This window comes from Anabaena sphaerica FACHB-251, from assembly GCF_014696825.1.
Classification (GTDB): Bacteria; Cyanobacteriota; Cyanobacteriia; order Cyanobacteriales; family Nostocaceae; genus RDYJ01.
In genome coordinates this window covers 1-57671 of sequence record NZ_JACJQU010000004.1, presented here as the reverse complement: position 1 = coordinate 57671, position 57671 = coordinate 1, and the positions used below count along the sequence as shown (strand labels likewise).

Sequence of the window (57671 nt, the reverse complement as noted above, 5' to 3'; positions counted from 1 at the left end):
TCCACGTCAAAGCGGTGCAAATCTATGTTTTGTTCTGGTAATAAAGATGGAATTGCTACACACTTTCCAGCGGGGTCGAAGCGCCAACCGTGGTAACAACATTCTACTTCTTGACCATCAAATCGACCACAACTTAAGGGTACTGCACGATGAGGACAAATATCACGCACTGCGGAAACTTTACCGTCTTGGTTTCTCATCAGCAGTACGGGTTCTCCTAAAAAAATTCGGGATACCATCTTACCTGGTTTGAGAAGGTGACTAGGTAGTGCATAGTACCAAAGATTACGTAATAAGATGTTATTGTTATCTATCATATATAGCTAAGACTTAACCGAGGAAAATATACAAAAATAATCATAGACAACAAGTGTCATTTTAAACATTTTTATTTTTGTCGATTGCTAAATTATTTTATCAGTAAGGTAATCTCAGTGTAAATATACTACCTTTGTTTAAGCTGCTGTTAACTTCTAGTGTTCCTTGATGTGCGATCGCTATTGCATTGGCTATAGGTAATCCTAAACCAGAACCGCCTGTATGACGAGAGCGATCGCTATTTACTCGCCAAAAACGTGTAAAAATTTGGGTTTGGTGTTCCGGTGCTATTCCCAAACCTGTATCTTCTACTTGAATTATTGCATGATGCTTATTACTATCTAAAATTATCTTTACTTCCCCTCCAGCTAAAGTATATTGAATTGCATTGACAACTAAATTAGATAAAAGCCGATAAAGTTGTTCTTCGTCACCCAAGACCTTGATTTTTTCTTGTCTAATTTCAGTTTTTAATTGTACTTCTGCGGCTATTGCTAAAGCGGCAAATTCTTCAGCAATATCGCTGACTAAATCATCTAAATAACATTCTTGATATTTTAAAGGTAATGCTTGTTGATCCATCCGTGAAAGTAACAGTAAATCTTTCACTAATTGGGATAATCGCTGATTCTGTCTCTCTACACGAGTTAAAATATCCCTAGCTTGAACATCCGATAATTGATTGCTTCTCAAGGCAGATTCTACAGTTGCTTGAATTGCAGCTAAAGGTGTTCTTAATTCGTGCGCTGCATCAGCGGTAAATTGCTGCATTTGTTCATAAGAAGTATACACCGGCTGCATGGCTCTTGCTGCTAACCACAAACTAGCACCACCAACTAATAACATAGAAAATGGTAATCCCAAAAATAAAATTAATCTGGTAGCAGCTAAATAATCATCATAATCTTTCAGACTACGTTCTACGATTAAATTTCCCCAATCACGATTATCTTTGGTATGCAAAGACAAAGTAATTTTCTGATAACGTTGATTTGTTAATATTGGGAAACCAGCTATAGCAACAGATTTTCCAGAAACATCCTGTAAATTAATATAATAATCACCCTGATGCAGTGCGCCTAAAACATGGCGCTGTTTTGATGATGTGGTGATTTTTTGTAAACAATCAGTTTCTGCAAGACATAATTCTGGTAAAAGTCGTTTAGTCGCTGTTTCTATTTTTCCTGGTTGTTTTAAAGTTGGTTCCATGCTGTCATGAAGTGTACCCGCAACCGATTTTAATTCTTCATTTAATGCTACCCAATGAGCATGAGCTATAGCCTCATATAAACCAAATCCACATAAGCTCAGAATCACCCCCATTATACCAGTGTACCAAAGAGCTAAACGCCATCTTGTTAATTTAAAAAGTTGATTTTGATTCATAAAATAAGTCTTTGTAGGTGGGATTAAGCAAAGCACAACTCAACACTTAATATTTTTTATAGTAGTATCGGTTGAATATTCATCCAGCCATAGGCAATTTCATTAAAAACTCTCCCACCTATTTCAATTTTCTGAGAGTATGCAAAGGCAGCAATTGGTTAATAATACTGTCGTCTAAATATTATGAAAACTTCTGTAATTATCTTATTGATTAGAGTGCAATCCGCCAAATTCTAACAGTTTTATCAAAACTACCACTAACAAGGGTTTTACCATCGGCACTAATAGCAATTGAACGAACCGAACCAGAATGTCCCTTGAGAGTGCGGATTTCTTTTCCTGTTGTTATATCCCATTGTTTGATACTTAAAGAAGCACCAAAAACGCTTTTCCCATCGGGACTGATGGCAACGGAATTAACCGGATTGAAATGCCATTTGAGAGTATGGATTTCTTCTCCTGTTGTTACGTTCCATAGTTTGATATTTCTGTCCCAAGTAGCAGCACTACCACTACTACCAGCAAGTATCTTACCATCGGCACTAATAGCTACGGAACGCACACGGTCAAAATACCCCTTGAGGGTACGGACTTCTTTTCCTGTGGTTAGATTCCAGAGTTTGATAGTTTCGTCAAAACTACCACTAGCAAGGGTCTTGCCATCTGGACTAATAGTCACGGAACTCACACTACTCGAATGTCCCTTGAGGGTGCGAATTTCTTCTCCTGTTTCTACATTCCACAGTTTGATGGTTTTGTCATCACTAGCACTAGCAAGAGTCTTGCCATCTGGACTAAAACCCACAGACGAAACCGAATCAGAATGTCCCTTGATGGTACGAATTTCCGATCCTGTTTCTAAATTCCAGAGTTTAATAGTTTTGTCACCATTAGCACTAGCAAGAGTCTTGCTATCTGGACTAAAAGCCAAAGAATTTACGGTATCAAAATGTCCCTTGAGGGTGTAAATTTTCTTTCCCGTAGCTACATTCCAGAGTGTGATAGTTTCATCATCTTTCCTACCAATAATAAACCCTACACCACGAGCAACAGTCTTACCATCAGCACTAATAGCAACCGAATTAACGTAACCGAAATCTCCTCTGAGAGTTTTTTCCGATAGATAGGCATTAATTACAGATATTGGATTAGCCAAGACTCCATAGCGAGTATAACTATAGATTTCAATACCAATTAATGCCAATAATAAGACACCAGTACCTATCAATAAGGGTTTTTTGAATTTACCTGTTTCCTTTGGATCAGTTTGGTACATTGGGTAGTCTTCTTGTATAAGATATTTACATCTGTATTATGTACTGAATTTTTCCCTTTGTAACCTCTGGGTCTAAATTAATTTCAACCACCTAAATTTAAACGATATCCAAGACCATAAACAGTTTCAATTAAAGGAATACAACCTTTTTCTTCTAACTTGCGTCTCAACAACCGCATTTGCGCCGCTACTACATTACTTATAGGTTCTTCTCCTAATTCCCAAAGTTGATTAATGATTTGGTCACGGGTAATAATTTGATTGGGATGTTTAAAAAAATATTCTAATAATTGAAATTCTTTATTAGTCAGAGGAATTTCTAGAGTTTGATAATAAAGTGTCCGAGTACCGTAATCTAAAGTAAAGTTTTTTAATTGAATTTTTTTGGTCTGTATTTGCGGTGAGCGTCTTTGTAACGCGCGTAGTCTTGCTAATAGTTCAGCCATTCCAAATGGTTTGACTAAATAATCATCTGCACCAGCATCTAAACCCATGACTTTATCTTCCATGCGGTCTTTTGCTGTGAGCATTAGAACTGGTAAGGGGCTATTCGTTGACCTTAATTTTTTACATAATTCTAAGCCTGATAAACCAGGAAGTAACCAGTCCAATATAGCTAGGGCGTATTGTGTTGATTCGGTTTCTAAGTAGTTCCAAGCTTCGTTACCATCTAATAACCAATCTACTACATAGGCTTCTTGATTTAGGGTTTGTTTGATAGCTGCACCTAAATCTGGTTCATCTTCGACTAGGATGATTTTCATGGGTGAGAATCAAATTTTTTAACGTTTGTGATCGTTTGTGATTAGGTTGGGGAGCCATCACCTTGGAAGGGTTTCCCAGCTTGTGGCGAGTGGCATTTGACGCACGCAAACCCAACATTATTCAAAATTGTTATAGCTTTTGTTGGGTTGCACTGTCGCTTAACCCAACTTACAATTTTTGATGAAACTACCACAAAAAATACTGGAAGAAGTAGAATATTTTCTATTCTACGTTTACCCAAAAATCTGCGGTTCTGATTTTTCCGTTGCGGTTAAATTGCATCCACATTTTATATGTTCCTGACTGGGGGAATTTTGTATGAAATTGGATTTTTTCATCGGTCGTATTTTTGATGGCGTGAGCGTGAATATAATCAGCTGTTGTTAAGGGAGATGAGCTTTTAATTATTACTAAATGACCTCTCTCTCCTAAGTATGGTTGTAGGTCTTTAATGGGTTGATTTTTGCTGTCCTTTAAATCAAAGTTCAAGCTAACGTCTTCACCTGATTTAATTTTTTCTTTAGATGCTTTGAAATTGACTTTTGTATCTGATACAGTTTTAGTTTTTTCATATTTAGATAAATTTTTGGGTAGGGGAACTGAACCAGGAATGGTAATTTTTGTTAATGATAAAGTTTCTTTTTGTCCGGCTGGTTTATAATCACTGAAAAGTGTATATTCTCCTGGTTGGGGAAAGTTCGCGCTCACTTCAAATTTACCATTTTCTTTATAGTCTGGGTGAAGATGATCGAAATGTTCCAAGTCATCACTAACAACTATTAAGTGCATTAACTTTTCTTGGAAAACATCAAATTTATTGATTGGTTTTCCAGCAGTGTCCTGAATATCAATGACTAAATTAATCGGTTGATTAGCTGCTAAGTTTTTAGGTGCAGTTAATGTGGCTTTTGTGCTGATTTTTGAGTTATTTCCATGATTCATATTTTCCATTGAATGGTTATCATGATTCATTTGTTCCATTGAGTGTCCTTTATGATCACTCATGGGTTTTGTTTCCTGTTTTTCTGGTTTAGAACTAGTTTCACTATTAGAAACTTGCGCTTCACCTGATTTAACTGTTGATGAACAACCCGGAGCAACTAATAATGTTGTAACCGCGAAAATTCCTACCAAAATACGTTTCATACTGTTCTTATCCCAGATTAAAATTTACCGTTTAAATGAAAACCTACCGTTGACTTTTTCACCTTTAATATCAGAAAGTACAACTACTTGATATTCACCTGCGGCTGATTCAGGTAAAAGTGCAGCGTAGTGTTTACCTTCTTTATCATAGGTAAGGTTAAGGGTTTTTTGTTCTCCTTTAGGAGTTTTAACTTGTGCTGTCACTTTTGCGTTAGGAACTATTTCATGTTTGTCACCGGAAAGCAGATAAAAATCTATGTGTGTACCTTTCGTTTCAGGTTCGGGTACTAATTCTAAATGATATTTACCAACTTCGACAACTTGACCACCTTTACTGGGTTTACTATGGTCTGTTTTGGCGACAGGTTCGGTTTTTGTTGCTGGTTTTGGGGTGTTAGTAGCTGCTGGTTCACTGTTGTTACAAGCACCTAAAAATATCAGTCCCATACTGGTAAAAACGATTAAACTCAACCTAACTAACTTCATAAAACTCCTCTTTGTTTTTCTTTGTGTACTCTGTATTTCTGTGGTTCGATACTACAAACCTACCGAACTGAGCATATAAAGCCGGAATAACTAACAACGTTAACGCCGTAGAAGTAAACAAACCACCTAACACCACCACAGAAAGGGGTTGTAAAATTTCCTTACCAGCACCACCTTCAAAAACTAATGGTGCTAAACCTAAAGCAGAGGTAAAAGCTGTCATTAAAATAGCATTCAATCTTTCCAGAGAACCTTGAATTAAAACTTCTTTTAAGAGTATACCTTCAGCTAATTTGCTGTTGTAATTATCTACCAGTAGCAAACCATTCCTAGTAGCTACACCAAATAATGTCACAAAACCGACCAATGAAGCAATTGAAATAATTCCTCCTGTCACAGCAACAGCAATTACACCTCCTACTAATGCTAATGGTAGATTAATCATAATCATGATTGTTGAAGGGATGGATTTCACAGAAATATACATAATTACTGTAATAGCTACAAAAGCTATGGCGCTAAAAATTAAAATGTTCTGTGTTGCTTTTTCTTCAGCTTCAAATTGTCCAGCATATGCTATATAATAATCACTGTTAGGAATTTGTACTTTTTGCTGAACTTTGGCTTTAATTTCATTAACTACAGAACGTAAATCTCTACCTTTAGCATTTGCAGCAACAACAATTAAACGGGAAACATTCTCACGGTTGATTGTATTAGGTCCCGTTCCATTTTTAATAATCGCAACTTGGGATAAAGGAATTTTCTCACCGCTGGAAGTATCAATTAAAATGTTACTAATTGCTTCTAAATTTTGTCGCATTTCTGGTTTTATCCAAACGAGTAAATCAAAAGTTTGCTGTTTTTCTAAAACTTGAGAAACGACTTTTCCATTTAGCGCAGTTTCAATATATTCAGAAATTTCACCGATAGTTAAACCATATCTACTTGCGGCTACTCGATCAAATTTAATTTGAATTTGTGCAATTGGTACTTGAGGCTCTAGTTGTAAATCAACAATCCCTTCTACTGTTTTCATGACATCATTAACTTGTTTGGCAATGATGCGGAGTTGTGCTAAATCCGTTCCGAAAATTTTCACGGCTATAGCACTTCTGACTCCAGACAAAACTTCATCCATACGATGAGAAATAAAACCGCCAATATTTGGTGCAACTCCCAGTAATTTATTCAGTTCTTCTCGTAGCTTTTCTAAAGATTTTTCCCTGTGTTTCATTCCTTCTTGACTTAATTCAATATCCAAATGTGCCAAATTCACACCAGCAGCATCAGCATCACCTGGCGCACGTCCAGAACGCAATTGGACATAGGGAAATCTGGGATCATTCTTGAGTGCATCTTGAATAGCAAAACCTGCTCTATTTGTAGCTTCTAAAGATACACCTGGATATAAAGTTAAGGTATTCACCAAAGTTTGTTCTTGGAATTCTGGTAAAAATACTCTTCCTAAACTAGGAACAATAATAATAGCAGCAATTAAACTGGCAACAGCTAGTGAGATAATAATAGAAGAACGACGTAGAGAAAATTTTAGTAATGGGTGATAAAGCTGTTTAAAAAATCTTGCTACCCAAGGTTCTTTTTCTGGTAATCTCCCGTGAGGAAGCAAAATGGCGCATAAAGCGGGAGTCACAGTTAAAGCGGTAACGCTAGAAGCTAATACAGCAACTAAATAACCAATTCCCATGGGAATAAATATACTTCCTTCCACTCCTGTTAAAGCAAAAATGGGAGAAAAGACAACTATAGTAATGATAGTTGCACCAAAGACAGAATCTCTAACTTCTTGACAACCATCAAAAACCACTTCTAAAACTGGACGGGAATGGGTCGAATATTTGTTTTCTCGTAAGCAACGATAAACATTTTCTGCATCAACTATCGCATCATCAACTGCTGAACCAATTGCGACAGCTAAACCGCCTAAAGTCATAGTATTTAAACCTTGTCCCAACCAATTGAGCGCCATGACTCCTAATAATAAAGATAGTGGTAAGGCGGTGAGACAAACAGCGAGATTTCGCCAATTCATTAAAAAAGGAATTAGAATAATAGCAACGATAATACTTCCTTCGATTAATGCTGCGCGGACATTTTCAATAGAGGAATCTATATAATTTTCTTGGCGAAATGTGGCTGTAACTGTAATATCTTCAGATAAACTAGTTTTAATTTCTGCCATTGCTGCTTCAATTGCACGGGTGACAGTTGGTGTATCAGCTAAAGGCTGTTTATTAATCATGACAATAATTGCCTTTTCACCATTAAAACTGCCATCCCCTCGTTTAATAGCTGCACCAATTTGGACATCTGCTACGTCTGATATTCTCACTGGTGTACCATTACGAGCAGTAATCACTGATTGTTGTAAATCTTCTATTGATTCAATTCTGCCAATTCCCCGAATTAATTTTTCTCGATCTGAATCAATTAAATAACCACCAGGAGCATTTATATTTGCGGCTGTAACAGCTTCATTAACTTGTTTTAAAGAAACTCCAAAAGCTGCTAATTTATTGGGGTCAATCAATACTTGATATTGCCTAACATCTCCACCATAAGCAACAACTTGACTAACTCCCGGAACAGCTAATAAACGATTTGTGACTTGCCAATCTACAATCCGCCTGACTTCCATTAACGGCGTATTTTTGGCAGTAAAAGCATATTGTAAAACCGTTCCTACTGGAGAAGTAATAGGTGAAATTTGCGGTGTTTCTACGCCTTCTGGTAACTTACTCTGAGCTTGTTGTAATCTTTCAGTAACTAATTGCCTAGCTTGATAAATATCAGTTTCCCAATTAAAAATTATCTTCACAACAGAAATTCCTGCTGCACTGGAAGAACGTACCGTAGTTACACCAGGAGTCCCATTAATTGCACTTTCAATTGGTAAAGTCACCAAAGATTCTACTTCTTCCGGTGCTAAACCTGGTGCTTCCACTTGAATTTCCACTTGAGGAGGTGCAAAATTTGGAAACACATCCAAAGGCATTTGGATAATAGTTTGAAAAATCCAAACGGTGACGACTATGGCACCCATAATAACCAACCAACGCCGAGCGATCGCCCACTTAATTACAGCACTTAACATTTCTTACCCCACACTCTCAACTTCTCTCTCTGCGTCCTCTGCGTCTCTGCGGTTCGATACAGAACTTCTTCTACCCACCCAAAAACTACCAACCGTCAACACTCCCCCAGCAGGTAAAACCCACCACCACGGTAAGGGTGGGGAAACCCCACCCCTACTGGTTTCCAAACTTTCAGATTTAGATTCCTTCTCTTTATTACCACCCCGCAAAGATTGCGCGTATAATTGCATAGCACCTTGAGTTACTAACAAATCACCCGCAAATAACCCCGAATTCACCTCAACCAAATTCCCCGAACTTTCCCCCAAAACTACTTCTACAGGTTGATAATTTTCCCCATTCTGCACATAAACCACCTGCTTACTATTCACATCTACAACTGCTTGAGAAGGAATTGCTATAACTGCATTTGCGGTTTTATCTGTTAAAACTTCTAATTCTGCAAACATCCCCGGTTTCAAAACACCGCTAGAATTAACTAATTCTGCTTTCACCGGAATCACCCGCTTTTCATCTTCCACCACCGCACCAATTAAATTAATGCGTCCTGAAAAAGTTTGATTTGGTAAGCTAGCAACTGTAACTCTAATCTGTTGACCTTTTTTTATTTTTTTCAAATCTTTTTCATAAATATTTGCTGTAGCATATACCAGATTATCATTAACAATAGTCATTAATGGTTTGCTATCAGCATCAACTGTCACCGTTTCTCCTAATGTCACTGGTGTTTCTGCAACTATGCCAGAAATTGGCGCAATTACTGTTACTAATCCTTGAGAATTAGCCAAAGTTCCCAATTGTTGTAACCGCGCATTATAAGCAGCACTGCTGAGTTGAATTCGAGATTTAGCAACTTCCACCGATGCTTGAGCGCGTTTTAATTGCGCTTCGGCTTCGATAACTTCTCGACGACTGGAAGCTTTGGTAAGTTGGGATTTACCTTCGGCTAAATGTGCTTCTGACTCTAACATTTGACGACGGGGAAGCGCACCATCTTGGACTAAAGTGCGATCGCGATCGTATTGTTCCTGTGCTACCCTCAGTTCAGTCTGTGCTTGATTAATTTCCGCTTTGGCAATTTGTCGCTGACGTTCTAAATTTTGTTGTGCTAACTGGAAATCAGCTTGTGCTTGTTGTAAATTTGCTTGTGCTTCCGCACGTTTTTCTTGGGAATTCACCCGCAACTCTGCTAAATCAGAACTTGATAAAACCGCGACAGTTTCACCTTTTTTTACCACAGCACCAGGTTTAACTAATAACTCCACAACTTTACCCTCAATTGGTGGTGTAACTGGTACTTTTTGATTTGGTAAAGTTTCAATTTTTCCAGTTGTTTTGATACCAATTGATAGAAATTGCGGCTTTACAGGTTTAACTATAATTCCTATGCGTTTAGCTGTTTGAGCATCAACACTAATTCCTTCTGGGGTAGTAATTTCTGTATCAGTTTTAAACTCGTGATTATGTCCAGCGTGTGCTAAAACTTTGGCTGGACTAACTGCGAAAATAATATTTACAAGTATCCCAGATATACAAGCAATACGCCAAAATTGCGGATACGGTATTTTCTGTGTTAAGAAGTCATTCATGAAGCAATTCACTCACAGCAGCATCACCACCCGACTATGTTTGCATACAAAAATGAAATCAGCATGAAATTTAAATTAAAACCGTATCTGTCAAGGGAATGAAATAATTAATACACCATTAGTCAGAAGCGATCGCTCTTTTTGTTTTATAAGGTAAAGATAAGGCTCAATTGCCTTATCAGTAAATTTAGGAACTTAGAAGGTTGTAAAGATGGCTATTCAACAACTCAACTTACAGCAAGTTAACTCACAAATACAGGACTATATTCAAAATTGTTTAGATTGTCACAGTGTTTGCTTGAATACACTAACTACATACTGCGTCAATCAAGGTGGTATGCACACCGACCCCGCTCATAATCTCCATCATCCCCAATCCTTTGCATAATCAACATTATAGATAGATTAACTAGCGAATAATTTTTAACTAAATTCTACTCATTTCTAACTTTCAGCCTATATAAAATTAAGTAATCAATAAGTCTTTTTTAAAACTTTGTGATAATATTATTTTAGAAGCTAATAATAGGCATTTTAAATCTATCCTTTGATAGTAGACTTCTCAAAACTTTCAACAGAGTCAGTCCCTATCAGATATGTAAATATTTGAACACTTCCTATAGGAAGATGACTATAAATAGGAGTAGATTTAAATTAATCTTGGTGTGTCGAATAACTGCTTTCTATGGAGGTTTAGCGGAGCTAAACCTTTTTTTTTATCATTTATAGAATCAGCCATTAATATTAGATTTCCAAAAATCATACTTCCTATAGACTGATTAATTTATCAAATAAACTAGCTAAATTATGAAAATATAATCTACTTCTATTCAAGGCTTGGTGCAACACCAAGCCTTTATTTTTAGTTAGTATTATCTTAATGAAAATCTTACATCATTCTCAATCATGGTAGGGTTGACGATGGCCACACTAGGGTAAAATAGGGTCAATCGATAACAGATGATCTCAAATTTGTACACATCCTCTAGGTAGATGATATGAAATCTAAGTAGGCTTACATTAACTAGATATGGTAAACACTTGGTATATATCTGGGCTTGGTTCATCACCAAGCCTTTTTTGTCTTAGAAAAAATAGCAATTGAGATTCCCTACTTCTTTAAGCAGTCTAAAATCTTAATTTTCAAGTTTTGATTTTACAGGATGTTAATTATTACTCATAGATAAGATGAAAACCTAGTTTAATTATCCTTTAGGTAGTGAAAATATCGATTTACTGAAAGTATTATTCAGTTTATTAATGCCTGAAAAAAGTGTATTCACCCTAGATATTATTCTAGGGTGTTTTTTTTATGCAGATTGATGTTTAGTTGTGAGTGGTGTTAAATAGCAGGTTTTATAAATTTTGTACACACCTAATAGAGAGATGAACTAGAATAAAACAGAGTTTAAATTAACTATATATGGTAAACACCTGGTATATACAAAGGCTTGGCTTGAGTCCAAGCCTTTTTCATACTTTAGATAGATACTTATGGGCTTTTATACTGTTAAATAAGAGCAGATTTAAGATTTGCACCAAGTAATGCTTTATCAGTTTTTGGGGTATTTGGACACATCCTCTAGGAAGATGATCTGTAAGCAGACTAGAACTAAATTAATTTAGTACGTTGTTAAGCACAGCAATTATAGAGGTTTGGTTCACAGCCAAACCTTTTTTTTAATGTGTAACCATCGCCCTCGATTCGATTAGTAGTGTTTCCGGAACAACAAGCACCCCTCTTCCTTAGCAAAGTCGGAGTGCTAATTTTATTTTCAGGGTTTATACTGCTACAATGCAAATGTCACCAAAGCAGTGTTTTGTCTGCTGATCTACATTCAGAAAATGCACGATGAGTAACCAAATCCAAGACTACAATCCTAGCGGTATAGCTGCAATTAATGGTAATCTATTGGGTTTACCTGACGATTATGATTCGGCTAATTTAATTGTCTTTGCTGTACCTTGGGAAGTCACGGTTTCTTACGGTGCAGGAACAGCAAATGCACCACAACGAATTTTAGATGCTTCTTATCAAATAGATTTATTTGATTTTGATAATCCTGATGGTTGGAAACAGGGAATTTATTTAGTAGAAATTCCTCAAGAGATTTTAGATAAAAATAACTATTATCGTCAACAAGCAGCTAAAATAATTGCCAGACAATCGGAAGGTAAAGCAATCACAGAATCACCAGATTTAACACCTATACTCACAGAAATTAATCAAGCTGGTGAACAGGTAAATCAATGGTTGTTTACTCAATGTCAGCAAGCAATGAGTCAGGGTAAAAAAGTTGCTGTTATTGGTGGTGATCACAGTTCACCTTTGGGTTATTTCCAAGCTTTAGCAAATCAATATCCCGACTTTGGTATTTTGCATATTGACGCACACGCAGATTTACGGGACGCTTACGAAGGATTTGAATTTTCCCATGCGTCGATTATGTTCAATGCGCTGAAAATACCGCAAATTTCTAAGTTAGTTCAGGTGGGTTTGCGAGATATTTGTATTGATGAAGTGGAAATAATTAATGGTTCTAATAATCGGGTTGTTGCTTATTATGATTCAGCGATCAAACAACAACAATATGCTGGTAAAACTTGGATTGATTTATGTCAGGAAATAGTAAGTAATTTACCTGAAAATGTGCATATTAGTTTTGATGTTGATGGTTTAGATCCTAAACTCTGTCCAAATACAGGAACTCCGGTTCCGGGAGGGTTGGAATTAGAGCAGGTTTATTGTTTATTTAGGGAAGTTGTGAAGAGTGGGAGAAAGATTATTGGGTTTGATGTAAATGAAGTTGGTGATGCAGAATGGGATGGTAATGTAGGTGCGAGAATAGTTTATAAGTTGGCGAATTTGTTGGATTTATCTCAGAAAAAAAATTGAGTGAATCAATAGAGGATGTAAATTAAATCACTTGCATTAAGAACTAAGATGAAAATTGCACTCATAATTTCTGCTGGTCTGTTTTTGGCAGCCTCAGTTTATCAATCTATTTTTATGTATAAGTTTAATAATAAATATGAGGAAATAATCTATTACTTCCAGAAACATTATCCAGAAATATATAAAAAAATTAGAGTGAAGCCAGATTTTGGTCAATTATATTCAAAAGGTAATAATAAATATAAACCAAGTCTTGAATATGCTAAAAATCACCAACCATTAGAGGATGAAAAAGCTGAAAAATTATTATCTGAATATATGCAAATGTCTAAAAAAGGGACATTAATTAATATAGTCTTGATTATATTGTTGATTCCTTTTGTTATATCAATTTCTTTCTATGTGCGTCCTAAATAAATTTTCTGTCATTTACTAAAGTAACGAATATCAACACTATGACTGAAGAAACAAACAATAAAAATCATGATAAAGATAAAGATAAAAATTCTACAACTGGTCTTTTATGGTTAAAGACTTTATTTGGTTTGAGCGTCTTTGGTATGGGACTATATATCATAGCTACCCCGTCTTTCTTTGCTAGGGTGGATGATATTTGGAGAGGTAAATCGCAAGAGCAAGTTAGAGTTACTCTAAAAAGTCAAATTATCCACTATCGGAAAAATCGTGTTTTTGCAAAAACACTTGCTGACTTACCAGCTTATGTTTCGGGATCACTAAATAATAATTATAAACAAAAATACGAATTCTTAATGGATGTGAATAATCAAGAAGCATTTGTATATTCTCTGGGTAAGGAAAAAAGTTTAAATGAAAAAATTGCAGGGAATAGATTTATTAGATATAGCCATATTGGAGGAATATTTATATTGGATAATAAACCGCATGGGGTAATATGTGTAATTAGGTCTCCGATAAATAAACCAATTACAATTCAGCCTTTTGTGCAGAATAATCAAGTTGTTTGTCCTTCTGGTACGCGTGCAGTGTTTGAGTTTAAAACGGATACAAATAATAAGTTGATTGAGAATTGGTTGTGAAATAATTTGTCTGAATCAGGATTTTCAGAATTTAAGGATTTACAGGAGAGGGTTTTTGGATTAATTGGAACTGTAAGACTCAGAGATACAGCACTTCCCGGTGTAATGAGGTACACTTTATTTTCAGATAGAAGGTAAAAGTCAAAAACCAAGAAGATTAGACTGTACCTCATAACAAAGGAATACGCTGTAATACAGGTTTCCATAGTAAAAAAAAGCTATAATTCTTGTTAGACTTGGGTTATTATTTCTATATGTAGGTAAAATGAAATTTTCACACCAAATAAGTCCAGCTAATCGCCGATATATCCAGAAATGCACTATGCAGGAAACTCAACGTCAGATTTTGCACCTAATTCTTTCTGCTAAAGAAGGAATCAGCGACCAACAGATTGTAGAAAAATTAGGTAAAAAACTCCAGGAAGTTCGTTTCCATTTGGATGAACTCAGTGAAGGTGGTTTTATTAATCTCCTTTCTGGCTCAACTTTCGATGATGATTTTTACTTGGCTGTGTCACTTACTCCAAGAGGACACATGGTTTTTGAAAAACTGATTTCCCTAGATGACAAAATAAATTCTAAATCAAGTAAACCACAATCTTATAGAAGTATGCCTAATAATCAGTACAATATTAAAGCGGAATTAGTTCAGATTACCGAGCAAAATTTTGGTGAAGTCATCGGTAAAAAATATGCCAATGATCCTCAGTTTAAAGAAGCATTGGCTGAAATTATTCAAATACTCAATAACCTAAAATCACAGAATCAAAATGCTACTGAAGCACAAGCTGAAGATATCATCGAAGCAGAATTTAAAGAAATTCAAACTAATCAGCCAAAGAAATGGCAGTTGTTAAGAAGACAGCTATTGAACCGTGAACGCTGGTTCAATGGTGGTAAATCAGCTTTAAGTGAAGTAGCAAAACATTATGTAGATAGCAATGTTTTTTATAAAGCAGGATTAGCTTTCCTCGACGGTTTTAGTGCTGATGAGGAGGATATATAAAAGATATATAAAATTATAATTTAGCGGCTGGGTGCGTTTGCCGCAGCATATTTTTTTAAGCGTAATAAATGCGTTCATTTTACAACAAATAAACTTCCATCAACGTGAAAAAAGTGTCCTAACATCTCAGCTTGTTCCTGTGTCAAACCCACCTCACCACTAATTACTTTAGCGATTAACTCACTCGAACCCAAAACAGGAACTAAATCACCTATTTCTAAATCCCGCGCTTCCAATAAATGCAAAATTCTCGAACGAGGGGTAGAAACATTTAGCTGATAATGTTGATTTTCAAAATCTTCAATTAGTCTTACTAATAATTCCAATAACGCATTTTCTTCTGGTGTCAGATGAGAACGAGAAAGCAAATCCTCCACAACTGCCAAAAGCCGATCATTTTCTTCCTCAGTTTTTATAACTCGCGGTTGAGACTGAGAAAGTAATTTGCTGTAAACTTCTGAATCAAAAGTAAGGGTCATTTTTCCAGTAGTCTTTGTCATATTCTGCATGAGTTAAGACATATTTAATATAGATGACCTGGCTCTCATAATTAATACTAGCAATCAATACTATTGCCAATTTTCTCAAATATGCCTGAAACCCTATTGATATCGTCACGATTTTATTAGGTTTCAGGGTTTTGGCAATAGTATTGGCAATTAAACGGTATTTATTGCCTTTAATATTGAAAACTGTCAAATTACCAACAGCTTCAGCTTTGGGATAAACAGACTGTACCTCTACTAAATTACCCCAATCAGCTTTACTAACAGTAAAATACCAGTCATCAAGAGCTTCACAACAGTCTGCGTGTTCCTGACAATATTCTCTGAGCTTTTTCCGGCTGATAACGTGCATTAAACTGTGATTTTAACTTGTACAGCCAATAATTTTATAGATTCGTTTTAATAATATCATGTTCTCAAAATTAGATGGTATGCGATCGCTATAGTCAACAAGCGGTAAAATTAACAATCCAACCCCAAATTGCACCCCTTGATATGTATTGCGACTACCTGGTACAAATCCTCACCGCCCGCGTCTATGATGTAGCCCAGGAAACACCACTGGAAAATGCTCCCAACCTCTCGAACCGCATCAACAACAAACTGCTGCTGAAAAGGGAAGATATGCAGTCCGTCTTCTCCTTCAAACTGCGGGGTGCATATAACAAAATGGTCAACCTGCCCCCAGACTTACTTAAACAAGGTGTGATTGCGGCTTCTGCGGGAAATCATGCCCAAGGTGTGGCCTTGGCTGCCCGTCGCTTGGGAACAAAAGCCATCATTGTTATGCCCGTGATTACGCCCCAGGTAAAAATCAATGCAGTCAAAGCACGGGGAGGAGAAGTTGTCCTACATGGCAATAACTATGATGATGCTTACGCCCACGCCCGTCAATTGGAAGCGGAAAAAGGGTTAACCTTTATACATCCTTTTGATGATCCTGATGTCATCGCAGGCCAGGGAACCATCGGCATGGAAATACTGCGACAATATCAGCAACCTATCCATGCAATATTTGTGGCTATTGGTGGCGGGGGTCTAATTTCCGGTATTGCAGCTTATGTAAAGCGGTTGCGTCCCGAAATCAAAATTATCGGTGTCGAACCTGTAGACGCTGATGCTATGAGTCAGTCTCTTAAAGCCGGTCATCGGGTGCGCTTGTCCCAGGTGGGTTTATTTGCGGATGGGGTAGCGGTGCGGGAAGTGGGGGAAGAAACCTTCCGCTTGTGTCAGCAATATGTGGATGAAATCATTTTAGTAGATACCGATGCTACCTGTGCAGCGATAAAAGATGTGTTTGAGGATACTCGTTCTATTTTAGAACCTGCTGGGGCATTAGCGATCGCAGCTGCTAAAGCCTACGCAGAACGAGAACAAATCCAAGGACAAACCCTCATCGCTGTTGCTTGCGGTGCTAACATGAACTTTGACCGCTTGCGTTTTGTGGCAGAAAGGGCAGAATATGGGGAACGTCGAGAAGCCATTTTTGCGGTGACAATTCCCGAAGAACCAGGAAGTCTGCGTCAGTTTTGTGAATGTATTGGTAACAGGAATTTGACTGAATTTAATTATCGCATTGCTGATAATAAAGAAGCACATATTTTTGTCGGAGTACAAATTGAAAACCGCGCCGACGCAGCTAAAATAGTTGATAAATTTGAAGCCAGTGGTTTAAAAACAATTGATTTAACCGATGATGAATTAACAAAATTGCACCTGCGGCACATGGTCGGTGGACATTCTTTTCTTGCACACAATGAATTATTATACCGATTTGAATTTCTCGAACGTCCCGGTGCATTAATGAAATTTGTCGGTTCTATGTCTCCCGACTGGAATATCAGCTTATTTCATTATCGCAATAACGGCGCAGACTATGGGCGAATTGTGGTAGGAATGCAAGTACCACCCCATGAAATGGAACAATGGCAAGTATTTCTTGATTCCTTGGGTTATCGTTATTGGGATGAAAGCCAAAATCCTGCTTATAAGTTGTTTTTGGGTTAGGATTAATCTCACGCAGAGGCGCAGAGAACGCAGAGAAATGAGGGTTGAAGTGAGATTTTAATAGTCGGTTTTAACCGACTTTAGCTTTTAGACAGGGAATTTATTCCCTGGTTGATTTTTTATGTTTATCTTTTACACCCCATATCAATTTTAATCCTAGCCATCCTAACCCACTACCAATAAAATAATAGGGGAAATCTGCCCAAATGAACACACTACCAAGTACCATTTTTCCCCACCAAAATGAACGTAACCAATCTAAAAATGGTGGATGCCACAATTGCAGAAATTCCAATAAACAAGTAATTATCAATACCCATAAAGGAATTTGCCAAACTGTGCTACGAGTGGGAATAAATAAAAAGGCAAATAAACATCAAAATATCACATAAAAAATACCTCCTACTTCTTGGTTTAACCAGGAAATAGAATAACGGTAACGACTGTATAAAAGTCCTGTGATTAGAATGATTATTAAAGAAATTAAAGTTCGCAAGCGAATGGTTTTAAGTGGCATTTATGGTTTTTCAATATTTAGTATTTCTTGATGTATATTCAATATTTATAAATTACCAGTGTTTATAAAAATATAAAAGGCTTGGTGTTTTACCAAACCTTATTTACAGAAGTGAAAGACTCTTTTGAATTAAATCATTGATGATGTTGATTATTTATCTATCTTTAGAGCTAATTTATTCTGAACACAGATAAACGCATCATCAACAGGACAAAATTAAATTATACAATATCTTGATTTATCCCTCTTTATCTGCGTCTATCTGCGTGTATCTGCGTTTACTTATTCCTTCATCTTATGCACACATTGTAAACACAATTCCCGGAAATGTTCACCCCTAACTTCAAAATTCGGATATTGATCAAAACTCGCGCAAGCTGGAGATAATAACACCACTGAAGCTTGATATTGTTTCCCTAATTCTGCGGATTTGAGTACAGCTTTATCCATTGTTTCCACAATTTCATAATTACTATATCCCACTTGTTCCAGCCTTTGAGCAAAAGCATTTGCAGCACTACCAATAAGTAAAACAGCTGCTGTTTTATCCTTAATTTTATTTAACCAACCTGTATCATCGCCGGCTTTGGCTTCACCACCAGCTATTAAAATTGTGGGATTTTTTACCGATGCTAAACCAACTTCTGCGGCATCATAATTAGTGGCTTTGCTATCATTAATAAAATCAATTCCTTCCCATGTACATATATGTTCTAAGCGATGGGGAACGCCAGGAAATTCACGCACTGCGCGGGTAATTGCTTCAATTTCAATTCCTGCTAATCTTGCTGCACCTACTGACATCAGCAGATTTTGTTGGTTGTGTTCTCCTACCATTCGTAAATCAGAAACTTCGACAATTTGCTGAGGTGCTGAAGTTGCAGATAACTTTTCTATTACCCAACCATTTTCTATATAAAAGCCTTTTTCACCTATTAAATAATCTGCACCTTTCACACTTGTCCAATAAGCATCTGTCCAATGATTTAAACCTACTTGATTTAAATAAACATCATCACCGTTAAATATTTGCAATTGCGAATTTTTTAACAGTTTAGCTTTGATATTATAGTAATTTTCTAATGTTTTGTGACGGGCTAAATGATCTGGTGTGAAAGTTGTCCAAATACCAATTTTCGGTGCAAGGGTTACAGAAGATTCTATTTGATAACTGCTTAATTCTCCAATTACCCAATCTACAGAATTTTGGGTTTTATATTCTGTTCCCTGTTCCCTGTTCCCTGTTCCCTTTAAAGCTACTTCACAAGCAGCATAACCGATGTTACCACAGGCAGGGGCGTTAAATCCGGCGGCTTGAAAAATGGCAGCAGTTAGCGCGGTGGTGGTAGTTTTACCATTTGTACCGGTAATGGCTACCCAAGGGATATTTTGTAAATATCGCCAAGCTAGTTCCATTTCCCCAATGGTTTCAATTCCTAACTCTCGCGCTTTGACTAAGATAGGAATATCCCAAGGTACACCAGGACTAACAACTATTAATTTGGGTAAATGAGTATTATTGAGGTCTGGAACATGACCTAATTTAACGGGAATTTGTTCGTTAGCAAGTTCTTGTTGTTGTTCCAGGAGGTTTGGGGAGGTGCTACTATCGCTTAATTCTACCTCCCAGCCTTCCTGTTTCAACAATCTTGCCGCAGCAACACCGGACTTTCCCAATCCAATCACAATAGCTTCTGGCATAGACTGTGTAGCATCCCTGGTTAAGCTACCTTATCCTAACGTTAATTGGCAAAAATTACACCACTTTTTGTTGTCTTTTGCTACAGATTTTTAACAATTGCCCCAAAGTCAGCTAAAACACGAGCATGATTACGAAGTAATCCCAGCAAATTTAACCGATTTCGCTTAATATCTGGATTAGAATCCATGACTAACACGCTATCTTCACCATCAAAGAATTTACTCACGCTAGGAGCAATTTTTTCTAGGGCGGCTATTAACAGTTGATAGTTGCGTGTTTGTTGCGCGGTTTGGGTTTGAGGAACTAATTCTACTAAGGCGTTGTAGAATGCTGACTCAGAAGATTTTTGGAATAGTTCGGGATTAACTACCGCTGTTGGTTCTAACTGCTGGAAGTCTAAATCACCTTGTGCAGCCAGACGGGTAGAACGGTTGACGGTTTCGTAGATTTTATCTAATGTACCATCGTTGCGGATTTGTTGTAAATAAAGAGCGCGATCGCGTACATCTAATAAATCCTGTAATGCTCGTTCTGTGTATTCTGGATCATTTTCTCCCAAAACCGCATTTACCAAGTCATAATCTATCTGCTTTTCTTCTTGTAATAAGGTGCGAATCCTTTGTAAGAAAAATTCTCCCAATGTCACAATTAAAGATTTTGCATCTTTATTAAATGTGGTGGCGAAATTTGTAGCTATTTGTTCTAATAGCTGGGATAAATTAAGTTTTAATCCTCCTTCTTTGATAACTCTTCCATTTTCAGTAATAATCGCTAACCAAATAATTTGAATTAATCCATTAGCTGCACGTCTTAACGCAAAAGGATCAGAAGAACCTGTAGGTATTAAGCCCAAGCCAAATATACAGACTAAGGTATCTAATTTGTCTGCTAACGCTACAATTTTACCAGCCAGAGTTAAGGGTAATAAGCCATCTGGGATGTCATTTTCTGCTGTTAAATCCTCTTTTTTAATTGTTCTAACTGGCCAATAATGTTCCATTATTGCCCTTGCAACTTCGAGATCTTCACCACTTACTAAAGCATATTTTTCTCCCATTATTCCTTGCAATTCAGGAAACTCAAACACCATTTGAGTTACCAAATCTGCTTTACACAATAAAGCTGCTCTTTGGACTTTTTGGTGCTGTTCTTCTTCTAAATGCAATTGCTCACTGATTATTTCTGCAATTTTAACAATGCGATCTACCTTGGCGCGGACAGAACCTAAATCTTCTTGAAATGTGACGGTTTCTAGTTGGGGTAAAAAGCTTTCTAAAGGTTTTGCTCTATCAGATTCATAGAAAAATCTACCATCTGCTAACCTAGCACGAACTACTCTTTCGTTACCAACAGCAATGATATCTGATTTTTCAGGGTTGCCGTTAGAAATAGTGATGAAATTGGGTAATAATTCTTGCTGATAACCATCTTTAAACACAGGAAAATATCGCTGGTGAGTTACCATAACTTCTGTAATTACTTCTGTAGGTAATTCCAAAAACTCTGGTTCAAACTTGCCAACAACTGCGGATGGATATTCAACAAGATTGATGACTTCTTTTAACAAGTCAGGGTAAAATACTGTAGAGCCACCAGCCTCTTTTGCAGCTTTCTTCACTTGTTCAGTGATTATGCTTTCCCGTTCTTCTGGTGAAACAATTACATAACCAGAACGGAGAGTATTTACATATTCTGTCGCGTGGGAAATGCTTACAGGTTCAGGATGTAAAACGCGATGTGCTTGAGAAATGCTATCGCTCTTAACTATCTTCTCACCATTCTTTAATTCTAAAGGTAAAACATCCCCATCTAACAACGCAACCAACCAGCGAATAGGACGGGAAAACCTACCATCTCCACTTCCCCACCGCATCAACCGCTTTCCTTCCAAACCCCAAACCCACTGAGGTACAAGTTCCGTCAAAATTTCTGCAACTGGTCGGCCGGGAGTCTTTTTGTTGATAAAGACAAAATCACCCTTTTCCGTCGGTCGAATTTCAAAAGCTGACAGTTCCACACCTTGTTTTTTAGCAAACCCAACTGCTGCGGGTGTGGGTTGACCATCTTTAAAAGCTGCTTGTGCGGGAGGTCCTTTAATTTCTTCTTCTTTGTCTGGTTGCTGGGATGGTAAACCAGTGATGAGAACTGCTAACCGTCGGGGAGTTCCATAAACTTCTACGCTTTCCGCTTTGAGGTTGTTAGCTTCCAGAGTTTGCGGAATGCGCGATCGCCATTGTACTATGGCATTACTCAGAAAGCTTGCGGGTAGTTCTTCTGTACCAACTTCTAATAAAAACGCAGGCATAAGTCACTAATGTTTATCAGTCAATTCCACCAGTTTACCTTGTGATCAGGCTCTGAGATGCGATGTACAGCAGATTTGGCGGAAGTTTCTTTTCCTGTGGCAAAAAGCAGCCAACTTATGTAGAGATGTTGTATGCAGCGTCTCTACAATATAAATGATGTCCTAGCTCTCATATAAATTATAAAATTTACAAAATCAGGACTCAGCTATGGGCTTCAAAAACAGTTTAGCCTCTGCCAGTCTCCTCCGTCTTAACCCTGCTTCCACCTTGCTACCAGGGTTTCTGTATTTAATAAACGTCTCTTCAATTTGATCCCACTGCTTATTTTCTAAGACTCTCGTGATGCTTTGAAAACCAGGCTTCCCATAGAAATTAGCACCTAAGTTGTAACCAAAACTTAATAAAGCACCCTGTTGGTTAGCATTTAACTCATTCCATACAGGAATTTTTTGCAGAGATGGCAGATAGTTTTTCTCTAGCTGCATCATCAATAAATCTTCTGCTTCTTCCTTGGTAATTGTTTCACCTAATTTCCACTCACTACCATCTTTTTTGCGAGTAGTTCCCCAACCAATGGTTATAGGTTTATTACCAGTTTTAGGATCAGGATAAGCTTTTAAACATAAGCCTTCAAATTCTTTAATCAGGGTAACTCCTGCAAGGGGAAGGTTCCCAGATATACCACCGTAAAAACCAGAATTTAAGTTTTGAATAGGCTGCTTTAAAGTATTATTTAGATTATTATTAAGAGCATTATTTAAAGACCTCTGAGTTTTTGCTCCCACCACTCCATCAGCCTCAAGTCCTTGTTTTTGTTGAAACTGTTTCACAGCTGCTAAAGTCTTGTTACCAAAATCACCATCTATCTTACCTGGATTTAAGTTGAGTGCTGTTAATATTTGTTGCAACTGCTCAACTTTTGCCCCTTGTGATCCTAGTTTGAGGGCTTCATTGGCATTGAGAATTAATTCGGTGGTCATGACGCTATCCTCGTGGGTCTAAATTTTAGAAAAAATAGAACATTTCCAAATTATCCATCAATTGGTATATTTTGATAGTTTAATTAAATTAAATATTTCTAAAGATTTTTTACTGAAAAGGAAACTCTGATTTAACATTCCACCGTTTACCGTCGTGAAGTAGTAGGGTTAAATTTTCAGCAGTGAATTCAAAATGCAATTGACGTTCTTTAAATTCTGGCCAAGCAGCATGAAAATTCTGTTTTCTTAAGTCCCGAAATGCGACTGTCAGATGAGGAGTAAAAGGACGAGCTTTGGCAACTTGATCAACAATTCTTAAGTTACTTTCTACATCAGTCATTAAATCTGATTGTAGTTTTAAAAGTGATGGAGTTTTAACCACATTAATGTATATAACACGGGGAGGAAAAGCCGCAAACCCACTCAGCGTAATTGGTACTGACGGCTGCTTGTGTGCGAACTCTTCCAGGGATGTTTCTAAAATTGATATATCCCTATCTACCATTTCAAAAGGTGGTTGCAGAGTAATATGTGGGGGAGACTTTTGTGCGCCACGACTAGCATACTTGTCTGCAAAATACTGTTTAATTTCGTTGGCGTAGTCCTGAATATTTTGGGGTGGGAGCAGGGAAATAAAAAAGCGACTCATTTATCAGTTATCAGTTATCAGTTATTGGTGATAGATCCCCAACTTCTTTGAGAAGTCAGCTATATGGATATTAGTTAGTAAAACGATAATCTAAAATAAATGAAATTATAAGATTGTCCTAATAAATTAAGATGACTTACTATGATAACTTATTTTCAATCCCAAATCAAAAATACCGAATTGATATGCCTTGGTTTGTCAAAATTGAAGCAGGTTTAGTGGATAAACCCACTTTTGACCAGTATGTACCCGCCCATACAGCCTACGTAAAAGCCTTGATAGATAAAGGACACAAAGCCAAAACCGGCTATTGGGCGCAAAGGGGAGGGGGGATGATGCTGTTTGAGGCAGCGTCAATGGATGAAGCACAGGCTATAGTTGCGGCTGATCCCTTGGTAGTCAACGGTTGTGTGAGTTATCAACTTCACGAATGGCGAATTGTTATAGAATGACACACAATTATGGAATTTTGATGTTATGATGATCTCAGACCTGGATCTATGCGACTTCAACGCCCAAATCTTGTCAGAACCGGAAGGTAGCAGCAATACGGGATGCTTGTGGTAGGCGTAGTCTCCGGGTCGCCCCATTTTTAGGAGTGCTTTGCAGCAATGCCTGGTTTTGGAGATATTGTTCAAAAAGCTTTTTACCTTGGTGTAGGCTTGGCTTCTTACGCTGGTGAGAAAGCAGGGGGAAAATTAGCCGAACTGCGATCGCAAGTCCAAAAACTGGCTGACGAGATGGTGGCTAAGGGAGAAATGAACACAGAAGAAGCTCGTCGTTTCGTAGAAGATATGATGAGGCAAGCCCAACAGCCCCAAACACCCGGTGAAACTTCGGAAAAAACAGCCCCTTCTGAACCTCGTCGCATCGAAATTTTGGAGGTAGATGAAGAACCAACTGTCAAAGAAGTCCCGAAAGAAAACGTGGATCACCTGCGTCAGCAAGTCGATGAATTGCAAGAACAATTAAAAAGACTTAAACGCGATCAGTGAAAATTAATTTTTTACCCTGAACATCAGCAAAAGTTGTAATTTGGGGAATGACGCTATATCTACAATCGGTTTGATGTGCATTGATTACTATGTGTTCTAGGTATTTTAGCACTCACAACCAAGTAAGGGGAAGCGTCCTGTTTGTAGCCAGTAAGACCGTTAAGCTTATGGAACCGTGGCAAAAAGACTTAATTGACATCCTCGAAACTGTGGCTGACGAAGTAGAAAGCTTCTTCCAAGGAATGAATGACATGGTAGATGCATTTTTTGAGCTAACGGAAGAAATCACCGAACAGGTACAGAACAACATTGCTGCTGATATTGACCAGTATTTACAGGAATTAGCTGAACCGCTGTTGGAAGTATACTGGGAACTGGAAGACGTGGTAGCAGATGTAGATCCGGGTTTTCCCTATGCAGTTGAAGCGACAATTGAGCAGAATCCTGCTTGTATAGGTTGTAGCAATTATCATGGTCAAGTTTATGGTGGTAATTTGTTAGTTTGCGCTATGCACCCCCACGGTTGGGATGACGCGAGTTGTCCAGACTGGGAAAAGAATAGCAGTGACTTTTAAGTGTTAAATTAGTTTTGATGAATCTCTGCATTTTTCTAGAATAATTTTATGACTAATTCTTTACCTGAGACTGTAACCCCAGCAACTCAACAAATGAAATATGGGGAAAGGGAAATACAAGAAGGAAAACTAATTACATTTCCTAATCCGCGTGTGGGTCGGCGTTATAATATTGATATTAGTTTACCGGAATTTACCTGTAAATGCCCATTTTCTGGTTATCCTGACTTTGCAACTATTTATATTTCCTACATCCCTGATGAACGGGTGGTAGAGTTGAAGGCTTTGAAGCTTTATATTAATAGCTATCGCGAACGATATATTTCTCACGAGGAGTCAGCTAATCAAATTTTAGATGATTTTGTTGCGGCTTGTGATCCGTTAGAAGTTACGGTGAAAGCTGATTTTACTCCCCGTGGAAATGTACATACTGTCGTTGAGGTAAGGCATCACAAGTAACTAAATTGTCTACCTCTGCCAACCTACAATATTATATCTTGGTGGGCAATGCCCACCCCATTAATTTTTGAGAGATTTCCGACGACGTAATCTGTGAATAAATTTTAATACATTACCTGCAAAAGAAGTTACAAAGCGGTAAGTTTTGCGAACCTTATCTAAAAGTGAATAAGGCACTCGTAATCGCAAAGGATATAAAATAGGCAGATATAGGCAATAATAAGCTTTTTTCAGATTATCCCATTTTGAGCAGCGTTCCTGGTGCAGAAAATCAGAAATATCAACAACTAAACCTCTCCCCTCAAACATCATCACATTTTTTCCATGCACGTCATGAGGGTAAAGTCCACGAGTCCGCGCATAATCCAAAGCACTATCAATATCTCTTATCACCTGGGGAGGAATACGCAAGCCCCTGTGCAGACAGTCATAAAGGGTAATACCATATAATCTTTTCAAAACTAACAAGCCTTCTTGAGCATAAAAACACTCAGAAAAAGCCGGATGAGAACCAAGACGCTGGTAAACTTCCAGTTCCTCCTCAAACCCAGGACGACCAGGTGCGTAAACTTTAACCACCATGTCTGGGTATTCAGGATGATAAACTACTGCTGCGTAGTTTCCTGTACCTAGTAGTTCCCACGGTGGGGGAAGATAGCGCACTTCTGCTGGGTTGTGAGGATGGACACTTTCGACAACTAACTGGGGTATCAGTTCTTGCTGAATACTTGCAATCAGTGACTGAATATTGAATTTATCCATAGGATATACGCACCATCTTGAGTGGTATCACATAAATACAATACACCACTCAATTGCTATTATGCCCCAGGAAGAAAAAATTAAGAGAAAATTATTTTTTTCCTGTATCAGTAAGTTGCTCTAAGATGCCCAAAACTTCTCTTTCAAAGGTAACTTGAGCGCGGTTAGTCTTACCACCAATATAGAAGATATTGCCTTTTTGTAATGCCCAAATTTGGGAATGGGAAAAATAACTCATCACCACACCCAACATCAACAAAGTAAAGCCAATATAAACAATGGGAATACCGGGGTCATATTTAATTTGTAAACCCGTGCTACCCACCACGTCCAGAATTTTCAAATTTACCCCATTTACAGGAATAGACATTCCTGCACGCACAGTATTAATTAATTTGCCTTGAGCATCATATATTAATACCATGCCTTGCAAATCTTTCGCTAATAGGGAAACACCTGCACTTAAATCAGGTTTAGTTGGAACCCAAGTTCCCCACAATCTTCCTTTACCTTTGGTGTCTAATAGTGCCATTGGTAATTGAAAAATGGGACTATTATTTAGTTTAACCCGAACCCCTGAAATTCCCCAATCTGTTTGATAAAAAACTACGCCATGATAACGCAAAGGTTGATTAACATAAATCTTTTCATGGTCTATTTCTTTTCCATCATTATCCAAAACAGATAAATCTGAATAGAATTGATCAATTCCTCCTTTGGGAGTATAGTCAATCCAAAATCTATTCACGCGCACCGACCAATCTTTCAACACGTCTTGAGATGACCAAGCACCAGATTCAATAATATTTCTGACTTGAAATGTATCACCACTAGCAATCATTTCTTGAGCCATAAATCCCGTCATTGCGCCCCATATTCCCCCTAGCAAAATCATCACAATACCAATATGCACAATAATCGGTCCAATGCGTCCGACTATCCCTTTACGGGCATAGAGAATATCATTTTTTTCCGGGTCTTGAAAGATTTTATAGCGAGTTTTTGCTAAAAGTGGTGTGAGTGAAGTTAAGGAAATACCATCTAATTCTGCACTCAAAGCTAACTTGTTAAATTTGCGGGGTTCGTCGTAATATTGCCATTTTTGGGCAGCTTTTAGGGCTGGTAATTGACGAGTAAAAGTACAAGCTGTTAAGCTTGTTCCAAATAAAACTAACAAAGCCAAAAACCACCAAGTTCGATAAACATGATCTAAACCTACAACTTGAATTACTTTCCAAGTGAGGAAACCAAATAAAGCCGGATGTTCTGGATAGTTAGATTGGTAAAAAGCTGGTATTTGTCCCTGTTCTATTACTGTACCACTAACGCTAAATAGGGCAATAATTAGCAACAAGATAATTGCTAATCTTAAATCTGTAAGCACAGGTAAAATTTCCCGTCGCAGGAAGCGAACAGGAATGGAAAACAAATTTAAGTCTTTGGATGTTGTGTTATCTACAGTCATTGTCTAGAAACTACCAAGGGGAATACGAGAAAGTAAGGAAAATACACCGAAACCTACTAATAATGCACCGCTAACCGGATTTATCCAACCAGACCAACGACGCAATTCTAATATTTTTTTAATCGACGCAGTAAATGTACCAGCTAAAATTAATGGGGCTACATATCCGGCTGTATAGGAAAGTAGTAAAACAGCACCTAAAAGCAAATCTTGGGTATTAGCAACCCAACCAAGTAAGCTGGCTAAAACTGGTGTGCTACAAGGGGAAGCCACCAAACCAAATGTTAAACCGATTGAGTAGGAACGCACTCCGGGAGGTAAATCTTGAGAAATCCAATTTGTTTCACCTAAAGATGGGAATTGTAGGGGTAGGGCTTCTAATAAATTCAAGCCCATAATAATCGCAATAATGCTAACAATAATTGGTAAACCAATTCCTACTTGACCGTAGACTTTTCCCACCAAACCTGCTAAAATTCCTAAGCCAGCCAATGTTGTTGCTAATCCTAAAGCAAACCAAGTTGATTGTGCCGCTGCTTGAAGTCGGCTTTTCGCTTCATAACCACCAATATAGCCGATAGTAATAGGCAGCATAGACAGCATACATGGCGTGAGACTGGTGAGCAAGCCGGCTGCAAAGATAATAGCAATACTGACGATGCTTAGGTGGGTGAGTTGGTTAGCAACTAGGGTGTTTGCGAATTGTTCAAGATGATAAATTTGGGTTTGCAGATTCTCCAGCATGGGTATGTTTGAATGGGAAAGGCTGACTCTGTTTGTATTTTAACTTAATTTGAGTATTTGCGTAATAATCAGGCTGTAGTTAAAAACCCTTAAATCCCATTTCTGCTTCTATCTTTTGTTTGATTTGAGTTAAACTCATTTTGGATACATATTGACTAATTTGACGTTTAGTTTGGATTTGTCCCAACAATATACCCACTAACACCAAGCTACCACCAATATATTGTGCTTGAGTAGGAATTTCACCCAATATCAAATAGGCTCCCAAAATACTAATTAGCGGTATAACTGAGCCAAATAAGGTACTTGTAGATACAGAGGAAGTTTTGAAGCCTTGGAGCCAGAGTAATTGACCTAAAACTACAATTACCGCACTATATAATAACATCCACTGCCACAGGAAAGGTGAAAACACATCTATGAAATGTTCTTTACCATAGAGTATTAAAGCAATAAAGAAAAATATTATTGTTCCTAAAGCAGTACGAAAAATGCTGTAAATTCCTACAGGAATTTGAGAGAGATGCTGTTTAGTGATAATTGTAGAAATAGCTACAGCTATAGAGGCTATAACAGTGAGAATCTCACCTAGTCCAATAGTAAAATCTCCCATATTCATCATGGCTTTTTCTGTTGGTTGAAGGATAATGGTTAAAGCAATACCAACGAAAGCTAAAAATGCTCCTATAATTTGCCAACGATTTACCCGTTCTTTTAAATATAAAACTGATAAGGCTAGTGTTAGAGGAGGTTCTAAACGTCCAACTAAAACAACATTGTTGACATTAGTAATAGCTAAAGCCTGAAAAAATAAACTGGGAGCTAATGCTCCTGAAAGAATAGCTACTATGGTGAGATAAAACCAATTTGGTTTAGACAATTGCTGAAGGGTAGCTTTGTTCCACTGTCGCCAATAAATAATCACTAAAATTATTAAGGCGCAAAGATTCCCTACAAATAAAACATTACACAAAGAAATGGGATTGCGATCGCCTATTAAATGTTGCGCTCCAATTTCTGTTAACTTGCGAGTTACAGCACTAGAAACGCCAAAAATCAAAGTAGCCAGTAAAAGGTACACTTTTCCGGAAACTTTGTCAACTAAATTAGTCCATTTTTTTGGTTTAGTCACCATAAATCCCGTGCTATTCAGCCACAATACATCATACTAGGCTTTCTAGATGAAGTTTAGGTGAGGTATTTCTGAAAAAATGCTGAGTAGAGGATTAATTATTATTTCTAATAAATTCAGAAAATTTATGGCTAGTCTTCAGATAATTTTCAGTATTGGATGGGATGGTTGATATAGTCGAAATTAATTCAGGAAAACAATGAAATTTACTTCTTCTTTACTTACAACTGTAGTTCTAGCTGGTATTGTTACTGTTTGGGATGTACCACTTAAAGCTATCAATCCTAATTTAGCTCAAGTATCAGCCCAAGAAGTTAAGCAAATGCAGAAAGCCGAAATGAAAGATTCTACAGGCTTAACTGCTCAAAAAAAGATTGAAATGCTGATGAAAAATAAAGGTCAGTTTGGTAGTGGTGATCAATTACGTCGTTTCTTTTTTGGTGACTTAGAACCAATTTCTGTACAACCTGGTGGTGCAGGTATGGTAGTTAATTTATACAATAAATCTAATAACGTGACAATTGCTTACTGTGCTACTTATGATGTAGTAGTAAATATCAAACAAGGTAAAATAAGCCAATTTCAACCTAGCGAAGTCAAGTAACTTTTTTCATTTTAATATCAGGACATTTTAGGTCTTGTGCCTAAAGTGTCTTTTTCAAACTTCAATAATCAATAAATATTTTCACCAAGTGATATGGCACTCAAAGATATCATTTTACTTTTACATCCAGTAATTGCTGTAACGGTAGTTTTTCCTTTAATGGGTATAGTCATAAATCGGGCTTTACAAGTGCGTCAACGTCGCTTAGAAACTGTGTCCACAGGTAAAAGCAAAATCCCTCCAATTGCAGGACAAGAACACGTGCAATTAGGTCGTTGGTTAACAGGTGCTGTTGTTGGTATTGTTTTAATAGCACTAGCTTATGCTATTTTTAGCAATGTTTTTGATCATCAAGTTTGGCTAAAATCATCTTTTCGAGTAGTATTTATTGTATTGCTTTTTGCCGCAACTATAGGTTCTACAATTTTACTATATCAAGCTAAAGCCAAAGATCAAAATTGGCGTGGTGTATTTGCTACTTTGACAGGTATGGGTTTAGTAATTCTTGGTTGTCAAGATGGAGTTTATCGTCTAACGAATAAATGGTATATGTCTCATTATTATTATGGCATAACTGCTGCTTTATTAATGATTTTTTCTTTGGCAATTTTACCAGAAATTTATAAGGATAAAACCAATGTTTGGCGTAAAATTCATATTGCTGCTAATTTTTTAGCACTGCTCTTATTTTTTGGTTTAGGAATGACTGGAACCTTATCTTTATTAGAAATTCCCTTGACTTGGCAAAAAGGTTATATTAATCAATTATATCAGAAACAATGTGATGCTAATAATTGTTTAATTACTAATCCTATTTTACCTGATAAACTTTGATGCAAATTTATTGATTTTTTAACCAATCCTGTAATTTTAAACCTGTGATTCTTGATAAATCCGAATCATGGGAAACTAAGATGAAATCGTGAATTATAGCTGTAGCTGCTATAGATATATCTGCATCTTGAATTGGTAATCCTCTTTGTTTTAAATCAGCATAAATCTCTGACGTTTTTTGAAATATCGCCATATCATCCGGGATCTTGTTGTCCAGTTTTTAAATATCTTCCCAGGTAATATTCATCATCATTTCTTTGTTAACATCATTGAGTTTTACCAATCTGTTAGCTTGTCTTTCAATTGTTTTCTCAAAGATATTTCTGACAAGTCTACCATTTCCAAAACTCTTATCTTTTTCATTATATAACTTGGTAAACTGTTGCAATAATTTTTCTTTACCTCGTGGGGTTATTCTATAATGTTGTTGCTTACATATTCCTTCAAAAATATTTAATAGTTCTTCTGGTTTATAGTCATCAAAATAAAAATATCTATTAAATCTCGACTGTAAACCAGGATTAGCATTAATAAAATGCAACATTTCATCACTATAACCAGCGACAATTACAACCAACCTATCTCGATAGTCTTCCATTCTTTTTAATAAAGTATCTATCGCTTCCTGTCCAAAATCTTTACCTGAACCTGCTGGTGCTAGTGCGTAAGCTTCATCAATAAATAATACTCCATCTAATGCTGATGTTACAACTTCATCTACTTTCAATGCTGTTTGTCCAACATATCCAGCAACCAAACCTGATCGATCAGTTTCCACAACATGACCTTGGGAAAGTATCCCTAATTCTTTGTATATTTCACCCATTAAACGCGCAACTGTGGTTTTACCAGTTCCCGGAGGACCACAGAAAACTGAATGTAAGGAGACAGAAATAGGAGGTAAACCTTGTTCCTGTCGCATTTTTTGAACTTTCAAAAAATTGATGAACGTATTGATTTCATTTTTGACATTTTCCATTCCCACCAGATGATTTAACTTATTGATAACATCATCTAAACCGTCCAATTTAGAATCAGAATTATTATGATGTTTCTTGTTCCCAGAGATATTTAAATCTCTCTTCATGCGTTGTAGTTCAGCTTCAATTTCTAAATCTCGATAAGTCATACCCTACATTCTTTCCTATTTCAAGTTATTCTCTATGAAAACGGGGCTATTTTAAGTAAAAATACGGTCAGTCTTAGTTAATTATAAATTAAAGTTAACAATATGCAATTGTAAATTACAAATTTTGATATTGTACCTAACACACTGTTCTATACTAGATAATGAAGAAATATAAGTGGTATAAATGAGTAAATTGCCTAATCTTGATCGTATACGAGAGCATCAAGCCAACGAGCGAACTTTTCTTGCTTGGTTACGTACTTCCATAGCATTAATTGGCTTTGGTTTTGCAATTGCTAGATTTGGTATATTTTTACGTCAAATTAACGCTGCTTTTACACAACAAGAAACTACTGTAAACCCCTTAGTCAACTCTGAAAACTTGGGAATCTTTTTAGTAGTATTTGGGATTATTACTATTGCTTTAGCCGCATGGAGATACAATCAAGTTTTCTGGCAAATTGAACAAGGTGATTATAGACCTAAACGTTTGCCAGTTTTGATTATGACTGGAGCAGTGATCATTTTCGGCTTGCTCAGTATTCCTTTACTTTTAATACGAAATCAAATACCTCAACGTCCGTCTTCTGCACCTAAACAAAATCAATCTTTTCATATTCGTTAATTTCTTGATTAATTTTTTTTAATATTTTTATTTTGGCATTTAAATTATACTAGTTTTTAATTAGTAAAATCCGACTTAAATTTGTTGAATTACCTATGGATAGAACTCTTGCACCAACAGAAAAATTTATGTGGTTATGGTACCAACAGCATCCTGAAAACGTTACTTTCTCAGTTACTATTACAGGGAAATTGAACGTTAACGGATTGAAAGATGCGTTAGCTTGGGTACAACAGCGTCATTCTCGACTGAGAGTGAAAATAATCATTAATGCAGAAAATCAGCCACAATTTTCAGAGAAAGATGTACCATCGATTCCATTAAAAGTAATTGAACGACAAGGAGAAAAAGATTGGTGTCAAGAAATGACATCAGAATTACTCATGCCTTTGTCTTGGAATCAAGCACCATTAATACGTGTGTTGTTGTTACTATCCCCTGATATTTCTAACCTTTTGATTACCTTTCATCACTGTATTGGAGATGGGATATCAGGTACTTATTTGATTAGAGATATTTTGCAATTTGTTGGTGAAGAAGATAGTTATAAAGACATATTACCAGATTTACCACCTGTTGATCAACTTCTACCTGAGACAGCAAAAAATTTAAGTTTAGTTGATGAACATTCACAAGAATCAACAAAGTGTGATTCTGTTTTCGCAGCAAATTTTCGCACCAAAAACAAAAAAGACGATTTTGATAATTTTAAGATTAGCCTATTTAATTGGACAATATCAGCTAAACATACTAACCAATTAATTTCCCGTTGTCGAAAGGAGAAAACCTCTGTGCATGGTGCTTTGTACGCAGCATTCTTATTAGCTATTTTTGCAGAAATAAATGCCCAGGAAACAACTACCTTTACCCGGATTTCTCACAAAGCTTGAAGAAATAGGGGTCAAAAACTGCCAAAATGTATATTGCAAAAGAATTCCAGCAGTTTGAAGTATGACCCCAAATAAAAACGATTGTATACCGGAAAAGTTCATATTTGAACAAGTAAAATCATGTCCAGTTATAGTTAATTTCAAGGGTGAGCCTGTAACATCGGATGCAGGACTAACGCTAATTGCGGAACTGGACAGAAAAAGAGAAATAACATCACGACTAGCAGGATGTTTCAAAGACTACCGAGAGCCAAATAAAATTCTGCATCCAGTTAATAGCTTAATTGCACAAAGAATATATGGCTTAATCATGGGCTATGAGGATATAAATGACCACGAAACTTTACGTCATGATCCAATATTTTCGCTTGCGGTTGGAAAAGTTATTAATTCGGGACAAGGAGCAATTACTTTGGCTGGAAAAAGTACCTTAAATCGGCTTGAGCATTGTCCAGAAGATGTATCATCAAGGGCAGATAGTAGATATCACCGTATTGAACATGATGGATCAGCAATAGAAACACTACTAGTTGAGCTATTTATAGAATCGTATCGAAAGCCGCCACGACAGATAATTTTGGATTTAGATGTTACCGATGATTTAGTTCATGGAAATCAAGAAGAGACATTTTTTAATCCTTATTATCGAGGGTATTGTTATACTCCACTTTATATTTTCTGTGGAAAACATTTACTTGCCGCCAAACTTCGGGCATCTAATGTTGACCCAGCAGGAGGTGGGCTAGAAGAATTACAACGAGTCATAAAAATAATCCGCTCAAAATGGAAAGATGTAAAAATTATTATTCGCGGAGATAGCGCATATTCGAGAGACGATATAATGAGTTGGTGTGAATCTCAAAGTGAAATTGATTATGTATTTGGACTTGCTCCAAATAATCGGTTACTTCAGTTATCTCAATCAATAAAGTATCGTGCATCTCAGGAATACTCAGGAAAACTTCAACCTATAGTTGAGTTTTTTCAAAGCTTATTTCCTCCATCACCAGATTTAAAAAATGATGCAACAGCATTTGTTCGTAACTCAGTTTGGTACTGTTCTCTTGACTATCAAACACTAGATAGTTGGAGCCGCAATCGTCGTGTTGTTGCCAAAGTTGAGTATAGCGAGAAAGAAGTTGATACTCGCTTTGTAGTGACTTCACTTCCTATCAATAAAATTCCTCCAGGACGACTTTATACTCAAAAATATTGCCCACGCGGAAATATGGAGAATTGTTTAAAAGAACAAAAACTAGGATTACATAGCGATAGGACTAGTACCCATACATTTGAAGGTAATCAATTACGTTTGTGGTTTGCCTCTATTGCTTATGTGTTGATGAATGCTCTGCGGGAGCAATGTTTAACAAAGACAGAATTCCAAAATGCAACTGTTGAGACTATACGCACAAAATTATTGAAGTTAGGAGCCGTGATTACCATTAGTAAACGACGTATTTTAATTGTAATTAGTAGTGCTTGCCCTTATAGGAAAATTTTTGCCACGGTTTATAATCGCTTATCTAAACTACCTTATCCTGGCTAATAATGGACTAATTAAATTTATGATTAATAGCTGCTGATTTGGGGTTATTTTACTTGATTTTAACCCATGTATTGGTATGTAAATTTTTACTACTAGAAGTTTTTAGTCTCAGCATTTGTTGATTTTAATGTATTATAAATATCTCTACTCTATTCGGTTTTTACTTTGAGTTGCCCACACCTAAAGGTATTTTGATAATGTATCAATTAAATCATTTCAAATCCGGTTAATCCCAGTGTTTTTTTCTCACTTGTGAGAAATCCGGGTTTAGATGTCATTCACCGATAAATATTCGCAAATATTTAAATATTCCTATAGGTGAAAATTTAGGTGAATATATTACTCGTCCAATTATCTCGCATCAAGTTAGTAAAGATACTGATTTTTGGGATTTAGCCCGCGAAGTGAAACACAAATTAAATCAAGTTATTACAGAAGGGAAATTATTTAATGATGTATTCATGGCTAGAGAAATAATCTCTAATGACTCTCAACCCAATGTCAAGATTTTGAGTCTACTGGATAATCTTATGATGGATATTGCAATTACTAACTTAGGTATTCTCAATATTCCGCAGCAATTTGGACAATTACAAATAGAAGAAGTTTATGTAATGGCTACAGCACCAAAAACTCTACCATTATTAATAGGTGTAGCAACAATAGGGGGTAAAATGTGCTTGATATGTCGTTATATAGAATCTATTATTCCCAGTGAAAATGCTCATAATATTAAAGAGAGATTTATGCAGCAGCTACTTACATTTATTAATTGTTAATTAACCTCAAAGGCAAATTTGAGAATAACCGATTATACCTAAATTCTTAGAAATGCCAATTGAGCCAAGATCAAATTATCCCGTACCCCTACCCTATCCACAGTAATTAAGTATCTGAAACCCTTATAACTTAAAGGCTATACTTTTTGAGTACATGATTAATATGTATTAATAGATAGGATTCTGTCTAGGAGATAATAATATCTAAAAGCTGGGCTAGAAGTCATAATAATTAATAATTCATAATTCATAATTCATAAAAATGTAGAAAATATCACAAATTAACTTCCTGACTCTAGCTATTTTCAATGCTTATCTTTTTGGGTTCTCTGCATACAGTTAAAACAACCACAAAAGACACAGGAAGAAAAATCATGAACAAATCTTTTGCCACAATTGATGGTAATGAAGCGGTTGCGCGTGTAGCTTACAAATTAAACGAAGTAATTGCCATTTATCCTATCACACCATCTTCAGCAATGGGTGAATGGGCTGATGCTTGGATGTCAGAAAATAAACCAAATTTATGGGGTACAATTCCTAGCGTCACCCAAATGCAAAGTGAAAGTGGTGCGGTTGCTGCGGTACATGGTGCATTACAAACAGGTGCTTTAAGTACAACTTTCACTGCTTCCCAGGGTTTGTTATTAATGATTCCCAACTTGTACAAAATTGCAGGAGAATTAACCAGTTTTGTCCTTCATGTTTCTGCACGTTCTTTAGCTACACACGCTTTATCTATTTTCGGTGATCATAGTGATGTGATGGCTGCAAGAAGCACAGGTTTTGCATTATTATGTTCTGCTTCTGTACAAGAAAGTCATGATTTTGCTTTAATTTCTCATGCTGCAACTTTAGAAGCGCGTGTTCCTTTTATGCACTTCTTTGATGGTTTTAGAACTTCCCATGAAGTGCAGAAAGTTGAGTTATTATCTGATCAACATTTACAGGAACTTATTCCTTTAGAATTAATATCCGCACATCGTCAACGCTGTTTAACCCCCGATAAACCAGTGTTAAGAGGAACTGCACAAAACCCCGATGTTTACTTTCAATCTCGTGAAGGTGCAAACCCTTATTACAATGCTTGTGCAGAAATTGTCCAAAAGAACATGGACAAATTTGGAGAGATAACAGGACGATATTACAAGTTATATGAATATCATGGTGTACCTGATGCAGAACAAGTAGTGATTATCATGGGTTCTGGTTGTGAAACAGTCCATGAAACCGTTGATTATTTAAATCAAAGAGGTGAAAAAGTTGGAGTTTTAAAAGTGCGACTTTTTCGACCTTTTGATGTAGGAAGACTTGTAGAAGCTTTACCTAATAGTGTCAAATCAATCGCAGTTCTTGATAGAACAAAAGAAGCTGGAAGTGCGGGAGAACCTTTATATTTAGATGTGGTGACTGCTATTTATGAAGGATGGAAAAAAACCACATTTCCCAAAATTGTGGGTGGTAGATATGGTTTATCTTCTAAAGAGTTTACTCCTGCAATGGTGAAAGCTGTTTTTGATAATCTTGCTCAAAATTCACCCAGGAATCATTTTACAATTGGTATTAATGATGATGTAAGTTTCACATCTTTGAAATTTGATGCCAATTTTTCGACAGAATCAGATAATGTAGTTCGTGCTATGTTTTATGGTTTGGGTTCTGATGGTACAGTAGGTGCAAATAAGAACTCGATCAAAATTATCGGTGAAGGTACAGAAAATAACGCCCAAGGTTATTTTGTGTATGATTCTAAAAAGTCCGGTTCAATGACAGTTTCTCATTTGCGTTTCGGACTGAGTAAAATTCGTTCCACTTACCTCATCGACAAAGCTAATTTTATTGGTTGTCATCACTGGGGTTTCATCGAAAAAATTGATATCTTAAAAAATGCAGCACCGGGGGCTTCTTTATTATTAAATAGTCCTTACGAAGCAGAGACAGTTTGGGAACATTTACCAGGAAAAGTAAAAAAACAAATTCTCGATCAAGACTTGAAAGTTTATGCTATTAATGCTAGTCAGGTAGCAAAAAATAGTGGGATGGGTAGAAGAATTAACACTATTATGCAGGTGTGTTTCTTCGCTTTAGCCGGAGTATTACCACAGGATAAAGCCATTGCTAAAATCAAACAAGCCATAGAAAAAACCTATGGTAAAAAAGGTGCAGAAGTTGTCAAAATGAATTTAAAAGCTGTAGACAACACTTTAGAAAATCTGCACCAAATCGAAATTCCTTTCGTTGAAAAAGGTGAATTTTTAGATGTAGAGAAATTAGCAACATCTCTACAAAAAAATGCACCGAAATTTGTAGAAGATGTTCTTGGTAAAATCATGTTATGGGAAGGTGACGACTTACCTGTAAGTGCTTTACCTGCGGATGGAACTTTCCCCAGTGGAACTGCGAAATGGGAAAAACGCAACGTTGCAGAAGAAATACCCATTTGGGATAAAAATGTCTGCGTTCAGTGCGGTAAGTGTGTGATGGTTTGTCCTCATGCTGCTATTCGTGCGAAAGCTTATCAAGCGGATAAATTAGCAAATGCACCTGCAACTTTTAAGTCAACAAACGCGAAATATAAAGATTTTGCTACCCAGAAATTTACTATTCAAGTCGCACCAGAAGACTGTACAGGTTGCAGTATTTGTGTAAATGTTTGTCCTGCGAAAAATAAAGCAGAACCGACGAAAAAAGCCATCAATATGAGTCCGCAGTTACCCATCAGAGAACAGGAACGGGAAAACTGGGATTTCTTTTTGAGTTTACCCAACCCAGACCGTAGGAAGTTGAAATTAAACCAAATTCGGCAACAACAACTACAAGAACCGTTGTTTGAATTTTCCGGTGCTTGTGCAGGATGCGGAGAAACACCCTACCTTAAATTATTAACACAATTATTTGGCGATCGCTCACTCATTGCTAACGCTACCGGTTGTTCTTCTATCTACGGTGGAAATTTACCCACAACTCCTTGGAGTCAAAACGCTGATGGAAGGGGTCCAGCATGGTCTAATAGTTTATTTGAAGATAACGCCGAATTTGGTTTTGGTTATCGCTTATCTTTAGATAAACAATCGGAATTTGCAGCGGAATTATTGCAACAATTAACTAGTGAAATCGGCGATAATTTAGTTAATGATATCCTCAAAGCTGAACAAAAAGACGAAGCAGATATTTGGGAACAACGGGAAAGAGTCGCAATTCTCAAACAAAAGTTAGATGAGATGTTGCACAATTTAGAAACGTTCCATGGAACGTCTCTACAAAAAACAAAAATCCAAAATCTCAAATCCCTCGCTGATTATTTAGTCAAGAAAAGCGTTTGGATAGTAGGTGGTGATGGCTGGGCTTATGACATTGACTTTGGTGGAATTGACCACGTTTTAGCCAGTGGTAAAAATGTCAATATCCTCGTCATGGATACAGAAGTTTATTCTAACACAGGCGGGCAATCTTCCAAAGCAACTCCTAAAGCCGCAGTTGCTAAATATGCGACCGGTGGTAAACCTGCACCTAAAAAAGATTTAGGTTTAATGGCCATGACTTATGGTAATGTTTATGTTGCCAGCGTCGCTTTAGGTGCGCGGGATGAACATACATTAAAAGCATTTTTAGAAGCGGAAGCTTTTGATGGACCATCCTTAATTATTGCCTACAGTCATTGTATTGCTCACGGTATTGATATGACCAGCGGTTTACAACAGCAAAAGGCGTTAGTAGACTCAGGAAGATGGTTGTTATATCGCTATAATCCGGCATTGCAAAATGAGGGTAAAAATCCCTTACAATTGGATATGAAAGCACCTTCTGAATCGGTAGAAAAATCCATGTATCAGGAGAACCGGTTTAAGATGTTGACGAAGAGTAAACCGGAAATTGCGAAGTTGTTGCTAGAACAAGCGCAAGCGGAAGTAAATGCAAGATGGGAAATGTATCAATATTTAGCGAATAGGTAAAGGGTAATTGGTAATGGGTAATTGGTTTTGACCTGTTACCTATTATCAGGTAATCAATCACAAATTTTCATTCTCGCCAATTATCTATTATTAAAGGATAACCTAATGCTTGAATTTTCTGATAATGTTTAGTATTACCTGTCACCAAAATTAAATTATTTTGGATAGCGATAGAAGCTATTAATACATCTGCTAATCCTATTGGTTGTCCAGTGCTTTCTAAATCAGCATGAATTAGCCCTGAAATTTCTGCACTTTTTTGGTCTAAATGCAGAATTTCGATTTGAGATAAATCTACTAAAAATTCTTGAATGCGATCATTACGATTTAATTTTCTCCATCCCTTGATAATTTCGGAAACAGTAATTACAGAAATTATATAATGTTTCCATATTGCTCTATATGCAATAGCATTAGCATTTATTTTAGGATTTTTACCTTTACGGATTTCTGAAGTAATATCTGTATCAATTAAAGATTTTCTCACAACTCAATTATTGTTGATTAACTTCTATGGTGTAAAATATCTTCAACCATTTTATCTACTAATTCAGCATCATTAGACCATTCACCAATAAATGAATTATTGATAAGTTCTGGTTTAGTTAATTGCTCAATCATTGCTTTGATTAAATCGGCAACTTCGCAATGATGTGTTTTTGTCAATTGTTCTATTTTGTTAAAAGTTTCTTGATCAAGTTCAATTTCTATTTTTTGCATGATTCAGTTATTTTTATTTGATATATTTATTATATTATAGCAGAGTTTTTTAAATCAACGTCTAAATCAGTTTCATCATAATGAATATTAATGTTTCTTATAGCTAATTCATTTTGAAATTGTAGTAAAGGCATTTTAGCCAGTTGGGATGCTTTACCGATACTAATTTTATTTATTTGAAATAAGATAATAATCAGTTATAAAACAAATTCTTTTTCTGATAATCCATTTGCTTGGACAATATCTGCGGAAATGATTAAGCTCATTTTAGAGCTATTTATCGTTATTAAATTGGTCAAAATATTGGAAATATTGGCAAGGCTATAAAGCAATTACCAAGATTAATCATATCATCAGGATCTATATTTTGATACAAGATTTTTTCTTGTTGAATGCCTTGTTTTCTAGGAAAAGCATTAGCATATATTTTAAATTCAGATTCTGCGGCAATACACGTCTGTATTGAACCACCTATGGTATTAAATTTTTCTTCTTCTATAAGACTTTCTATTACTTCTTTAGGAGAATACCACCATAAAAACTCGTTTTCAACGTATTCTGCTCTTTTGTTCTCGATAAGTTGACGTATTTCTTTCTTTTTATCGCCAAGTATGAGTAAATGGTTATCATCTAATGTATTTTCTTCTGTAACTACAATATCTAATGGATTATCTTTGTCTTTTTGATATAAATGAATTATTTTAAATTCAGAGCTAACTTGACAAAAACCAAATATTGCCAGTTCACAAATTGCACCTGTACGATTAATTACTCCAACTTCACGAATCATGCGTTTAAGCAAAGTTGCAGCAAGATTAGCAATATCCAATATTGAAGGAAATGCACCTTCATTACTAGAACAATTTTGAAGCAGATAAACTAAAGTTGCGTAAAGGTTAAGTCCTATTAAACTACTTCCAGCATACTCCATTCCTATAGTATGCTCAAAATATGCTTTGTCTTCAAAACTCATAATATTTCTACATTTTATGTACAAAGGAAATAGCTTTGCTCCAGAATCTAGGAGTATTGAATAATCATTACTACTCGAAGATGTATTGCTTCTTGATATACGAGTATCTGAAACTGCCCATATTTTATTTACACCTCTGTCTTTGTTTAACCAACATACTACTGTAGTCATTTCTTAGCTCCTGACAACTTATTTTAAGTAACTATAATTTTAAGTAACTATATTTTATTTTGTAACTAAAATATCCATCATAATTTGTTGAGCAAATAGGTAATCAGTTTTCACCAATTACCTATTATCAATCAATTTCCTTAATCTCCCGTAGCCATCAGCAACCGATTCAAAATCACTTTACCACTAGGACTAATTACCTCTACCCGAATACAACTCGGATCACTTGGTCGCCAACTTACTTGATATTTTGTGCCATTATTATTCCAAGTATAAACTTGACGGTCATTAGTTCCTGAAGCAACAGCACCAGACAGGCTTATATAAGCACTACTATTAAGTTTTTCGCCATAGTAATAATAAACATTATTATTAAATGACAAACTTACTCTCCATTCTTTATCAGCAAATGTTCCTTTTGGATAATTGTATTTTGCTGCTAGTACAGGTTGGGTCATAGCAAAATCAATAATTGCAGGTGTAGAAATACCTAAAAAAGCTGCCAACGTCATAGCTTTGTAGTTCATAAAACTCTCTCTTTGGTGAAGGTGAAGTTATATAGTTTTTTCTGCTTGAAGATTACTGGATATCCATAATTTAGGAAACAGCAACCCAGAACATTCTTTATATTCCTCAAACTCAGGATAGCGAGATAGAGATTTATCTTTCTTGAGCATATTGGGAACAAATATCATAGCTATGAATAACCCCAAAATTAAGAAAGGTAGCCAATGCTGAGTTAACATAGCAAATGCCAGATAAATCAAAACTTCTCCCAAATAATTAGTATTACGGCATCTAGCAAAAAAACCTTCTGTAATTAGTCCAGTTTTGTACTTGAGTGTATAATATTTCTGGGCATCACTGGTAAAATGTAAAAACACACCCACAATATTCAAAGAAATAGCCGCAGCTACTAATGGTAAAGGTGGAACATTACCACTACTAATAAGAATAAATGGTGCTACCCAATATAAGCCAAGTAAAAAAAAGGTAATAATTCCTTGAAAAGCAGAAATTTCTTGTTCCCATTGTTTATCTGGGAAAATTCTATCTTTTGTTAACCAAAGAAAACCGTAAGTACCATGAAGGGCAAGATAAACCCAAGCTCCAATAGTAAAATTCTGGTATAGCACCATTAGTCCTAAGACTATAACAAAAGTTAGACCTTTATGAAAATTAATGGGATACTTTACTTTCATGTTCTGGTTCTTTTTTTTGTTTTTTAAGTTAGAAAAATAAATAGAGAGATAGGAAAATACCACCTACCTCTCTGCAATAATTATTTCTTGGCAATTATCCAAACCGCGTGGATAATACCTGGAATATAACCGAACAAAGTCAAGACAATATTAATCCAAAAGTCTAGCCCAAAACCTACCTGCAAAAATACTCCTAAAGGTGGCAGAAAAACCGCGCATAAAATCCGTACTAAATCCATTTCAGCCTCCTGTTAATATTCCACATCTCTACAATTAACATCACTGTCGAGCCATAAGATTCCTGAAATCATCAAGATACGGTAAACCGCACTTATTAACCACCGCTGATTTTGGCTTTGTAACCCAATTTAACCAAAATCTCTAAAATTTTCTGTTTATGATCTCCTTGAATTTCAATTTCGTTATCTTTCACAGTTCCCCCTGTACCACATTGGGTTTTTAACTGTTTCAACAAAGTAGCTAATGTTTCTGGTTTGGTTTGAAACCCAGTTATTACGGTTACGGTTTTCCCCTTCCTTCCTGCGCGAGTAGCTTGTACTCTCACATTTTGTTGATTTGGGGGTAGTTCTTGAGTTGGACGTTCTACAGCCCGTTCTAAGGCAGGTGAGCTACCGTTACCAAATTCTTGGTAAACAAAGCGTTTGTCAGATTTGGGATTAGAAGATGACATAAAATTTAATTCAGGAAAAATAACCGTTTGCAAAAGTAGTCAAAGCTACCGAAAGCTACTGAGTTGAAGGACTCATATTGACTCTGTTCTGTAATTTTAGCCAATCAGTGACTGCTACTTAAGCAATGTTTGACGATAAGACGCTTAATTGCATTATTAAATCAATCATATCTCCCATCATCTGTAACCATAATTCTAATAAATCTATGTGATTATGTTAATTTTTTTAAGGATTAGAGTAATATAAATTACCGGAAAGTTTAATTTGATCTATAATTATTATGTTCAAAATTGCATTCTCAACACCTGCTGATTCCGGGAAATCCCCAATATCTAAACAGCATCGTCTTATGGGAGCGATCGCTGCTTTAGTCTTAATAAGTCTGCTGACTTCATCAGGTGGCTCCCCAATTCAGCATACCATTTCTAACTGTTGGGAAGGGTTTATTTGGGGCATTGCAGATCCAGTCATAGACTTAAATCGATTAGCTGGCATAATTGCCATCGGTTTACTCTCTGCCAGGTTTATACGTGGTGCTTGGATAGGTTTATCTTTTGTATTAGCTGCATTTTGTGGACAAGTAATTCATTTGTGTCAGCTAAATTTCCCTGGTGCAGAAATAGCGATGCCTACGGCGAGCGCAGCTATCGCCATCTGCACTATGGTATTTGGTGTAATTTTATTCCTACCTACGCAAATCGGCTGGTTAGCTTGCACCATACTAAGTGTCATAGCTGGCTTATTTCACGGTTATGCTAATAGTCAAGCAATTATGGGTGCAGAAATGCTCACCGTAGCTGCATATCTCATTGGTGTAATCTTGACTCAAACAGCAATTGTCTTGTCTGCTAGAGAAATCGGCACAATTATCAAAAATCAAGCAAGTAACCAGGTATTAACTAAAACAATTCATTGGATTGGGTTAACTTTTTGTGCAATTGGTATTGTATTTCTGGCTAATGCAGTAATCTAAGATCATGAAAATATCTTGAGGGTAGTTTGGCAATTTTAATTATTACTAGGTTGGTAATTGTCGTTAAAGAAAATTAACATAATTCTGCACAATTACCTACTTAGTATTATTTTTTCAAACTCCCAAATGCTCCTGAATTTAAGGTCAATATTGCTACCAGAAGCCCACTAATTACAGAATCTACCAATTCTTAATCAAGTAGCATTGCTACATATGGCATTTTTATTTGATTATGAAATTTCACTTAACACAATTTAATGCTGATTATGAAATTATTTGATGAATATTAACCATATTACTATGATGATTTCTCAAAATTGGGGCGCTCAAGAAATGATTTCAGCAGGAATAGAAGCTAAAATAAATCGATTAGAATCTATTGTTGAGCAAATTGGTGAAGCTGTACTTTCTACTACCGAGACTATTGAACGTCTAGCTCAAAGAGTAGATGCTCTCAGTGTGCAAGTAGAGGCTCAGGGAAAACAGGTACAGCAGCAGGGGTATCAAATTTTTGCCTTGTGTGATGCTGTACAGAGCCTAACGGAAACTCAGAAAGATTCACTACAAGAAATCAATCAACTAACAAAAACTGTAGATAAAATCGTGTTTTTGCTGCAAAGTGCAGACGAAGAAACATGAAGTTTTAAGTCAAACCTTTAACTGAGTAATTGCAATATTGCCAGAAAAACATATATCTACATCACTGCCGGGAGTGCGATCGCGTTTACCATATTCACCGACATAATAAAAATTATCACCTTCTATTCGATAATTCACAGGTAAAGGTTTGGTACAAGGTTGACAAAAAACAACCTCAGGATTTGCATCTTCCGGTAGTAGATGGGGTAAATTTACATTCCAAAAGCTACCAGTTTCTAAAGGACGTTCCAGTAAATCTGCTAATATTTCTGATGTCCATTTAGCTGCTAACTCCCAATCATAATTGAGCTTGCCTTTGCGATAGTGAGAAATAGCAATTCCCGGAATGCCGTGCATCGCAGCTTCTCTAACAGCCGCAACAGTCCCGGAAATGTACGCATCCACTCCCAAATTACCACCAGCATTAATACCTGAAAGCACAAACTTGACATCTTTGCAAATTTGTGTTATTGCAATTCTTACACAATCGGCAGGAGTTCCAGAAATAGCATATTCAAACTCAGAACGACGTTGGAGTTGAAGGGGTTGAGTGGTCGTAACTTGATGTCCACAACCAGACTGATGTGCTTGTGGTGCAGCGATAATCACATTTTTGTCGTTTACCGCTTTCACTAAGGCTTGAATACCTGGCGCGTCGATACCGTCGTCATTAGTTAAGATTATTGTCATTATTGTTAAGTAAATTTTCGCTCAAACTGCCAATTATTATCCCCAAATAAGATGCTTTTGACATAGCTTCTGTAGTATTTTGATTGCAGAGTGTCTTAGGATTCATTTTATGAAACAGCTACTCAAGCAATTATTTAGTAGTCACACATACCTAACCCGTCTTATTTTACCTGTATTGGTGATGATGATGGCTATTTCTGTCTTTGCCACACCAGCTTTCGCTACAGGTGTATATCAAATACCCAACCTGACAGCAGACACCTGGGTTGTAGATGAAGGTGATGTTCTTAGCCGTTTTAATGAAAGTCAAATTAGCGGTGCTTTCAAAGACTTGGCTAAGGAAACGGGCAACGAAGTCAGAATCGTAACTATTCACCGTCTTGACTATGGGGAAACACCGGAAAGTTTCGCCAAAGGACTATTTGCAAAATGGTTTCCCACACCAGAAGCCCAAGCTAATCAAACTCTTTTGGTTATTGATACTGTCACCAATGGCGCAACTATTATCAGCGGGGATCAAGTTAAATCTCTATTGACTGATGAAATAGCTAATAGTGTTACTGAAGAAACACTGGGTGCAGCATTACGCGATAGTAATAAATATAACCAAGGATTTTTGGACGTGAGCGATCGCCTAGTTGCTGTCATCTCCGGTAAACCCGATCCCGGTCCACCTGAAGAAAAACAAACCATACAGGTAGAAGGCACATTTACCAAAGCTGAAGACACCAACAAAGATAATGCTACCGCTTGGGTAGTCGGATTGTTAATTGCTGCCACTGTCATCCCCATGGCAACTTACTACATCTATCAAATCAATCAGCCTTCAAATGAGGCGTAGGTAATTGGGGATTGGTAATAGACCTCTCCGGAAATATGGTAGAGACGTTCCGCCGGAACGTCTCTACAAGGGTTTCAAACCACGCACATTTAATTACCGGAGATGTCTAATTGGTAATTGGTGATTGTTTATTGGTAAAATTTACAACTATTCCCAGTCCCCAGTCCCCAGTCCCCAAGACCCAATCCCTAATCCTGCACGTACTCCTTCTCCATAACTAAAGCAACTTCAGCCCGAACAAATTCCCGCCCCAAATAAGCAGCATGATCTAAAAAACTAACAGGACAAGGTTGAGTTTCTTCAAAAATCTTCACACACAATTCTTTAGCTGTTCGGCCGCTAAATACCGTTGTCTGAGTTCTTTCCACCTTACCCCGTGCGGGAATCACCTTACCGGTTTCGGGATCTACAGCCAAACCACGTTCATCAATCACATTTGTAAAATGCTTGGCATAAATTAACCGTTCATGCAGGTCTAGGTAAATAATGAAATAACCAGCGGGATCAAGGTCAATATGACGCTGAGAAAGTTTATTATCAATTGTCGTTAAATCATCAACTATTAAATCCATACCCATTCTAAAAAGAGAAATTATCCCAACAGTTTTTTGATATTACAACTTAAGTGTAATTCTTACAGCAGTTTTCATCTATTTAGTCCCCAATCTCAGTTAATGTAAGTAAGTGGGCGTTAAAAATTGTCGTTATGACAAGGGAACAGGGAACAGGGAACAGGGAACAGAGAAGAGGTTTTGGGATATTTTACTTTTCGTTACATATGTCGGTTTTTTCTGTTCACCTACTTATTTCTTCCTTTGTGCCTTTTCTCCTACCCTGCGGGATCTCCTGACAGAGATTGCGCCTTGGCGCGAAACTTTCATTAAAGTGAGGCTCATTTACCTGAAAATGGCGGTAAACTACCTTTTTTTTACCCATTATCTTTACTAAAAGGTAACTCTGCATTAATCGCGTTCATTTCCTCCTCTTCCATTTGATTCACCTCTAGGATATAAGGACGCAAGATTTGTCCTAAACGATTATTGTAAAATCGGTGTAGACTGTGATTAGGTTTAGCGGGAAAACCTCGCCGTTTCTTGTGTCTTCCCCCCGCACCGGGATCAAAAGTTTGGATACCGTGAGCGATCGCCCATTCAATCGGTGCATAATAGCAAGCATCAAAATGTAAGCAGTCTATTTCTTGAAAACTACCCCAATAGCGTCCATATAGCTTGTCATCCTTAAATAAACAAAACGACATTCCCAGCGGTTGACGCTGATCTTCCTCATGATAAGCAGCAAAAAATACCACCCGATGACGATAATTATGGTATAAACTTTCAAAAAATCTCTTTGTTAGATACTTACTACCCCACCACCCAAACTTATCGCAAGTATCAGCATAAAAGTCATACATCAACGGAAACAGCGACTTAGGAATTTCCTCACCAGTCAGCGGTTGCAGTCGTAACCCAGCCTTTTCTACAGTCTTACGTTCCCGCTTAATATTCCGTCTTTGATTAGCATTGAATAATCCCAAATAATCATCAAAAGTTTGAAAATCAGTATTTTCCCAAATATAGCTATGGTGTAACCAACTCGTAAAACCGTGTCTTTCCAACACAGGTCGCCATTGGGGATCAACATAGAGAAAATGACAGCCAGAAATACCATGTTTGAGGCAAAAAGCATCAATCTCATGCACCATCATCGCTGTAATTTCTTCCTCATCTTCCCCAGCAGCAATTAAAAACCGATAGCCTTCAGCCGGGGTAAATGGCGACATTCCCAACATTTTTGGATAATACTCTACCCCAATCCGAGAAGCTAAATCTGCCCACTGATGATCAAAGACAAATTCGCCCTGACTATGCCCTTTAAGATAAAGTGGGGCAGCAGCAATTAATGTTCTATCTCGCCACAGCGTCAAGTGATTTGGCAACCAACCAGCATTTGCTGTAGCACTGTGGGAAGTTTCCATATTATTCAGCCAGTCCCATTCTAGAAATGGGGTTTTCAGCGGCATAGCCAAAGCATCCCAGGCTGTTTGAGGAACTTCGGCCAGTTTATGAGTCCAAACGACAGAATAGTTAGGTTTGAGTTGTTTTACCATCGTGTGGCTTTGAATATCTACTTGTCAACTAGCGTAATCCATACCAACAGATCGTTGCAGCCGATAGTGCAGAAATACTTCCTGTTCAACTGTGTGAACTTCTAGCAGTTGTAGCTTGGGCGCGAAATTCGATAAAAATCCTTCTCCCTCTACTGGTGTGGGTGCAGCAGTACCACCCAAAATCAAAGGACAAATAGTAAGCCAGAATTCATCTATTAAATCTGATTCCAGTAAAGAAGCAACTAATTCACCACCACCTAACACAGCTAGACGTTTTATCTCTAGACTTCCTAAGTGTTGCCAAACAGCACGAGTATCAATGTTTCCTGTTGGTGTTTCCATAACCAAAATTTGTTCAAATTCTGAACGTCCTTGCCAAAAATTAGACCCTTTTGTAGTGGTAAGCAACCAGCGTTTAACAGGTTGTTGAAAGAATTTAATATCCGGATTCAGGTTTCCAGAACTCGAAAGCACTATATGAACCGGCTGGAGAGATTTATTTTCTGTTTTTCTCTGTTGCAGCAATATTGGATGTGATACGGTAAGTGTTGTACCGTAGGCACGGAGAGTACCCGCACCAAATAAAACGGCATCAGAGGCAGCGATTTGTTTTTCCAGGTGCGCTTTATCAGCCCCTGAGCCAAACCGAGCAGGCGATCGCACTAAATCAGCTATCTTGCCATCTGCACTCATGGCCAAAACTACTGTGGTATGAGGACGATGTTGCACCATGTTTTATCAATTTCACCTCTGGATTAATATGCCACACCAATCATTACTACATCTACCATCTCAGAATTCTGGTATATATAGTTTATTTTTACACAATTACAATTTGATACTTTTAACAAGTTACAATCAAATTTTCATGATTTTATAAAATGTCTCATTTATCCCATCTAATTGCATATCTTGATTCTTGTGGTTTGCAGAATACGAAGTGAGACACTCGATGGCTAAGTCCCGTCAATCCTCCTTTAGACGAATTTTAGTAACCAGAATATTGCTGGTATTTGTCCCCGTATTATTAATTGGGGAAATGGTAGCACTTAATAAGGCACGTTCTAGCCTCTTGAATACTGCTCGGCACAATTTAACAGACAGTGCTATCAATAAAGGTGAAAAAATCACTGATGCGATCGCCACACTGAAAACGAATTTACTCAGTGCTAGTAACACCAAAGCAATTCAGTCTGGTTCAGCAACTAAAGCTGAAAAATTTATCACCCAACTAGCACAACAACTACCCAATAAAATTGATTGCATTCAACTCAAACATCTCCAAAAAAACAATCAAAAGAATCAGATTATTGCTAGTAGTTGCGGCAATGAAAATATTGCCGAACAACCATTATCATTTACCGATGATGAAATTAAAATTACAGCAATTTCATCACCCAAACCAGGAATGACTGGTAAACGTAATCCAAAAAATCAACTGCAACTACTGTTATCAGCACCAGTCTATAATCAACGAGGAAATTTAGCTTACGCCTTAATTATCAAAACCACATTGCACCGACAAATTGAAAATAAGCAAGGCTCATTAATAGGTGCTTTGGTAGTCATTGGCGAAGATGGTACTATTTTGGCTCATCCATCCCTTGAAACAGTAGGAACTAACATTAAAAATTACGCAGATGCTCAACAATTACAAAGCGTAATTAAAAATGCTCTTCAGGGAAATAATGATTCCATAAATTTTAATTTTAGTGACGGTAAAGAATCAGTTGCAGGCTATACAGCAATCCCTAATCCCATCACACAACAGCAACAACAGAAATGGATTATCTTAGCTGTCGCCAGCGTAAAAGATGCACTGCTTGGTTTAGATGAAATCAAACTCATCCTGATCGCCTTAACAGTGGGTTTAATTGGTGCGAGTTTGTTAGCATCTTTATACTTAGCACCCTACTTAGCGGGCCCTGTAGAAGAACTCAGAGACTACGCTTTAAATATTCATAGTCACCATGCTGCACAACCCATCCCCCGCAACTTTAAAATCCGTGAATTTAATCAACTAGCTCAAGCACTAGATCAAATGGTTGAACGACTCAAAGCATGGGCAGAAGAACTAGAAATAGCTTGGAAAGAAGCCAAATCAGCCAACACCGTTAAAAGTCAGTTTTTAGCCACAACTTCCCATGAATTGAGAAACCCACTCAATATTATTATTAACTGTGTGCGTTTAGTTAGAGATGGTTTGTGTGATGATCGGGAAGAAGAATTAGAATTTCTCCAACGAGCCGACGAAACAGCAATTCACTTGTTAGGTATTATTAATGATTTACTCGATATTTCTAAAATTGAAGCAGGTAAACTTTCGGTAATAATTACTCCCCTGGAACTGCGTCAATTATTATTAGAAGTTATTAACTTACAATCAGTGAATGTGCAACAAAAGGGACTGCAATTAAAATGTGAACTAGGTAATGAACTCATCCCCATTAAAGCAGATGAGGTAAAACTCAAGCAAGTCCTAATTAATATTATTGGTAATGCTACTAAATTCACCGATCAAGGTAGCATCATCATCAGTACCAAGATTCAGCAGCACAATGACAAATCTCACGTTATAGTCTCAGTTCAAGATACAGGTATAGGCATTGATCCTACCCAGCAGCATAAACTATTCCGCCCCTTTGTCATGGTAGATGGAACCACCACACGCAAGTTTGAAGGTACTGGACTGGGATTGGCAATTTCCCGCAACTTAATTGAACTGATGGGGGGAAAAATTACCCTTGAGAGTTTAGGTTTGCACCAAGGTACTACAGTGAAAATTATATTACCTTTGATTGATATATCTTTATTATCCGCCTCAGAGAAAAAAGAAGATTTAGCAAATAATGAACGCACTTATACTAATGAAGCCAAAAGCAGGACTTATCCTACCTTGCAGCAAGAGCAACTTGCGGAAATTGACAATTCTCTACAAGTAAATATAAATCCAGAAAATCATATACCAGCAAGATAGATAGACTCTCGCAACAAAGGAGTTTTTATCAGCAAAATGCTGAAGACACCAAAGTAAACTCTCAGGATTTTTGATATATTACCAAGCACTTTTAAAACACAAGACTTAAGCAAAATATCTCTGAAACCCTCTTTTCTTTCACCTACCAGTAACTATGGACACGCCAGACAAGCTATCACGAATCAATCAAGTTTGTTAGAAAGGCTCTAAAACTAAAGTATGTAACGAAAAGTAAGTTGCCCAAAAACCTCTTCCCTTCAGGACTTTTGCTTTGTCATAACGACAATTTTTAATGCCCACCTAGTTATATGGATATGTAAATATTGCTAACAATATTAAATATTCAATAATTATTACTAAACCAATGCTAGTATATTGCGTATAGATAATCATGTTAGTAACCCAGATAGAACAGAGAATAATTTACACAACAAGTAGAAACCACACCCAAAAATTAGTACACAATATTTGTCAATATAATTGGGGAATTGAATTCATGAAAGCCTTTTTTATCCTCGGTTTCAGGAGTAATGAGAAATAATTTAAAAAAACTTAGTAAAAAAATATTACTGTTATACTAGCTCAGTAACAAAGCAGTATAGATTCATTGAAGTAAATGAAATTACTGCGGATAAACATAACAGGGATGTATAATTAGCCCGTCTCCTCTAGAAAAATAACATCTTGAGAACTGGCCTGCTTAACTATTTCTTTTACCTTGGTAAGGGGCGTATGTGGAAACAAGAGAAAAATGATGGTGTAATCGTTCATCTGGCCTTATCACTGGCTTTGGCTACCACCCCACTGGCAGCCAACCTTTTGGTATCAGTGCCTGTACTAGCAGAATTAAAATCTGAGGTTTTCACTTTCCCACCACCGCAAACAGTGGAGCGTGGAACTAAAGTACGGATTGATGGTTCCATGAGTTTGGTAATGATCAACCAAAGCCTGAAAGATAGCTTTGAGAAACAGTTTGCTGGTACACAGGTAGAAATTGGGGTTAATGGTACTGATGCGGCACTCAAAGCTTTGCTAGATGGCGAAATTGATATAGCAGCGATCGCTCGTGTACTAACCCCAGAAGAAAAATCCCAAGGTTTAGAGCAAGTTCGCTTAGGCAGAGAAAAAATTGCCATTATTGTTGGTGCAAACAATCCTTTCCAGGGCAGTTTGACTGGTGAACAATTTGCCAAGATTTTTCGGGGTGAAATTACTGATTGGTCAGAACTAGGAGGTTCATCTGGTAAAATCCGGTTAATTGATCGCCCCCCAACCAGCGACACTCGTAATTCTTTTCGCGATTATCCACTTTTTAAATCAGCTGAATTCTCGACTGGTGCTAACGCCACTCAAGTAGCTGAAGATAAAACAGCCCAAATTATTAAAAAATTAGGCACAGACGGCATCAGCTATGTCATAGCTAATCAGGTATCAAAGCTGGCAGATGTGCGAATTATCAAAATCCAGGGAATTACACCAGATAATTCCAAATATCCCTTTTCTCAGCCTTTAGTTTACGTTTACAAACAAAATCCTAGCCCAGCAGTAGCTAGTTTTCTTGGTTTTACCACCGCACCTGTAGGACAGAAAGCCATAGAAGCAGCTAGAGATGCGGAAGCATCGGCGATCGCTGCCAGTGCCTTGCAGAGTTTTACTCCAGAGACTAAACCTGTAACTACTGCTGCATCCTCTGACACTCCAGTTGTAGCGACTGCTGTACAATCAGAAACTTTACCTACTGCAAATAGTTCCGGTAATCAGCAATTTGTAAATCCTTTTGAAGAGAGAAATACAGCATTTTTGACTGTCTTGTCTTTATTGCCAATTGTTGGTTTAGGAGGCTTTTTGGCCTGGTGGTTAAAGAGAAAACAGCAATCGGCAGATGAAAAAATAGCTCCCTTGGAAACATCAACTGCCAGCGCATCAATTCCAGAAACAATACTAACAATACCCGACCAATACAGCATTACTCCCCCTGTTAAAAGCTCTACACTCACTAACGGCACATCTCACTCGAATCAAAACGCAACCTCAACCATATCCAATAGCGAAAAAAATCTCACTTTAACTGAAACAGAAACCTCACCTGGCAGTTTAAAATCAGTAACTGCAAAATCTACAAACACAGCAACGGAAGTTGCAAATTATCTTGATATTGCTACTCAAACAATTTCCCTCGATTGTGGCGAAGTGGTATGGGATACAGAAGCGCCTGTAGCGGTTGTTAATACTCCCTATCCCTCAGTTCCAAACATTCCAGAAATAGCATTCAATAATAATTTAGAACTACCAACAGATGAATTAACCACTTCCCTGTCAGAATTACTAGATGAACCAGCAGAGTCATCTGCTCAAAATTCCACCACTTTCCTGTCAGAATTATTAGATGAACCAGCAGAGTCATCTGCTCAAAATTCCACCACTTCTCTGTCAGAATTATTAGATGAACCAGCAGAGTCATCTGCTCAAAATTCCACCACTTCTCTGTCAGAATTATTAGATGATCTAGCAGAGTCATCTACTCAAAATTCCACCACTTCTCTGTCAGAATTATTAGATGATCTAGCAGAGTCATCTACTCAAAATTCCACCACTTCTCTGTCAGAATTATTAGATAATCTAGCAGAGTCATCTGCTCAAAATTCTACCACTTCTCTGTCAGAATTATTAGATGAACCAGTAGAGTCATCTGCTCAAAATTCTACCGCTTTCCTGTCAGAATTATTAGATGAACCAGTAGAGTCATCTGCTCAAAATTCTACCGCTTTCCTGTCAGAATTATTAGATGAACTAGTAGAGTCATCTGCTCAAAATTCCACAACTTTCCTGTCAGAATTACTCGGTGTGCTGGTAACTTCAGCCGATGCTGAGTCCAACACTTCACTGTTAAAATCACCGACTGTTTCTACAGCGAATTCTCATCAAGAATCCATGACTTCGCTCTCAGAATTACTGGGCTTGACACCAGAAGAAGAAGGATTAGACGTAGAAGTGGTGACAGATGAAGGAAAAAATTCACTAACTGATTTATCAAATGAGCCAGAAGAAATTTTCAATACCTTAGCAGATGAGGCTGAACTCACGGCTGATTTAGCAGAAGAATTATCTCTAAACTTGCCTATTCCCTATCATCTTCCAGAAGCAACAATTAATCATGCAGAATTGGAGATAGACGCAGAGACAGAAAACATAACTATTGATAGCATTCCAGAAGATTTCTCATTAAAGTCAAAGGCGCAAACCCACACCACACAAGTTGTTAGTTGGTCCGATATGAGTGGAGACAGCAGTATTGTCTTCACACCTCGCACTCCCAAGTGGGCTTATGTTTCTTGGTATGTTTCTGAGACTCATAAAGAAGCAGTACGAAAAATTGGAGGCACTACTTTGGCAGTGCGACTATATGATGCCACTGATATTGATCTTAGTTATCAAATTCCCCAGGTAGTGCAGCAGTATGAATGTGAGGAAATAATATGCGATTGTTATATCGCTATTCCCACAAGCAATCGTGACTACATAACTGAAATTGGTTATATCACTAATAATAATAGTTGGTTGTGTATAGCTCGTTCTGGTAAAGTTCGTATCTTCAATCGTCCTGGTACAGACTTCTGGTTTGTAGCAGATACCGAGTTAGTTATTCATGGTTCAACAGAACCAGGTGCAACCGTGACTATTGGTGATCATAGGATTAAACTCGAATCTGATGGTACTTTCCATTTGCGTGTTCCCTTCTCAGATAGATTATTTAACTATCTTATGACAGCCACTGCTGCTGATGGAGAACATAGTATAACTATACTGAAGAAATTTTTTCAGGAAAGTTCAGAAAATTAAAATCGACATCATAAGTAATTATTAAATATGTTGATTTTAAGGAGTGATTATTTCTCCCCTAATCACTCCTATACTTCTCATCTAGACTTTAAAAGTCTCTCACCACCCGCAGCGTAGCCTCCGAGAGGAGATTGGGAATTTTTAACTTAATTAGGCTGCATTGCTCAAATCATTCTCATACTCAAATCTAACCACCTCGACTGAGTAATCGGCGCACTACTAGAAATATAATCAACACCTGTTTGTGCTACTGCGCGAATAGTTTCTAAAGTTACATTCCCTGAAGCTTCAATCTTTACCCGACTATCCTGTTTACGAATTAACTGCACCGCCTCAGTCATCATTGTTAAAGGCATATTATCCAACATAATAATGTCAATTTCATACTTTAAAGCTTCTTGAACCTGTTCTAAACTTTCTGTTTCCACTTCAATAGTTAGAGGATAAGGAATCTGGGTACGAATACGGGTAACGGCTTCTCTAATACCTCCAGCCGCTGCAATATGATTATCCTTAATCATTACCGCATCATCTAACCCCATACGGTGATTAATTGCACCACCTACAGCAGAGGCGTACTTTTCCAAGATTCTCAAACCTGGTGTAGTTTTGCGCGTATCCACAAACTTTGCAGGTAGATCTGCTATTTTCTCTATATATATGTTACTGAGAGTAGCGATTCCACTTAATCGCATCGCCAAATTTAGCGCCACCCTTTCTCCCATGAGTAGCGCATCCAGTGAACCGTTAATTTCCGCCACCACTTGTCCCGGTTCACACTTTGCACCTTCATAGGTGGTAGGTACAAAGCTCACTTGATCATTCAACAGATGAAACACCCTAGCCGCAATCGGTAAACCAGCAATTATTCCTGGTGCTTTTGCTACCCACTTAGCTTGTCCTATAGTTGCATTTTTGTCTAAAAGAGATTGAGTAGTGCGATCACCTCTACCAATATCCTCCATTAACCAAGTTTGCAGTAATTGATCCAGCACCAAAAACGGTGGGAGTACAGCCAAGCAACTTTTCATCTGAATTTTTCACCTCTGGAATTGAGTTCAAATTGTTCTAGGTCTACTCAACCCTATCAACAAAGGACGGAGCAAAGGCAAGATTCAGCCCGATGCTTTAGTAGAGATATTTTGGCGTAACTTCAGCCGTGATAATTACGAAATGCTGATTGGTAAATCTAAACTGCTGTGTTTACTTCAATGGTTTTTGCCCCAAGTCGCGGAAAAAATCATTCGTCTTGGCTTATAGGTCTGTCTCGATTCGTGTCCAGATACTTGTCTCAATCCACCAAACCCTTACTCGATAAGGATTTTAACTGATTAGATAACAATTTCCCAAAAAAGATGGAAAAAGTAGTTGACATTCCAAAAGAGGTTCGCTATATTGAATAAGTGCCGGAGAGAGAACGCCGCAAAGCGAACTCGGAAGGACACCGAACCTTGAAAATATTATAGTTTGAAAGACAGTATACAACAAGTACCTGCGTCAAGAAAAGATAATTACCAGGACTGAGGTAGAAATCAGTCAAAGAATAGAGCTACAAACAAACCAAAACGGAGAGTTTGATCCTGGCTCAGGATGAACGCTGGCGGTATGCTTAACACATGCAAGTCGAACGGGATGCTTA

At 37.1% G+C, this 57671-nt stretch carries 54 protein-coding genes, 1 rRNA gene, 1 other RNA gene and 2 pseudogenes (1 of these 58 running past the window's edge); 24 read left to right on the top strand and 34 right to left on the bottom strand.

What is annotated here, in order from left to right:
- The 8 genes and pseudogenes from H6G06_RS09135 to H6G06_RS09100 form a co-directional block, all read right to left on the bottom strand.
- Positions 1 to 317, bottom strand: the start of a protein-coding gene (locus H6G06_RS09135) for an aromatic ring-hydroxylating oxygenase subunit alpha (RefSeq protein WP_190559272.1). Its footprint begins 748 nt before the window's first position; only the first 317 of its 1065 coding nucleotides appear in the window; its start codon is at positions 315 to 317; its stop codon lies beyond the left edge, outside the window.
- 100 nt (positions 318 to 417) lie between these two features.
- Positions 418 to 1704 carry a two-component system sensor histidine kinase RppB gene (rppB, locus tag H6G06_RS09130; RefSeq protein WP_190559270.1) on the bottom strand — a complete coding sequence of 429 codons (1287 nt, stop codon included), beginning with the start codon at positions 1702 to 1704 and terminating at the stop codon, positions 418 to 420.
- 211 nt (positions 1705 to 1915) lie between these two features.
- Positions 1916 to 2767: pseudogene (locus H6G06_RS09125) on the bottom strand (WD40 repeat domain-containing protein); the annotation flags it as partial.
- 296 nt (positions 2768 to 3063) lie between these two features.
- Positions 3064 to 3744, bottom strand: coding sequence for a two-component system response regulator RppA (gene rppA, locus H6G06_RS09120; RefSeq protein ID WP_190559267.1), 681 nt, complete (start codon positions 3742 to 3744; stop codon positions 3064 to 3066).
- 223 nt (positions 3745 to 3967) lie between these two features.
- The gene (locus tag H6G06_RS09115) at positions 3968 to 4891 is read right to left on the bottom strand and encodes a hypothetical protein (RefSeq protein ID WP_190559265.1); all 924 of its coding nucleotides are present in this window, start codon (positions 4889 to 4891) and stop codon (positions 3968 to 3970) included.
- A 24-nt stretch (positions 4892 to 4915) separates the two neighbouring features.
- Complete coding sequence (locus tag H6G06_RS09110) at positions 4916 to 5377, bottom strand: hypothetical protein (RefSeq protein ID WP_190559263.1); 462 nt, start codon at positions 5375 to 5377, stop codon at positions 4916 to 4918.
- The gene (locus H6G06_RS09105) at positions 5364 to 8492 is read right to left on the bottom strand and encodes an efflux RND transporter permease subunit (protein WP_190559261.1); all 3129 of its coding nucleotides are present in this window, start codon (positions 8490 to 8492) and stop codon (positions 5364 to 5366) included. The genes H6G06_RS09110 and H6G06_RS09105 overlap by 14 nt, the downstream gene beginning before the upstream one ends.
- Positions 8493 to 8495: 3 nt before the next feature.
- Positions 8496 to 10082 carry an efflux RND transporter periplasmic adaptor subunit gene (locus H6G06_RS09100; RefSeq protein ID WP_190559259.1) on the bottom strand — a complete coding sequence of 529 codons (1587 nt, stop codon included), beginning with the start codon at positions 10080 to 10082 and terminating at the stop codon, positions 8496 to 8498.
- Positions 10083 to 10293: 211 nt separating this feature from the next.
- Here H6G06_RS09100 and H6G06_RS09095 point away from each other — a divergent pair, with 211 nt between their 5' ends.
- From H6G06_RS09095 to H6G06_RS09075, 5 genes are all read left to right on the top strand, one after another.
- On the top strand, positions 10294 to 10470 hold the full coding sequence (locus H6G06_RS09095; protein WP_190559257.1) for a hypothetical protein: 177 nt from the start codon (positions 10294 to 10296) through the stop codon (positions 10468 to 10470).
- A gap of 1464 nt (positions 10471 to 11934) precedes the next feature.
- Positions 11935 to 12978, top strand: coding sequence for an agmatinase SpeB (gene speB / locus H6G06_RS09090; protein WP_190559255.1), 1044 nt, complete (start codon positions 11935 to 11937; stop codon positions 12976 to 12978).
- Positions 12979 to 13026: 48 nt separating this feature from the next.
- Positions 13027 to 13395, top strand: coding sequence for a hypothetical protein (locus tag H6G06_RS09085; RefSeq protein WP_190559253.1), 369 nt, complete (start codon positions 13027 to 13029; stop codon positions 13393 to 13395).
- A 38-nt stretch (positions 13396 to 13433) separates the two neighbouring features.
- A complete protein-coding gene (locus H6G06_RS09080; RefSeq protein WP_190559251.1) occupies positions 13434 to 14036 on the top strand; it encodes a hypothetical protein in 603 nt (200 codons plus the stop codon).
- 322 nt (positions 14037 to 14358) lie between these two features.
- On the top strand, positions 14359 to 15042 hold the full coding sequence (locus H6G06_RS09075; RefSeq protein ID WP_190559249.1) for a winged helix-turn-helix domain-containing protein: 684 nt from the start codon (positions 14359 to 14361) through the stop codon (positions 15040 to 15042).
- A gap of 74 nt (positions 15043 to 15116) precedes the next feature.
- On the opposite strand, the gene H6G06_RS09070 is transcribed toward H6G06_RS09075, so the two are convergent.
- Positions 15117 to 15521, bottom strand: coding sequence for a helix-turn-helix domain-containing protein (locus tag H6G06_RS09070; RefSeq protein WP_242039645.1), 405 nt, complete (start codon positions 15519 to 15521; stop codon positions 15117 to 15119).
- The gene (locus tag H6G06_RS09065) at positions 15505 to 15900 is read right to left on the bottom strand and encodes a type II toxin-antitoxin system HigB family toxin (protein WP_190559245.1); all 396 of its coding nucleotides are present in this window, start codon (positions 15898 to 15900) and stop codon (positions 15505 to 15507) included. Before H6G06_RS09065 ends, H6G06_RS09070 begins: the two co-directional genes overlap by 17 nt.
- Positions 15901 to 16043: 143 nt before the next feature.
- On the opposite strand from H6G06_RS09065, the gene ilvA reads away from it, so the two are divergent.
- The gene (gene ilvA, locus H6G06_RS09060) at positions 16044 to 17555 is read left to right on the top strand and encodes a threonine ammonia-lyase, biosynthetic (protein ID WP_190559822.1); all 1512 of its coding nucleotides are present in this window, start codon (positions 16044 to 16046) and stop codon (positions 17553 to 17555) included.
- 100 nt (positions 17556 to 17655) lie between these two features.
- On the opposite strand, the pseudogene H6G06_RS27980 reads toward ilvA, so the two are convergent.
- The 5 genes and pseudogenes from H6G06_RS27980 to H6G06_RS09035 form a co-directional block, all read right to left on the bottom strand.
- A pseudogene (locus H6G06_RS27980) lies at positions 17656 to 18072 on the bottom strand (ribosomal maturation YjgA family protein).
- A 282-nt stretch (positions 18073 to 18354) separates the two neighbouring features.
- A complete protein-coding gene (gene murD, locus H6G06_RS09050) occupies positions 18355 to 19773 on the bottom strand; it encodes a UDP-N-acetylmuramoyl-L-alanine--D-glutamate ligase (RefSeq protein WP_190559243.1) in 1419 nt (472 codons plus the stop codon).
- 80 nt (positions 19774 to 19853) lie between these two features.
- Complete coding sequence (glyS, locus tag H6G06_RS09045) at positions 19854 to 22079, bottom strand: glycine--tRNA ligase subunit beta (RefSeq protein WP_190559241.1); 2226 nt, start codon at positions 22077 to 22079, stop codon at positions 19854 to 19856.
- 195 nt (positions 22080 to 22274) lie between these two features.
- Complete coding sequence (locus H6G06_RS09040; protein ID WP_190559239.1) at positions 22275 to 23060, bottom strand: glycoside hydrolase family protein; 786 nt, start codon at positions 23058 to 23060, stop codon at positions 22275 to 22277.
- Between the two features lie 109 nt (positions 23061 to 23169).
- Positions 23170 to 23709, bottom strand: coding sequence for a 2'-5' RNA ligase family protein (locus H6G06_RS09035; RefSeq protein ID WP_190559238.1), 540 nt, complete (start codon positions 23707 to 23709; stop codon positions 23170 to 23172).
- Between the two features lie 185 nt (positions 23710 to 23894).
- Between H6G06_RS09035 and H6G06_RS09030 the strand changes: the two genes are divergently transcribed.
- The 5 genes from H6G06_RS09030 to queF all read left to right on the top strand — a co-directional run bounded on the left by H6G06_RS09030 (position 23895) and on the right by queF (position 25738).
- Complete coding sequence (locus tag H6G06_RS09030) at positions 23895 to 24161, top strand: YciI family protein (protein WP_190559820.1); 267 nt, start codon at positions 23895 to 23897, stop codon at positions 24159 to 24161.
- A gap of 37 nt (positions 24162 to 24198) precedes the next feature.
- Positions 24199 to 24295: signal recognition particle sRNA small type (gene ffs, locus H6G06_RS09025), an RNA gene on the top strand.
- Between the two features lie 25 nt (positions 24296 to 24320).
- Positions 24321 to 24704, top strand: a complete 384-nt coding sequence (locus H6G06_RS09020; RefSeq protein ID WP_190559236.1) for a phasin family protein — start codon at positions 24321 to 24323, stop codon at positions 24702 to 24704.
- 167 nt (positions 24705 to 24871) lie between these two features.
- Positions 24872 to 25279: a hypothetical protein gene (locus H6G06_RS09015; protein WP_190559233.1), complete on the top strand. Its 408-nt coding sequence runs from the start codon at positions 24872 to 24874 to the stop codon at positions 25277 to 25279.
- Between the two features lie 48 nt (positions 25280 to 25327).
- Entirely contained in the window at positions 25328 to 25738 is a 411-nt protein-coding gene (gene queF / locus H6G06_RS09010; protein WP_190559231.1) for a preQ(1) synthase, read from the top strand.
- Positions 25739 to 25798: 60 nt separating this feature from the next.
- On the opposite strand, the gene H6G06_RS09005 is transcribed toward queF, so the two are convergent.
- The 4 genes from H6G06_RS09005 to H6G06_RS08990 form a co-directional block, all read right to left on the bottom strand.
- Positions 25799 to 26500, bottom strand: a complete 702-nt coding sequence (locus H6G06_RS09005) for a serine/threonine-protein kinase (protein ID WP_190559229.1) — start codon at positions 26498 to 26500, stop codon at positions 25799 to 25801.
- A 91-nt stretch (positions 26501 to 26591) separates the two neighbouring features.
- Positions 26592 to 27965, bottom strand: coding sequence for a cytochrome c biogenesis protein (locus H6G06_RS09000; protein WP_190559227.1), 1374 nt, complete (start codon positions 27963 to 27965; stop codon positions 26592 to 26594).
- Positions 27966 to 27968: 3 nt separating this feature from the next.
- Positions 27969 to 28709, bottom strand: coding sequence for a cytochrome c biogenesis protein CcdA (locus H6G06_RS08995; protein ID WP_190559225.1), 741 nt, complete (start codon positions 28707 to 28709; stop codon positions 27969 to 27971).
- A 79-nt stretch (positions 28710 to 28788) separates the two neighbouring features.
- Positions 28789 to 29844 carry a DMT family transporter gene (locus H6G06_RS08990; RefSeq protein WP_190559224.1) on the bottom strand — a complete coding sequence of 352 codons (1056 nt, stop codon included), beginning with the start codon at positions 29842 to 29844 and terminating at the stop codon, positions 28789 to 28791.
- A gap of 196 nt (positions 29845 to 30040) precedes the next feature.
- Between H6G06_RS08990 and H6G06_RS08985 the strand changes: the two genes are divergently transcribed.
- Together H6G06_RS08985 and H6G06_RS08980 are read left to right on the top strand one after the other, a co-directional pair.
- Complete coding sequence (locus tag H6G06_RS08985; RefSeq protein WP_190559222.1) at positions 30041 to 30445, top strand: hypothetical protein; 405 nt, start codon at positions 30041 to 30043, stop codon at positions 30443 to 30445.
- Between the two features lie 93 nt (positions 30446 to 30538).
- On the top strand, positions 30539 to 31279 hold the full coding sequence (locus tag H6G06_RS08980) for a DUF4079 domain-containing protein (RefSeq protein WP_190559220.1): 741 nt from the start codon (positions 30539 to 30541) through the stop codon (positions 31277 to 31279).
- 7 nt (positions 31280 to 31286) lie between these two features.
- Here H6G06_RS08980 and H6G06_RS08975 read toward each other — a convergent pair whose 3' ends face one another.
- Complete coding sequence (locus tag H6G06_RS08975; RefSeq protein ID WP_190559218.1) at positions 31287 to 31472, bottom strand: PIN domain-containing protein; 186 nt, start codon at positions 31470 to 31472, stop codon at positions 31287 to 31289.
- 27 nt (positions 31473 to 31499) lie between these two features.
- Positions 31500 to 32408, bottom strand: a complete 909-nt coding sequence (locus H6G06_RS08970) for an AAA family ATPase (RefSeq protein ID WP_190559216.1) — start codon at positions 32406 to 32408, stop codon at positions 31500 to 31502.
- Positions 32409 to 32592: 184 nt separating this feature from the next.
- Between H6G06_RS08970 and H6G06_RS08965 the strand changes: the two genes are divergently transcribed.
- The 5 genes from H6G06_RS08965 to nifJ all read left to right on the top strand — a co-directional run bounded on the left by H6G06_RS08965 (position 32593) and on the right by nifJ (position 40204).
- Positions 32593 to 33033: a YidH family protein gene (locus H6G06_RS08965; protein ID WP_190559214.1), complete on the top strand. Its 441-nt coding sequence runs from the start codon at positions 32593 to 32595 to the stop codon at positions 33031 to 33033.
- A gap of 95 nt (positions 33034 to 33128) precedes the next feature.
- Entirely contained in the window at positions 33129 to 33923 is a 795-nt protein-coding gene (locus tag H6G06_RS08960; protein ID WP_242039642.1) for a condensation domain-containing protein, read from the top strand.
- A 61-nt stretch (positions 33924 to 33984) separates the two neighbouring features.
- Complete coding sequence (locus H6G06_RS08955; protein WP_190559212.1) at positions 33985 to 35472, top strand: IS1380 family transposase; 1488 nt, start codon at positions 33985 to 33987, stop codon at positions 35470 to 35472.
- Positions 35473 to 35876: 404 nt separating this feature from the next.
- On the top strand, positions 35877 to 36251 hold the full coding sequence (locus tag H6G06_RS08950; protein WP_190559210.1) for a hypothetical protein: 375 nt from the start codon (positions 35877 to 35879) through the stop codon (positions 36249 to 36251).
- Positions 36252 to 36625: 374 nt separating this feature from the next.
- Entirely contained in the window at positions 36626 to 40204 is a 3579-nt protein-coding gene (nifJ, locus tag H6G06_RS08945) for a pyruvate:ferredoxin (flavodoxin) oxidoreductase (RefSeq protein ID WP_190559208.1), read from the top strand.
- A 67-nt stretch (positions 40205 to 40271) separates the two neighbouring features.
- On the opposite strand, the gene H6G06_RS08940 is transcribed toward nifJ, so the two are convergent.
- From H6G06_RS08940 to H6G06_RS08905, 8 genes are all read right to left on the bottom strand, one after another.
- The gene (locus H6G06_RS08940) at positions 40272 to 40691 is read right to left on the bottom strand and encodes a PIN domain-containing protein (RefSeq protein WP_190559206.1); all 420 of its coding nucleotides are present in this window, start codon (positions 40689 to 40691) and stop codon (positions 40272 to 40274) included.
- Positions 40692 to 40708: 17 nt separating this feature from the next.
- Positions 40709 to 40924 (bottom strand): hypothetical protein, encoded by a 216-nt coding sequence (locus H6G06_RS08935; RefSeq protein ID WP_190559204.1) that lies wholly within the window; start codon positions 40922 to 40924, stop codon positions 40709 to 40711.
- Positions 40925 to 40953: 29 nt separating this feature from the next.
- Positions 40954 to 41112, bottom strand: coding sequence for a UPF0175 family protein (locus H6G06_RS27785; protein ID WP_338422929.1), 159 nt, complete (start codon positions 41110 to 41112; stop codon positions 40954 to 40956).
- A gap of 107 nt (positions 41113 to 41219) precedes the next feature.
- The gene (locus tag H6G06_RS08925; protein ID WP_190559202.1) at positions 41220 to 42068 is read right to left on the bottom strand and encodes a hypothetical protein; all 849 of its coding nucleotides are present in this window, start codon (positions 42066 to 42068) and stop codon (positions 41220 to 41222) included.
- A gap of 140 nt (positions 42069 to 42208) precedes the next feature.
- Positions 42209 to 42595: a hypothetical protein gene (locus H6G06_RS08920; RefSeq protein ID WP_190559200.1), complete on the bottom strand. Its 387-nt coding sequence runs from the start codon at positions 42593 to 42595 to the stop codon at positions 42209 to 42211.
- A 27-nt stretch (positions 42596 to 42622) separates the two neighbouring features.
- On the bottom strand, positions 42623 to 43270 hold the full coding sequence (locus H6G06_RS08915; protein ID WP_190559198.1) for a methyltransferase family protein: 648 nt from the start codon (positions 43268 to 43270) through the stop codon (positions 42623 to 42625).
- Positions 43271 to 43350: 80 nt separating this feature from the next.
- Entirely contained in the window at positions 43351 to 43509 is a 159-nt protein-coding gene (locus H6G06_RS08910) for a YqaE/Pmp3 family membrane protein (RefSeq protein ID WP_190559196.1), read from the bottom strand.
- 95 nt (positions 43510 to 43604) lie between these two features.
- Positions 43605 to 43961 carry a translation initiation factor gene (locus H6G06_RS08905; RefSeq protein ID WP_190559194.1) on the bottom strand — a complete coding sequence of 119 codons (357 nt, stop codon included), beginning with the start codon at positions 43959 to 43961 and terminating at the stop codon, positions 43605 to 43607.
- Positions 43962 to 44242: 281 nt separating this feature from the next.
- Between H6G06_RS08905 and H6G06_RS08900 the strand changes: the two genes are divergently transcribed.
- Together H6G06_RS08900 and H6G06_RS08895 are read left to right on the top strand one after the other, a co-directional pair.
- Positions 44243 to 44935, top strand: coding sequence for a HupE/UreJ family protein (locus H6G06_RS08900; RefSeq protein WP_190559192.1), 693 nt, complete (start codon positions 44243 to 44245; stop codon positions 44933 to 44935).
- Between the two features lie 279 nt (positions 44936 to 45214).
- Positions 45215 to 45574, top strand: a complete 360-nt coding sequence (locus H6G06_RS08895; protein ID WP_190559190.1) for a hypothetical protein — start codon at positions 45215 to 45217, stop codon at positions 45572 to 45574.
- Between the two features lie 9 nt (positions 45575 to 45583).
- Here the strand turns inward: H6G06_RS08895 and surE are convergent, their stop codons facing one another.
- Positions 45584 to 46264, bottom strand: a complete 681-nt coding sequence (gene surE, locus H6G06_RS08890; protein WP_190559188.1) for a 5'/3'-nucleotidase SurE — start codon at positions 46262 to 46264, stop codon at positions 45584 to 45586.
- A 109-nt stretch (positions 46265 to 46373) separates the two neighbouring features.
- On the opposite strand from surE, the gene psb32 reads away from it, so the two are divergent.
- Positions 46374 to 47105, top strand: coding sequence for a photosystem II repair protein Psb32 (gene psb32, locus H6G06_RS08885; protein ID WP_190559186.1), 732 nt, complete (start codon positions 46374 to 46376; stop codon positions 47103 to 47105).
- 188 nt (positions 47106 to 47293) lie between these two features.
- On the opposite strand, the gene H6G06_RS08880 is transcribed toward psb32, so the two are convergent.
- The 3 genes from H6G06_RS08880 to H6G06_RS08870 form a co-directional block, all read right to left on the bottom strand.
- On the bottom strand, positions 47294 to 47677 hold the full coding sequence (locus H6G06_RS08880; RefSeq protein WP_190559184.1) for a DUF4346 domain-containing protein: 384 nt from the start codon (positions 47675 to 47677) through the stop codon (positions 47294 to 47296).
- A 356-nt stretch (positions 47678 to 48033) separates the two neighbouring features.
- Positions 48034 to 49215 carry a GNAT family N-acetyltransferase gene (locus tag H6G06_RS08875; RefSeq protein WP_190559183.1) on the bottom strand — a complete coding sequence of 394 codons (1182 nt, stop codon included), beginning with the start codon at positions 49213 to 49215 and terminating at the stop codon, positions 48034 to 48036.
- A gap of 24 nt (positions 49216 to 49239) precedes the next feature.
- Positions 49240 to 49947: a RibD family protein gene (locus tag H6G06_RS08870; protein WP_190559181.1), complete on the bottom strand. Its 708-nt coding sequence runs from the start codon at positions 49945 to 49947 to the stop codon at positions 49240 to 49242.
- Between the two features lie 220 nt (positions 49948 to 50167).
- On the opposite strand from H6G06_RS08870, the gene H6G06_RS08865 reads away from it, so the two are divergent.
- A complete protein-coding gene (locus tag H6G06_RS08865; RefSeq protein ID WP_190559179.1) occupies positions 50168 to 52192 on the top strand; it encodes a sensor histidine kinase in 2025 nt (674 codons plus the stop codon).
- Positions 52193 to 52924: 732 nt separating this feature from the next.
- Positions 52925 to 56032 carry a substrate-binding domain-containing protein gene (locus H6G06_RS08860; RefSeq protein ID WP_190559177.1) on the top strand — a complete coding sequence of 1036 codons (3108 nt, stop codon included), beginning with the start codon at positions 52925 to 52927 and terminating at the stop codon, positions 56030 to 56032.
- Between the two features lie 164 nt (positions 56033 to 56196).
- Here H6G06_RS08860 and nadC read toward each other — a convergent pair whose 3' ends face one another.
- A complete protein-coding gene (gene nadC, locus H6G06_RS08855; protein ID WP_190559175.1) occupies positions 56197 to 57063 on the bottom strand; it encodes a carboxylating nicotinate-nucleotide diphosphorylase in 867 nt (288 codons plus the stop codon).
- A 531-nt stretch (positions 57064 to 57594) separates the two neighbouring features.
- Between nadC and H6G06_RS08850 the strand changes: the two genes are divergently transcribed.
- Positions 57595 to 57671 (top strand): 16S ribosomal RNA (locus H6G06_RS08850); the annotation flags it as partial.

Excerpts from the sequence above, each read along its gene's own strand:
- surE (WP_190559188.1), bottom strand. The coding sequence starts at position 46,264 with ATGACAATAATCTTAACTAATGACGACGGTATCGACGCGCCAGGTATT.
- H6G06_RS08880 (WP_190559184.1), bottom strand. The coding sequence starts at position 47,677 with ATGGATTTAATAGTTGATGATTTAACGACAATTGATAATAAACTTTCT.
- H6G06_RS09095 (WP_190559257.1), top strand. The coding sequence starts at position 10,294 with ATGGCTATTCAACAACTCAACTTACAGCAAGTTAACTCACAAATACAG.
- nifJ (WP_190559208.1), top strand. The coding sequence starts at position 36,626 with ATGAACAAATCTTTTGCCACAATTGATGGTAATGAAGCGGTTGCGCGT.
- psb32 (WP_190559186.1), top strand. The coding sequence starts at position 46,374 with ATGAAACAGCTACTCAAGCAATTATTTAGTAGTCACACATACCTAACC.
- H6G06_RS09075 (WP_190559249.1), top strand. The coding sequence starts at position 14,359 with ATGCAGGAAACTCAACGTCAGATTTTGCACCTAATTCTTTCTGCTAAA.
- nadC (WP_190559175.1), bottom strand. The coding sequence starts at position 57,063 with ATGAAAAGTTGCTTGGCTGTACTCCCACCGTTTTTGGTGCTGGATCAA.
- H6G06_RS09070 (WP_242039645.1), bottom strand. The coding sequence starts at position 15,521 with ATGACCCTTACTTTTGATTCAGAAGTTTACAGCAAATTACTTTCTCAG.
- H6G06_RS08905 (WP_190559194.1), bottom strand. The coding sequence starts at position 43,961 with ATGTCATCTTCTAATCCCAAATCTGACAAACGCTTTGTTTACCAAGAA.
- H6G06_RS08920 (WP_190559200.1), bottom strand. The coding sequence starts at position 42,595 with ATGAACTACAAAGCTATGACGTTGGCAGCTTTTTTAGGTATTTCTACA.
- H6G06_RS09080 (WP_190559251.1), top strand. The coding sequence starts at position 13,434 with ATGACTGAAGAAACAAACAATAAAAATCATGATAAAGATAAAGATAAA.
- rppA (WP_190559267.1), bottom strand. The coding sequence starts at position 3,744 with ATGAAAATCATCCTAGTCGAAGATGAACCAGATTTAGGTGCAGCTATC.
- H6G06_RS08980 (WP_190559220.1), top strand. The coding sequence starts at position 30,539 with ATGGCACTCAAAGATATCATTTTACTTTTACATCCAGTAATTGCTGTA.
- H6G06_RS09105 (WP_190559261.1), bottom strand. The coding sequence starts at position 8,492 with ATGTTAAGTGCTGTAATTAAGTGGGCGATCGCTCGGCGTTGGTTGGTT.
- glyS (WP_190559241.1), bottom strand. The coding sequence starts at position 22,079 with ATGCCTGCGTTTTTATTAGAAGTTGGTACAGAAGAACTACCCGCAAGC.
- H6G06_RS09085 (WP_190559253.1), top strand. The coding sequence starts at position 13,027 with ATGAAAATTGCACTCATAATTTCTGCTGGTCTGTTTTTGGCAGCCTCA.
- H6G06_RS09040 (WP_190559239.1), bottom strand. The coding sequence starts at position 23,060 with ATGACCACCGAATTAATTCTCAATGCCAATGAAGCCCTCAAACTAGGA.
- H6G06_RS09035 (WP_190559238.1), bottom strand. The coding sequence starts at position 23,709 with ATGAGTCGCTTTTTTATTTCCCTGCTCCCACCCCAAAATATTCAGGAC.
- H6G06_RS09030 (WP_190559820.1), top strand. The coding sequence starts at position 23,895 with ATGCCTTGGTTTGTCAAAATTGAAGCAGGTTTAGTGGATAAACCCACT.
- H6G06_RS08925 (WP_190559202.1), bottom strand. The coding sequence starts at position 42,068 with ATGACTACAGTAGTATGTTGGTTAAACAAAGACAGAGGTGTAAATAAA.
- queF (WP_190559231.1), top strand. The coding sequence starts at position 25,328 with ATGACTAATTCTTTACCTGAGACTGTAACCCCAGCAACTCAACAAATG.
- H6G06_RS09000 (WP_190559227.1), bottom strand. The coding sequence starts at position 27,965 with ATGACTGTAGATAACACAACATCCAAAGACTTAAATTTGTTTTCCATT.
- H6G06_RS08915 (WP_190559198.1), bottom strand. The coding sequence starts at position 43,270 with ATGAAAGTAAAGTATCCCATTAATTTTCATAAAGGTCTAACTTTTGTT.
- rppB (WP_190559270.1), bottom strand. The coding sequence starts at position 1,704 with ATGAATCAAAATCAACTTTTTAAATTAACAAGATGGCGTTTAGCTCTT.
- H6G06_RS08965 (WP_190559214.1), top strand. The coding sequence starts at position 32,593 with ATGAGTAAATTGCCTAATCTTGATCGTATACGAGAGCATCAAGCCAAC.
- H6G06_RS08900 (WP_190559192.1), top strand. The coding sequence starts at position 44,243 with ATGTTCAAAATTGCATTCTCAACACCTGCTGATTCCGGGAAATCCCCA.
- H6G06_RS09005 (WP_190559229.1), bottom strand. The coding sequence starts at position 26,500 with ATGGATAAATTCAATATTCAGTCACTGATTGCAAGTATTCAGCAAGAA.
- H6G06_RS08895 (WP_190559190.1), top strand. The coding sequence starts at position 45,215 with ATGAATATTAACCATATTACTATGATGATTTCTCAAAATTGGGGCGCT.
- ilvA (WP_190559822.1), top strand. The coding sequence starts at position 16,044 with ATGTATTGCGACTACCTGGTACAAATCCTCACCGCCCGCGTCTATGAT.
- H6G06_RS09115 (WP_190559265.1), bottom strand. The coding sequence starts at position 4,891 with ATGAAACGTATTTTGGTAGGAATTTTCGCGGTTACAACATTATTAGTT.
- H6G06_RS08860 (WP_190559177.1), top strand. The coding sequence starts at position 52,925 with ATGTGGAAACAAGAGAAAAATGATGGTGTAATCGTTCATCTGGCCTTA.
- H6G06_RS09020 (WP_190559236.1), top strand. The coding sequence starts at position 24,321 with ATGCCTGGTTTTGGAGATATTGTTCAAAAAGCTTTTTACCTTGGTGTA.
- H6G06_RS08910 (WP_190559196.1), bottom strand. The coding sequence starts at position 43,509 with ATGGATTTAGTACGGATTTTATGCGCGGTTTTTCTGCCACCTTTAGGA.
- H6G06_RS08870 (WP_190559181.1), bottom strand. The coding sequence starts at position 49,947 with ATGGTGCAACATCGTCCTCATACCACAGTAGTTTTGGCCATGAGTGCA.
- H6G06_RS08955 (WP_190559212.1), top strand. The coding sequence starts at position 33,985 with ATGACCCCAAATAAAAACGATTGTATACCGGAAAAGTTCATATTTGAA.
- H6G06_RS09015 (WP_190559233.1), top strand. The coding sequence starts at position 24,872 with ATGGAACCGTGGCAAAAAGACTTAATTGACATCCTCGAAACTGTGGCT.
- murD (WP_190559243.1), bottom strand. The coding sequence starts at position 19,773 with ATGCCAGAAGCTATTGTGATTGGATTGGGAAAGTCCGGTGTTGCTGCG.
- H6G06_RS08935 (WP_190559204.1), bottom strand. The coding sequence starts at position 40,924 with ATGCAAAAAATAGAAATTGAACTTGATCAAGAAACTTTTAACAAAATA.
- H6G06_RS08975 (WP_190559218.1), bottom strand. The coding sequence starts at position 31,472 with ATGGCGATATTTCAAAAAACGTCAGAGATTTATGCTGATTTAAAACAA.
- H6G06_RS08985 (WP_190559222.1), top strand. The coding sequence starts at position 30,041 with ATGAAATTTACTTCTTCTTTACTTACAACTGTAGTTCTAGCTGGTATT.
- H6G06_RS08865 (WP_190559179.1), top strand. The coding sequence starts at position 50,168 with ATGGCTAAGTCCCGTCAATCCTCCTTTAGACGAATTTTAGTAACCAGA.
- H6G06_RS09100 (WP_190559259.1), bottom strand. The coding sequence starts at position 10,082 with ATGAATGACTTCTTAACACAGAAAATACCGTATCCGCAATTTTGGCGT.
- H6G06_RS08970 (WP_190559216.1), bottom strand. The coding sequence starts at position 32,408 with ATGACTTATCGAGATTTAGAAATTGAAGCTGAACTACAACGCATGAAG.
- H6G06_RS09110 (WP_190559263.1), bottom strand. The coding sequence starts at position 5,377 with ATGAAGTTAGTTAGGTTGAGTTTAATCGTTTTTACCAGTATGGGACTG.
- H6G06_RS09065 (WP_190559245.1), bottom strand. The coding sequence starts at position 15,900 with ATGCACGTTATCAGCCGGAAAAAGCTCAGAGAATATTGTCAGGAACAC.
- H6G06_RS08875 (WP_190559183.1), bottom strand. The coding sequence starts at position 49,215 with ATGGTAAAACAACTCAAACCTAACTATTCTGTCGTTTGGACTCATAAA.
- H6G06_RS08990 (WP_190559224.1), bottom strand. The coding sequence starts at position 29,844 with ATGGTGACTAAACCAAAAAAATGGACTAATTTAGTTGACAAAGTTTCC.
- speB (WP_190559255.1), top strand. The coding sequence starts at position 11,935 with ATGAGTAACCAAATCCAAGACTACAATCCTAGCGGTATAGCTGCAATT.
- H6G06_RS08960 (WP_242039642.1), top strand. The coding sequence starts at position 33,129 with ATGGATAGAACTCTTGCACCAACAGAAAAATTTATGTGGTTATGGTAC.
- H6G06_RS08995 (WP_190559225.1), bottom strand. The coding sequence starts at position 28,709 with ATGCTGGAGAATCTGCAAACCCAAATTTATCATCTTGAACAATTCGCA.